49 protein-coding genes and 2 tRNA genes (2 of these 51 cut by a window edge) are annotated in these 57,671 nt (G+C 45.5%); 30 read left to right on the top strand and 21 right to left on the bottom strand.

Annotated elements, in window-relative coordinates:
* Positions 1-467: the final stretch of a class I SAM-dependent methyltransferase gene (locus FN082_RS30520; RefSeq protein WP_142982650.1), read on the top strand. Its footprint begins 1,162 nt before the window's first position; only the last 467 of its 1,629 coding nucleotides appear in the window; its start codon lies beyond the left edge, outside the window; the stop codon is at positions 465-467.
* A gap of 291 nt (positions 468-758) precedes the next feature.
* Here the strand turns inward: FN082_RS30520 and FN082_RS26260 are convergent, their stop codons facing one another.
* Complete coding sequence (locus FN082_RS26260; RefSeq protein ID WP_139541196.1) at positions 759-1,436, bottom strand: helix-turn-helix transcriptional regulator; 678 nt, start codon at positions 1,434-1,436, stop codon at positions 759-761.
* 627 nt (positions 1,437-2,063) lie between these two features.
* On the bottom strand, positions 2,064-2,831 hold the full coding sequence (locus FN082_RS26250; RefSeq protein ID WP_139541198.1) for a winged helix-turn-helix domain-containing protein: 768 nt from the start codon (positions 2,829-2,831) through the stop codon (positions 2,064-2,066).
* Positions 2,832-3,202: 371 nt separating this feature from the next.
* Here FN082_RS26250 and fimA point away from each other — a divergent pair, with 371 nt between their 5' ends.
* The 8 genes from fimA (at position 3,203) to FN082_RS26210 (ending at position 11,329) form a co-directional block, all read left to right on the top strand.
* Complete coding sequence (gene fimA / locus FN082_RS26245; RefSeq protein WP_004099233.1) at positions 3,203-3,751, top strand: type 1 fimbrial major subunit FimA; 549 nt, start codon at positions 3,203-3,205, stop codon at positions 3,749-3,751.
* 79 nt (positions 3,752-3,830) lie between these two features.
* Positions 3,831-4,367 carry a fimbrial protein gene (locus tag FN082_RS26240; protein WP_139541199.1) on the top strand — a complete coding sequence of 179 codons (537 nt, stop codon included), beginning with the start codon at positions 3,831-3,833 and terminating at the stop codon, positions 4,365-4,367.
* Positions 4,368-4,467: 100 nt separating this feature from the next.
* Positions 4,468-5,124, top strand: coding sequence for a fimbria/pilus periplasmic chaperone (locus FN082_RS26235; protein ID WP_235891804.1), 657 nt, complete (start codon positions 4,468-4,470; stop codon positions 5,122-5,124).
* An 89-nt stretch (positions 5,125-5,213) separates the two neighbouring features.
* Positions 5,214-7,841, top strand: coding sequence for a fimbrial biogenesis usher protein (locus tag FN082_RS26230; RefSeq protein ID WP_142982649.1), 2,628 nt, complete (start codon positions 5,214-5,216; stop codon positions 7,839-7,841).
* Between the two features lie 9 nt (positions 7,842-7,850).
* Positions 7,851-8,393 carry a type 1 fimbrial adaptor subunit FimF gene (fimF, locus tag FN082_RS26225; protein ID WP_371336521.1) on the top strand — a complete coding sequence of 181 codons (543 nt, stop codon included), beginning with the start codon at positions 7,851-7,853 and terminating at the stop codon, positions 8,391-8,393.
* A gap of 12 nt (positions 8,394-8,405) precedes the next feature.
* Positions 8,406-8,912 carry a type 1 fimbrial minor subunit FimG gene (gene fimG / locus FN082_RS26220; protein ID WP_139541202.1) on the top strand — a complete coding sequence of 169 codons (507 nt, stop codon included), beginning with the start codon at positions 8,406-8,408 and terminating at the stop codon, positions 8,910-8,912.
* Between the two features lie 25 nt (positions 8,913-8,937).
* Positions 8,938-9,873 (top strand): fimbrial protein, encoded by a 936-nt coding sequence (locus tag FN082_RS26215; RefSeq protein WP_228727523.1) that lies wholly within the window; start codon positions 8,938-8,940, stop codon positions 9,871-9,873.
* On the top strand, positions 9,866-11,329 hold the full coding sequence (locus FN082_RS26210) for an EAL domain-containing protein (RefSeq protein ID WP_142982648.1): 1,464 nt from the start codon (positions 9,866-9,868) through the stop codon (positions 11,327-11,329). Before FN082_RS26215 ends, FN082_RS26210 begins: the two co-directional genes overlap by 8 nt.
* Before the next feature lie 320 nt (positions 11,330-11,649).
* Here the strand turns inward: FN082_RS26210 and FN082_RS26205 are convergent, their stop codons facing one another.
* The 6 genes from FN082_RS26205 to FN082_RS26175 form a co-directional block, all read right to left on the bottom strand.
* Positions 11,650-12,042 (bottom strand): DUF1090 domain-containing protein, encoded by a 393-nt coding sequence (locus FN082_RS26205; RefSeq protein ID WP_142982647.1) that lies wholly within the window; start codon positions 12,040-12,042, stop codon positions 11,650-11,652.
* Positions 12,043-12,682: 640 nt separating this feature from the next.
* Positions 12,683-13,414 carry a fimbrial biogenesis chaperone gene (locus FN082_RS26195; protein WP_180349659.1) on the bottom strand — a complete coding sequence of 244 codons (732 nt, stop codon included), beginning with the start codon at positions 13,412-13,414 and terminating at the stop codon, positions 12,683-12,685.
* Complete coding sequence (locus FN082_RS26190; protein ID WP_139541208.1) at positions 13,414-14,760, bottom strand: fimbrial protein; 1,347 nt, start codon at positions 14,758-14,760, stop codon at positions 13,414-13,416. The genes FN082_RS26195 and FN082_RS26190 overlap by 1 nt, the downstream gene beginning before the upstream one ends.
* Entirely contained in the window at positions 14,760-17,300 is a 2,541-nt protein-coding gene (locus FN082_RS26185) for a fimbria/pilus outer membrane usher protein (protein WP_185932167.1), read from the bottom strand. Before FN082_RS26185 ends, FN082_RS26190 begins: the two co-directional genes overlap by 1 nt.
* A gap of 10 nt (positions 17,301-17,310) precedes the next feature.
* Complete coding sequence (locus FN082_RS26180; protein WP_185932165.1) at positions 17,311-17,955, bottom strand: fimbrial biogenesis chaperone; 645 nt, start codon at positions 17,953-17,955, stop codon at positions 17,311-17,313.
* Between the two features lie 109 nt (positions 17,956-18,064).
* Positions 18,065-18,601, bottom strand: coding sequence for a fimbrial protein (locus FN082_RS26175; protein ID WP_139541211.1), 537 nt, complete (start codon positions 18,599-18,601; stop codon positions 18,065-18,067).
* Positions 18,602-19,691: 1,090 nt separating this feature from the next.
* Between FN082_RS26175 and FN082_RS26170 the strand changes: the two genes are divergently transcribed.
* Positions 19,692-21,083, top strand: a complete 1,392-nt coding sequence (locus tag FN082_RS26170) for an EAL domain-containing protein (protein WP_185932164.1) — start codon at positions 19,692-19,694, stop codon at positions 21,081-21,083.
* A gap of 333 nt (positions 21,084-21,416) precedes the next feature.
* Here FN082_RS26170 and FN082_RS26165 read toward each other — a convergent pair.
* Positions 21,417-21,491, bottom strand: a tRNA-Thr gene (locus tag FN082_RS26165).
* Between the two features lie 239 nt (positions 21,492-21,730).
* On the opposite strand from FN082_RS26165, the gene FN082_RS26160 reads away from it, so the two are divergent.
* Entirely contained in the window at positions 21,731-22,645 is a 915-nt protein-coding gene (locus FN082_RS26160; protein ID WP_142982643.1) for a hypothetical protein, read from the top strand.
* Positions 22,646-23,151: 506 nt separating this feature from the next.
* On the opposite strand, the gene FN082_RS26155 is transcribed toward FN082_RS26160, so the two are convergent.
* The gene (locus tag FN082_RS26155; RefSeq protein WP_001580470.1) at positions 23,152-23,616 is read right to left on the bottom strand and encodes a helix-turn-helix domain-containing protein; all 465 of its coding nucleotides are present in this window, start codon (positions 23,614-23,616) and stop codon (positions 23,152-23,154) included.
* Positions 23,617-23,854: 238 nt separating this feature from the next.
* Between FN082_RS26155 and FN082_RS26150 the strand changes: the two genes are divergently transcribed.
* The gene (locus FN082_RS26150) at positions 23,855-24,352 is read left to right on the top strand and encodes a hypothetical protein (RefSeq protein ID WP_000919053.1); all 498 of its coding nucleotides are present in this window, start codon (positions 23,855-23,857) and stop codon (positions 24,350-24,352) included.
* Positions 24,353-24,509: 157 nt separating this feature from the next.
* Here the strand turns inward: FN082_RS26150 and FN082_RS26145 are convergent, their stop codons facing one another.
* Entirely contained in the window at positions 24,510-25,067 is a 558-nt protein-coding gene (locus FN082_RS26145) for a recombinase family protein (protein WP_000190113.1), read from the bottom strand.
* A gap of 236 nt (positions 25,068-25,303) precedes the next feature.
* Here FN082_RS26145 and FN082_RS26140 point away from each other — a divergent pair, with 236 nt between their 5' ends.
* The 3 genes from FN082_RS26140 (at position 25,304) to FN082_RS26130 (ending at position 29,898) form a co-directional block, all read left to right on the top strand.
* Complete coding sequence (locus tag FN082_RS26140) at positions 25,304-27,568, top strand: AAA family ATPase (RefSeq protein WP_001222145.1); 2,265 nt, start codon at positions 25,304-25,306, stop codon at positions 27,566-27,568.
* Positions 27,565-29,403 (top strand): UvrD-helicase domain-containing protein, encoded by a 1,839-nt coding sequence (locus FN082_RS26135; protein ID WP_142982642.1) that lies wholly within the window; start codon positions 27,565-27,567, stop codon positions 29,401-29,403. The genes FN082_RS26140 and FN082_RS26135 overlap by 4 nt, the downstream gene beginning before the upstream one ends.
* A 162-nt stretch (positions 29,404-29,565) precedes the next feature.
* On the top strand, positions 29,566-29,898 hold the full coding sequence (locus FN082_RS26130) for an NIPSNAP family protein (protein WP_001261101.1): 333 nt from the start codon (positions 29,566-29,568) through the stop codon (positions 29,896-29,898).
* 123 nt (positions 29,899-30,021) lie between these two features.
* On the opposite strand, the gene FN082_RS26125 is transcribed toward FN082_RS26130, so the two are convergent.
* From FN082_RS26125 to proB, 4 genes are all read right to left on the bottom strand, one after another.
* Entirely contained in the window at positions 30,022-31,962 is a 1,941-nt protein-coding gene (locus FN082_RS26125) for a site-specific integrase (protein WP_001580468.1), read from the bottom strand.
* Positions 31,963-32,049: 87 nt separating this feature from the next.
* Positions 32,050-32,125 (bottom strand) — tRNA-Thr (locus tag FN082_RS26120).
* A gap of 112 nt (positions 32,126-32,237) precedes the next feature.
* A complete protein-coding gene (gene proA, locus FN082_RS26115) occupies positions 32,238-33,491 on the bottom strand; it encodes a glutamate-5-semialdehyde dehydrogenase (RefSeq protein ID WP_142982641.1) in 1,254 nt (417 codons plus the stop codon).
* Between the two features lie 10 nt (positions 33,492-33,501).
* Positions 33,502-34,605, bottom strand: a complete 1,104-nt coding sequence (gene proB, locus FN082_RS26110; protein ID WP_142982640.1) for a glutamate 5-kinase — start codon at positions 34,603-34,605, stop codon at positions 33,502-33,504.
* A 290-nt stretch (positions 34,606-34,895) separates the two neighbouring features.
* On the opposite strand from proB, the gene phoE reads away from it, so the two are divergent.
* Positions 34,896-35,951 (top strand): phosphoporin PhoE, encoded by a 1,056-nt coding sequence (phoE, locus tag FN082_RS26105; protein WP_139541215.1) that lies wholly within the window; start codon positions 34,896-34,898, stop codon positions 35,949-35,951.
* A 62-nt stretch (positions 35,952-36,013) separates the two neighbouring features.
* Here the strand turns inward: phoE and FN082_RS26100 are convergent, their stop codons facing one another.
* Positions 36,014-36,574, bottom strand: coding sequence for a C40 family peptidase (locus FN082_RS26100; RefSeq protein ID WP_139541216.1), 561 nt, complete (start codon positions 36,572-36,574; stop codon positions 36,014-36,016).
* A 347-nt stretch (positions 36,575-36,921) separates the two neighbouring features.
* On the opposite strand from FN082_RS26100, the gene FN082_RS26095 reads away from it, so the two are divergent.
* Positions 36,922-37,584: an HAD family hydrolase gene (locus FN082_RS26095; protein ID WP_142982639.1), complete on the top strand. Its 663-nt coding sequence runs from the start codon at positions 36,922-36,924 to the stop codon at positions 37,582-37,584.
* 94 nt (positions 37,585-37,678) lie between these two features.
* Here the strand turns inward: FN082_RS26095 and phnE (FN082_RS26090) are convergent, their stop codons facing one another.
* The 4 genes from phnE (FN082_RS26090) to phnC all read right to left on the bottom strand — a co-directional run bounded on the left by phnE (FN082_RS26090) (position 37,679) and on the right by phnC (position 41,304).
* Positions 37,679-38,560 carry a phosphonate ABC transporter, permease protein PhnE gene (gene phnE / locus FN082_RS26090; RefSeq protein ID WP_139541218.1) on the bottom strand — a complete coding sequence of 294 codons (882 nt, stop codon included), beginning with the start codon at positions 38,558-38,560 and terminating at the stop codon, positions 37,679-37,681.
* On the bottom strand, positions 38,557-39,429 hold the full coding sequence (gene phnE / locus FN082_RS26085) for a phosphonate ABC transporter, permease protein PhnE (protein WP_139541219.1): 873 nt from the start codon (positions 39,427-39,429) through the stop codon (positions 38,557-38,559). Before phnE (FN082_RS26085) ends, phnE (FN082_RS26090) begins: the two co-directional genes overlap by 4 nt.
* 67 nt (positions 39,430-39,496) lie before the next feature.
* Complete coding sequence (gene phnD / locus FN082_RS26080; RefSeq protein WP_139541220.1) at positions 39,497-40,438, bottom strand: phosphonate ABC transporter substrate-binding protein; 942 nt, start codon at positions 40,436-40,438, stop codon at positions 39,497-39,499.
* Positions 40,439-40,461: 23 nt separating this feature from the next.
* Positions 40,462-41,304, bottom strand: coding sequence for a phosphonate ABC transporter ATP-binding protein (phnC, locus tag FN082_RS26075; RefSeq protein WP_139541221.1), 843 nt, complete (start codon positions 41,302-41,304; stop codon positions 40,462-40,464).
* A gap of 929 nt (positions 41,305-42,233) precedes the next feature.
* Between phnC and ecpR (FN082_RS26070) the strand changes: the two genes are divergently transcribed.
* From ecpR (FN082_RS26070) to ecpA (FN082_RS26010), 13 genes are all read left to right on the top strand, one after another.
* The gene (ecpR, locus tag FN082_RS26070) at positions 42,234-42,776 is read left to right on the top strand and encodes an ECP biosynthesis operon DNA-binding transcriptional regulator EcpR (RefSeq protein WP_139541222.1); all 543 of its coding nucleotides are present in this window, start codon (positions 42,234-42,236) and stop codon (positions 42,774-42,776) included.
* 152 nt (positions 42,777-42,928) lie between these two features.
* Positions 42,929-43,516, top strand: coding sequence for a common pilus major fimbrillin subunit EcpA (gene ecpA, locus FN082_RS26065; RefSeq protein ID WP_142982638.1), 588 nt, complete (start codon positions 42,929-42,931; stop codon positions 43,514-43,516).
* A 59-nt stretch (positions 43,517-43,575) separates the two neighbouring features.
* Positions 43,576-44,244 carry an EcpB family pilus assembly chaperone gene (locus FN082_RS26060; protein ID WP_142982637.1) on the top strand — a complete coding sequence of 223 codons (669 nt, stop codon included), beginning with the start codon at positions 43,576-43,578 and terminating at the stop codon, positions 44,242-44,244.
* Between the two features lie 25 nt (positions 44,245-44,269).
* Positions 44,270-46,795 carry a fimbrial biogenesis outer membrane usher protein gene (locus FN082_RS26055; RefSeq protein WP_139541225.1) on the top strand — a complete coding sequence of 842 codons (2,526 nt, stop codon included), beginning with the start codon at positions 44,270-44,272 and terminating at the stop codon, positions 46,793-46,795.
* 19 nt (positions 46,796-46,814) lie between these two features.
* The gene (gene ecpD, locus FN082_RS26050; RefSeq protein ID WP_235892156.1) at positions 46,815-48,428 is read left to right on the top strand and encodes a fimbrial adhesin EcpD; all 1,614 of its coding nucleotides are present in this window, start codon (positions 46,815-46,817) and stop codon (positions 48,426-48,428) included.
* Positions 48,397-49,101, top strand: coding sequence for a fimbria/pilus periplasmic chaperone (locus FN082_RS26045; RefSeq protein ID WP_139541227.1), 705 nt, complete (start codon positions 48,397-48,399; stop codon positions 49,099-49,101). Before ecpD ends, FN082_RS26045 begins: the two co-directional genes overlap by 32 nt.
* A 653-nt stretch (positions 49,102-49,754) precedes the next feature.
* Positions 49,755-50,297, top strand: a complete 543-nt coding sequence (ecpR, locus tag FN082_RS26040) for an ECP biosynthesis operon DNA-binding transcriptional regulator EcpR (protein WP_139541228.1) — start codon at positions 49,755-49,757, stop codon at positions 50,295-50,297.
* A 105-nt stretch (positions 50,298-50,402) separates the two neighbouring features.
* Positions 50,403-51,008 carry a common pilus major fimbrillin subunit EcpA gene (gene ecpA, locus FN082_RS26035; RefSeq protein WP_139541229.1) on the top strand — a complete coding sequence of 202 codons (606 nt, stop codon included), beginning with the start codon at positions 50,403-50,405 and terminating at the stop codon, positions 51,006-51,008.
* A gap of 66 nt (positions 51,009-51,074) precedes the next feature.
* Positions 51,075-51,743 carry an EcpB family pilus assembly chaperone gene (locus tag FN082_RS26030; protein ID WP_139541230.1) on the top strand — a complete coding sequence of 223 codons (669 nt, stop codon included), beginning with the start codon at positions 51,075-51,077 and terminating at the stop codon, positions 51,741-51,743.
* Between the two features lie 25 nt (positions 51,744-51,768).
* Entirely contained in the window at positions 51,769-54,294 is a 2,526-nt protein-coding gene (locus FN082_RS26025; RefSeq protein WP_139541231.1) for a fimbrial biogenesis outer membrane usher protein, read from the top strand.
* The gene (locus FN082_RS26020; RefSeq protein ID WP_142982635.1) at positions 54,284-55,939 is read left to right on the top strand and encodes a hypothetical protein; all 1,656 of its coding nucleotides are present in this window, start codon (positions 54,284-54,286) and stop codon (positions 55,937-55,939) included. The genes FN082_RS26025 and FN082_RS26020 overlap by 11 nt, the downstream gene beginning before the upstream one ends.
* A complete protein-coding gene (locus FN082_RS26015; protein WP_139541233.1) occupies positions 55,908-56,609 on the top strand; it encodes a fimbrial biogenesis chaperone in 702 nt (233 codons plus the stop codon). The genes FN082_RS26020 and FN082_RS26015 overlap by 32 nt, the downstream gene beginning before the upstream one ends.
* 119 nt (positions 56,610-56,728) lie before the next feature.
* Complete coding sequence (gene ecpA / locus FN082_RS26010) at positions 56,729-57,343, top strand: common pilus major fimbrillin subunit EcpA (RefSeq protein ID WP_139541234.1); 615 nt, start codon at positions 56,729-56,731, stop codon at positions 57,341-57,343.
* 158 nt (positions 57,344-57,501) lie between these two features.
* Here ecpA (FN082_RS26010) and FN082_RS26005 read toward each other — a convergent pair whose 3' ends face one another.
* On the bottom strand, positions 57,502-57,671 hold the 3' portion of the coding sequence (locus tag FN082_RS26005; protein ID WP_142982634.1) for an amino acid ABC transporter permease. 514 nt of this gene lie beyond the right edge of the window; only the last 170 of its 684 coding nucleotides appear in the window; its start codon lies off the right edge, out of view — the gene reads right to left on this strand; the stop codon is at positions 57,502-57,504.

Genomic DNA, 57,671 nt, shown 5'->3' with positions numbered 1-57,671 from the left:
ATGCTGCCGGTTATGTCGCCGATGAAAAATGCGATATCGCAGCCTGCGTGGGCGCGACCTGGATTGGCGGCGGCGTGGCCGGGACTGTTGAGCTGCTGAGTAAAAGCCTCAACCCTGGCGGCATGCTGCTGATCGGCGAGCCGTACTGGCGTCAGGTTCCGGCAACAGAAGAGATAGCGCAAGCCTGTGGAGCCTCTTCGCTCGCGGATTTTCTCACGCTTCCCGAACTGGTTTCCTCTTTCGATAAGCTTGGCTACGACCTTGTGGAGATGGTGCTGGCGGATCAGGAGGGCTGGGACCGTTACGAAGCGGCTAAATGGCTCACCATGCGCCGTTGGTTAGAGGAAAATCCTGGCGACGACTTTGCGCCAGAAGTCCGGGCGGAGCTGACGATTGCGCCAAAACGCCATACCACGTATACGCGTGAATATTTTGGCTGGGGCGTGTTTGCGTTGATCAAGAGGTAGTATGAAATACCCGGCATAGCGGAAAGGCTATGCCGGGTTCAGAATATCTCAAATCCGTAGAAGGCGAGTAAAAGTTAATCGTCTTCTGATTCTGGTAGGTTAACCTATTCAGTTTTATGGGGCCATGTAGAACCCGGAATATGAGCCGTTTAAAAATATTCCAATGGAATTTTATTCAAGTAAATACAATGTGGTTATGATTTTCATCATATGGAATACAATGAGGCGCTTGATATATGGGCGATAAAGTACAGGCTTAAGCTTACATCCTCTATATAAATTTACTTGATATTAATTGATATTATTATATTTAGATCTATTTTCTAATATACACGATGGTATATATGAGTCCCAACCATTGCATTGTATAAATTTTTTAAGTTGTCTGGTGTTTAGACAATCGGTTTTTTCCAGACATCGTGATATTCTTTTTTCAATTGCCTTTAGTGACACATTTTCTATGCTGGCGATTTCTTTTTGCGTCTTATTACAACTGAGTAAAAATATAGTTCTCCATTCAACATCGCTAAATAATGATGTAGGTGAGGATGATGTAACCATCAACTCGTTGAGTGAAAATTCGTTGTTGCTAAACACATGTGAATGAACATCATTTATAAATGCCGGTGTTATTTGTAGTAAAACCAGATTTACTTTGTCTGTTTCCACTGATAATGGGTGGAAATGAAAAAGAGATATATTCCAGTTCCCCTCCACGACATAAGCTTCTGCTTTGACAATTCTTTTCTTTAGTTCAATAGCCTGAGATACCGAACTTAATAAATTGATGCCATTTGATTCATTAAGATATGAAAACATATCATGTTTGGTAATGTTTATATTCTCAATGTTAAAGAGTCCTTTAAAAGCTTCATTATAAGAACTTAATGTAGTCTTTCCACTTACATCAACAACTGCCCACGGATCGCTACTATTATTCAGCAAGTCAGATAATTTGAAACGATGCATAGTATAGCCTCATCAATCTGGATTTTGGTGAAGCAAACCTACAACGTTCAAATCATAAAATTAACACTTAACGCTAAATATATAAATTATACAGAATTAATGACTGATTATTATAAATAAAATAGATTTAAATGTCGATAAAACACTATGTGTTACAGCCTGGTACGTCATGATTTTAACCTACTACAAATAAACAGAGGCGAGAAGTTATTGATGAATAGCATCTGTTGTTTGTCGATTTGCTCAATTTTTATAAGAAAAACATTTCCGGGTGAAGATAAAAAAAGTGGTTGAAAGTCTCCAGGGATGGCGTCCCTCGAGTTCATTGTTTTGATTAAGTTAAATCTAAATATAGAAGTGGCTTTATTATATCTGAATAAATAAATTTGAGATATGTCAAGAATTTTTGCTTTCGAGTGTATCTTTCCATTTATTGCAAAGGAGACTTCATCAGATGATACTGGAGAAACATGTATAAATAATTTGCCGATATAATCGTCATTGTATACGTTTAAAATACCACTACACTCAGGGATCTCTCTTTTGTGAAAATAAAGATAGGCCGATAAGATAAAAAATAAAGTTGCTAGTGATGTAAGTGCTACACTAATTTTATGATATTTAAGTCTAATTTTTTTGAACATAGAAATTATTGCAATTTGTTGTTGGTTGTTTAGTGTGGTTATTATTACAAATATAATAAAAAGATGTTCTGGTGCCCCATTGTACAACGGGGCTTAAAGCATAATTATCATAATAATAAATAATGTGTGGAGTAGTGCAAATTTTATGAAGGTTAATTTTGCTAATGCTTAAGAGGTATGATACATCGATATCATCCTCATCGACTTCATAGTATGAGCTAATAAATTCAATTTTGCAACTTCCAACTAATCCAATAGTGGTTGTATTGGTATTGTTAAGATAATAATTGTTCTTATAAAAATATACGGAAGATATGATTGAACATAGCAAAAGAAAACCAGAGGAAAACAAAAAAATTAATGATGTAGACGGTTTTTTTTCTAATTTTATATCTGATGTAGCGCTGTTGCTTAATGAATTTGCTTTATTTATTTCCGTTACATCAGCATTGAAGATAATGCCTTCTCTGACTTTAGTTTCAATGATGCTCTCAATGCCATAGTTAAAGAAAGATTTCCTCAAAAATGAAATGACATTGTTTAAGTTATGCATCGACGGTGTCAACCCGTGTTTGCCCCAGACTTCATCCAGAATCAACTCCTTGGGTACTAGAATATTTTTGTTTTTCACTAAAAAAAACAAAGTGCGATTTTGTACTGGTGAAAGAGACATTTTTTCAATTAAATCGTAAGCATGTTCCAATGAAGCATCTTCTGGATTGTAAATTAATGACGAGTTAATTATAAACACTTCGCTTCCTTATGACGACTATAAAGAAAGATGGCATGCTGTGAAAAATAAAATCAGATACCGATTTAACAATGCTGATTATCACATGTCCATACAGCACTTTCAATGTCTCAAAAATAATAAATTGTAAATTAACTCTATAAAGGCAGGTGTGGAAAAAGTAGGGTTTTACCCCATTTTAATAAAGGGATTTTATGAACATAATTCTTAACGCTGGCCGTATGACTGGTGAGTATAGGGAGGAGTAGAATATCTATCAAGGTTATCACTCAAATTAATCTCGTTAATACCTTAGTTAGAAATAACGATCTACCGCTTTTTCAATCAATATCGAATTAACTATTCGTAAACAGAAAAACCAAGGAAATTTTATGAAATTCAAATCACTGGCATTAGTTATGACTTCTGCACTGGCTCTGACTTCTGCTGCAGCATTCGCGGCGACCACCACCGTGAACGGCGGCACAGTACACTTCAAAGGTGAACTGGTCAACGCCGCCTGCGCGGTTGATGCGGGTTCTGTGGATCAGACTGTTCAACTGGGTCAGTACCGTACTGCCAAACTTGCTGCTGCCGGTGACGTTAGCCAGAACGTCGGCTTCAACATCCAGCTGAATGACTGTGACACTACCGTAGCGACAACTGCAAAAGTGGCATTTGCTGGTGTAGCGGCTAACGCAGCTAACCCAACCGTGCTTTCTGTTGCTTCTTCTGCAGCAGGCGGCGCCACTAACGTGGGTATCCAGATCCTGGACTCCAAAAGCGTACCGCTGGGTCTTGATGGCGCAACCTTCAGCACCGCTGTGACTCTGAAAGACGGTGTGAATATTCTGCCGTTCCAGGCGCGTTACTACGCTCTGGGTGCAACCACTGCGGGTGTCGCTAACGCCGATGCCACTTTTGCTGTTCAGTACGAATAATTACCACACCACGGTAATGACAGGATGTCATACAGGGCCACGGAAGGCCTGTCCTTAAACGGAATGACAGGGTGAGATAATGCGTTCGCTGATAGTGAGTCTGCTGTTTCTTCTGCCTCCGGCGCTGGAAGCCGGCGAACACTGGGAGACCATGCTACCCGGAGGAGCCATGAGATTTCAAGGGGAGCTGCTCGCGGAAGCCTGCAGCGTGGAAATTTCTGACCGTTCCCTCACCGTGAATATGGGGCAAATCCGGACAAATATGCTGCATGCTCCGGGTGAAGATACCGACCCGGTTGAGTTTGATATTCATCTTCGGGACTGTAACCGGAACGTCAGCCAGTATGTCGGGGTGGCTTTCAACGGTGTTGCTGACGGTAAAAATCCTGATGTTATTTCGGTCGGTGAAGGTCCTGGCATTGCACAGGATATTGGTGTGGCTATTTTTGATGCCTCCAATACGCTTATTCCGCTCAACAGCCCGCCAAGGCGTGTTGCGTCTGTTGTGAACGGAGAAACCATATTGCATTTTGTCGCGAAGTATCGGGCAACAGGACATCATGTTATGGGAGGAAAAGCGGATGCACAGGCGTGGTTTTCTCTGACATACGAATAACAAAAATAGCATGTACTGCAAGTTTATATATTTTTAGCCATAAAGAGGGTCTGAGGTGAAGAAGAAAACTGGAATATCCCGCAGGTTGCTGGCTGGAGTGATGCTGCTGACTTGTGCAGGCCTCTCATTGCAAGCAGAAGCGGCTGTGGCACTTGGCGCCACCAGAGTCATATATCCTGCAGGTCAGAAACAGGTTCAGCTCGCAGTAACAAATAACGATGAAAAGAGCACATTCCTGATTCAGTCCTGGGTGGAAAATTCAGCGGGGCAGAAAGATGGCCGTTTTGTTATTACGCCACCTCTGTTTTCAATGCAGGGGAAAAAAGAAAATACTCTTCGGATTATCGATGCGACAAGTAATCAGCTTCCACGCGACAGGGAAAGTTTATTCTGGCTGAGTGTGAAAGCTATCCCGGCAATGGATAAATCAAAGACGAATGATAATGTCCTGCAGTTGGCTATTATCAGTCGGATCAAACTTTATTACCGCCCCTCCGGTCTTTCAGTCGCGCCAGAAAAAGTGGCGGAGTCCCTGCGCTTCAGACGCCAGGCAGGAAAGTTGACCATCAGTAACCCCACGCCTTATTACGCCACAGTGACGGAATTGAATGCCGGTACGCGCAAACTGAATAATGCACTGGTTCCACCTCTGAGCGAGGCTTCAGTGGATCTGCCTGCGGATGCCGGCAGTCAGATTACCTACAGGACGATTAATGACTACGGTGCGCTTACGCCCAAAATGACTGCCCAGAACTAGTAAGGGCCACAAGTCTGTTCTGCATCACGGATTAACTACGGATCCTCTGTCAGCTGATTACCGGCGAATATATTCGAGCCGGAGGGAATATGTCACATCTGATATCTGAAAAAGGGTTAAAAACCCCGGGAAAAAGGACGCTCTCCGGATATAAATCTGGCTGCTGTTTTACCTTTATTCCACTTGCCTTACTGATTGCGGCAAATATTCCGTCAGCCCGGGGCGAGCTTTATTTTAATCCCCGGTTTCTGGCTGATGACCCGGCCGCAGTGGCGGATCTTTCAGCTTTTGAAAAAGGCCAGGAGGCTCCAGCAGGAACCTACCGGGTAGATATCTATCTCAATGATGGTTATATGACTACGCGTGATATCCGGTTTATGGCCAGTGAGAAGGACCACAGTTTGTCTCCCTGCCTGACCCGGGGGCAACTTAGTGGAATGGGGGTCAACACCCTGTCCATTCCCGGCATGTCTGTGCTGGCAGTAGATGCCTGTACTCCGCTTTCCACTTTGATACCAGATGCAACCGTTCGCTTTGATGTTGGACTGCAGCGCCTGTATATGACCATTCCGCAGGTATACATGGATAGCCGGGCTCGCGGCTATATATCACCTGAATTATGGGATCCGGGCATTAATGCCGGGATACTGAATTATAGCCTGACGGGAAATAATGCTCGCAGCAAAAACGGCGTCACCAGTAATTATACTTATCTGAATCTGCAGAGCGGTCTGAATTTTGGAGCCTGGCGCCTGCGAGATAACACCACATGGAGCTATAGTTCTGGCACGGTTCATGAGAATCGTTGGGAGCATGTTAATACTTATGCTGAGCGTGACATCGTGGCGTTACGTTCGCGCCTTACGCTCGGCGACCGGTATACTGACGGTGATATCTTTGACAGCATAAACTTCCGCGGCGCACGGGTTGCCTCGGACGATAATATGTTGCCGGACAGCCAGAAAGGTTTTGCCCCTGTTATCCGGGGTATCGCCCGCGGCACGGCGTCAGTGTCAATTAAACAGAACGGGTATGAAATTTACCGGAGTACCGTTCCACCCGGTCCCTTTGTGATTAATGACCTGTATGCGAATGGCAGCAGCGGTGACCTGCAGGTCACCGTGAAAGAAGCGGACGGCACCACACAAGTTTTCAGTGTGCCTTACTCTTCAGTGCCATTGCTCCAGCGTGAAGGCCATACCCGCTATGCGCTGACCGCAGGGGATTATCGCTCCGGTAACCGACTGCAGGAGCATCCGGGTTTTTTCCAGGGAACCGCGATGCGGGGTCTGGCAGGCGGATGGACCGTATATGGCGGAACGCAACTGGCTGCCCGCTACCGGGCATTTAACGTCGGTGTCGGGAAAAATATGGGGGTGCTGGGGGCGGTGTCGCTTGACATCACTCAGGCAAATTCGCAGCTTCCTGATGATACTGACCACCAGGGACAATCTCTGCGTTTTTTGTATAACAAGTCGCTGAATGAACTGGGCACAAATATTCAACTGGTGGGGTACCGGTATTCCACGGAAGGATTTTTTACCCTTGCAGACACGGCATACAAACGGATGTCCGGCTATAACGTTGTCACGCAGGATGGGATTATTCAGGTCAAACCCAAATTTACTGACTACTACAACCTGTCCTATAACAAGCGAGGGAAAGTCCAGCTCAGCGTGACCCAGCAGTTGGGAAGACAGTCCACTCTTTATATTAACGGTAGTCATCAGACGTACTGGGATACGAATAAATCAGACCAGCAATTACAGATTGGCCTGAATACTGTGGTGCAGGATATCACCTGGGGGCTCAGCTACAGCCTGAATAAAAATGCCTGGCAGGATAACAATGACCAGATGCTGGCGCTGAATGTCAATATTCCTTTCAGTCATTGGATGCGTTCTGATAGTCAGTCAGTCTGGCGACACGCCAGCGCCAGTTATAACGCGTCGCATGACCTGCGCGGGCGGGCAACCAATACTGCCGGTCTCTACGGTACGTTACTGGAAGATAATAATCTGAGCTACAGCGTTCAGACTGGCTACGCCGGGGGCGGGCAGGGGGCATCTTCCGGCACGGGTTATGCCGCGCTGAACTATCGCGGTGCCTATGGCAATACAAATGTGGGCTATAGCCATACCGATGGTTATCGCCAGCTTTATTACGGCCTCAGCGGCGGTGTGCTGGCTCATGCTAACGGACTCACGCTGAGCCAGCCAATGAACGATACCGTTGTTCTGGTCAAAGCACCGGGTGCCGGTAATGTGAACATTCAGAACCAGACCGGGGTAAAAACGGACTGGCGTGGTTATGCCGTACTACCCTATGCCTCAGATTACCGCGAAAACCGTGTTGCACTGGATACCAACACGCTCGCCGATAATGTTGATTTAGATGAAGCCGTGGTGAGCGTTGTTCCGACGCACGGGGCGGTTGTACGCGCCAGTTTTGAGCCCAGAGTGGGGCTGAAGGTACTGATGACTCTGTTGTTTAAAGGTAAACCGGTCCCCTTTGGTGCGGTTGTGACATCCGAAAAAAATAACAGCGGAAGTATCGTTGCTGATGGTGGTCAGGTTTATCTCACCGGTTTACCGCTTACCGGCCGACTCCTGGCAAGCTGGGGGGATACACCGGATGCACAGTGTCGCGTGGACTATACATTGCCTGAGGAAAGCCGGAACAAGGCGCTCAGTGAATATCGTGCGGAATGCCGCTGAGGAGATAATATGGCTGGTAAATTTAACCGGTTGTCTGCCGTTGTGCTGATATTAATGACGATGATCCCGGGCACTCTTCTGGCGGCAGACAGCACTATAACTATCAAGGGTAATATAAAAGATAATACCTGTGCTGTTGCTCCTTCATCCCAGTATATAACTGTTGACTTAATGAATAATGCGGTAAAGCAACTTTATGCTGTTGGAAAAGTTACTACACCGGAAATTCCTTTCAGTATTGAACTGGCTCCATGTGGCGCATCCGTTATTGCCGTTAAGGTCGGTTTTGTTGGAATAGCTAATGCATATAATTCCAGCTTGCTGGCGATAGATGCCGGAGGCACGGCGGCTTCAGGTGTTGGAATTCAAATCCTGGACAGTGATAAAAATCAGATTGCAATAAATGCGGAGAGCAGCGCCCTAAGCTGGACCCCGCTAACGGCAAGTACATCGAATACGCTTAATTTTTATGCGCGATTAAAGGCGTCAAATATGCCTGTCGTTGCAGGATTAACGAACAGTACAGCAACATTTACTCTGGAGTACCAGTAAACTGAGGTAATTATGCAGAGTGTGAAAATATACAATAATCTTTTAGTTGCATTTCTTTTTACATTCGTTAGCCCTGTATTTTCTGCTGATGTAACTATTACGGTCAACGGTAGCGTCGTGGCTAAACCCTGCACGGTGTCAACATCGGATGTCACTGTCTATTTAGGGGACTTGTATACGTTTAATTTATTATCAGCAGGTTCGTCTTCAGCGTGGCATGAAGTTTCACTTAACCTGACAAATTGCCCTGTTGGAACATCCGCAGTAACCGCAACTTTTTCAGGTAATGCTGATGCTACGGGATATTATAAAAATTTGGGGACCGCGACCAATATCCAGCTACAGCTGCAAGATTCTTCAGGTAATGATTTGAATAATGGTACGAAAACACAAGTGTCAGTTGATGATTCAACTTTATCTGCCAGCTTTCCTCTGCAGGTGAGGGCTCTATCCGTGAATGGTGGAGCTACGCAGGGAAGTATTGAATCTGTAATCAGTGTGACTTATACATATCAGTGAGGGGAAAATGCATTTAATATATTTCATGAGAGTCTTTATTATTGCATCAGTAGCCCAGCTGACATGGATTAATTGTGCCAGTGCATTTACCTGTTATGATGCTACAGGAAATACACTTAACAGTGGTGCAGTGACGGCTACAGCGAATGTGTATGTAAACCTTCAGCCGAGTGTAGCGGTAGGGCAAAACTTGGTTGTCGACCTTTCGTCTTCTATTTTTTGTCGTAATGATAATCCGAATACACGAAATGATAATGTCAGCATGCTGAAGGGATCGGCATATGGTGGAGTATTAACAAACTTTACCGGTACCATGAGATATTATGGTTCGAGCTATCCTTTTCCTCTAAATTCAGCTACCGGTACACATAATTTTACATCGGGAAGTTATACTCCGTGGAACACTCAGCTTTACTTGACACCTCTGACCTCAGCCGCCTCGGCTGCTGGAGGGATAGCGATCGAAAGCGGGACGATGTTTGCCTCTCTTGTCATGTATCAAGTAGGCTCTGATAAAACCAATGGTGGCAATGTCAGAACAGCAACTTTTACCTGGAATCTGTACGCCAATAACAGCGTTGTAGTTCCAACGGGCGGCTGCGATGTATCAGCACGCAACGTTGCAGTGACTCTCCCTGAGTATCCTGGAAGTGCGGTTGCTGTACCTCTGACAGTTCACTGTGGTTCTAACCAGAGTCTTTCTTTTTATCTATCTGGCAATACCGCAACCAGCAACGATATATTTCTCAATACCTATTCTGGAACCAGTACTGCTTCTGGGGTTGGTATACAATTGCTCCGCAATGGAAGCGCCATACCAGCAAACCAGAACGTCTCTTTGGGGACTGTTGGCACCTCATCGGTAAGTTTGGGACTGACGGCAAATTATGCTCGTACATCTGGTCAGGTTACAGCCGGTGGTGTTCAGTCAATTATTGGCGTAAATTTTGTTTATGATTAAGCAAACAAAAGTAGAATATTCGGTTGCTTATATTGTTTCCCCTTGCGCTATGGCGGCGGCTGGCCTGAAGGAATTGATAAATAATCAAGGGGTTGCGACTAAAATTATACTACTTAACGATGCGAGTATTGATACTACCCATTCTGAGGATGATGATGTAATTGATACTTCTGGTTTGTATGTATTTTATATACCTAAGGAATCTTTTTATTTCCTTTTGATGTTGATCTACATAGCTGAGAGAATAAAAAAAGTTCATCCAGATACTGATTTCGTTTTCATTAGTGGTGTGTCATGTTCCTGGCTTCATCAAAATATACTGCAAATGGCTGGTGGGGAAAAATTTGTTTTTAGTGCAAAGATTATCTCCTCAAAATTGAGTGTAAAACGTCTGGAACAATATTTTACTCGAGTGAGAGAGAACCTACCTTTCACCTCAAGAGATCGTTTCACTGTTAACAAAAGAGGAATGAGTAATGAAGGACTAACCCCACGCGAAACTGAAGTCCTTCTTGACCTGTTCAGCGGTACTGATACCGCGCTTTTTGAAAGAAACAGAAATGTAGCATCTAAAACTTTATACAATCAGAGAAAATCAGGGCTTAGGAAAATGGTTGAGAATTCTGCTGAACTTGCCGGGAAACTTCCGGGGGCATCAAAAAGATGGAAGGCAAGATTGGCTCAAACGGAAATGTCTTCTTATGAAAAAGACTTCGTAACCGGTATTGAGATGCAGGAGGTTTATCAGGTTTATCAACCAATTATAAATACCTTACGGGAAATTTGTGGCTTCGAAATACTCACTCGCTGGCGTCAAAAAGGATATGTAATCCCCCCGAATGAATTTATTCCAGATCTTAAGTCTGAAAGCGTCCTGTTGCTACTTACTGCTATGAGCCTCAAAAATGCCATCGATGGAATAAACAGGTATGAGGGAAAGTATTTTTTCTCTATTAATATACATCCAGATTTGATTGATTGCCCAGGTCTGGTTAAAATGTGTATAGAAGCTTGTCGTCAGCTAAAAGATACTCGATGGAAAAGTCAGCTTGTACTTGAGTTTTCTGAAAAATCAGATTTTTATATATCACGTGATGTAGTGAATAATCTTAATATACTAAGTGGAATGGGCATGATTCTTTTTTTAGATGACTGTTTTTCCGAAGGGAGTGTTTTTTTTCCTGTCAGAAAATTCTCTTTTAAAGGGTATAAACTGGATAAAAGTATCATTGATGATGTTTTAACGAGTAAAGATGATATAGCATTAATTACATCTCTATCAGGATATTGCTCGATGACAGGAAGGCAATGCATTGCTGAAGGTGTGGAAGATATTTTTACTTTCGAAAAGTTGAAGCGGCTTGGTGTCGAACTTTTTCAGGGGTATTTCTTTCATCAGCCAGCGAGCGAAGAGGAATTGGCTGCTCTTGTATTGAAATCTAACCAATTTAAATAATATTATAATGAACAGAATTCATTTATAATAAATGTTGACATAATTTAAAATGATAAAATTAACGGACTACTCCGGTAAAGTTGTGATAGTCAGAATAACTGAAATAAGAATGGTTCACAGCCATGGCGACAAATCACTTGTTTTTATAAAAGATATTCATGAACCTATAAAAGTTAATCATAGACTTGAAGAGATTGAAGGATTGATTCAGACGCAGAATGCAATAATGAATCTGGATGATAAATTCTGAAAATTAGTGCCAGATAACTGGCACTAATTTTTTATATAGCGAATGGAGGCGTTATTTCTAGAATCTATACTTATTTATTCAGTTCGCTTTGTGCTTCAAGAAGCTCACTTTTAGCCTCTTGAAGTTTTTTCTCTTTTTTATTTATCTTATCAGCGTTACCAGTTTCTTTAGCTTGATTAAGTTCAGTTATTCTTTCGGTAACTTTTTGTTCTTTTTCAGAAATTTTGTTTTTTCTTTCTTGGGTTAGTTTTTCATCAGTGCAGTTTTGACGTAATTCGCTCAATGCTTTTTCCAGACCTGATATCCGGTGATTATTGCCATGTTTAGTTGCATAGTCAATTTGCTGCTGAATTTGTTGTTCTTTAGCTGCACAACCTTTTAACTCATTGGCCGCGTATGCGCCGAAAGATGAAAAGGCGCTGATGATTGTTAAGTAGGTTAGTGCTGTTTTTATCTTTTTCATGATATGTCCTTAATTTAATTGATGAACACTGAAGTCTTTTTCAGAGATTATATTTAAATATAAATCCCCACATATTTCAATGCGTTGATTAGTCGTTTTGTTAAAATAGGATGAATCTGATGGGGCTGTTTTATGACGTTTAAAAATTGAATGCTGCTGATAATCAATACCACTTAAGTAGTGCATGGGGGATTTTATATGTACAGACACTCAACAACCATCATGTTATAATTGTGACTCTTCGTAAAGGATTACAATATGCAAGCTTTGCTTTCATCATGTGCACTAGTCGCGATATCTTTTTCGGTGCTTCTGTTTTTTTATGCATTCTGGATTTTTCTTACAGAAGAGGATGTTCCTTTTGTAAATATCCTCGTTGCTCTCGCCCTAATCATTATCGCTTTTTATTGTCTTGTCTGGTATACGCTTATCACACTTAAAAGTGATGGTATTGATTTTTCGATTTTTTAGAATTCTTCTTAGTTCGTAATTACTCAATGTAAAAATATTAATCACATTGTAATATAACCTTGAATAAACACTCATAAACAAGAGCTTTAATTACAATGAGATTTATGTTGAAGCTATAGGGGAGTCTTTAAGAATTATCAGCAACGCTAAATAGATGTAAATAGACTCATCATGTAGTTGGTAGTGTTTTTTTTATTTCTTCAATTTCGCCCTTATCATTAATAAGTTTAAATATTATAGAACCAGAGGTTTTGATCGGCTCAACTGAAATAGGTATAAGTGAAAAGAAACTCTCTGAAAACGGTTTTATCATCAGGTCCAGATCGGCCGATGCTTTATAATATTTTCCTTGGATGTTGACTATAATATCATTATAGGATAAGACGTAACCGCTGTTATTACGGCAAGTCAGGGATAAATGATTATCCTGCTTAAGTGAGCATGATACTGAATTTCCTGCATCATTAACGTTACCAGTAAGATTTTTGGGGCGATAAATAAGCTTTAGTTGAGTTTTCATTGACATTAGTAAGTATTTATCTATCCCTGGTGCCTCTTTGATGGCTGGAACTTCATAAATATTTATCCAATAGAGGCTTTCTCTATCTGTTGGTAATTTTTGGCCATTAAAAATAACTCTAACTGATTTTATTTCATTAGGGCGTAAATTAAATATTGGAGGGATCAGAACAAATGGTGATGAAGCGCTCTGCTTGAAATTGTTAACCTCGCCTAAATCCACCCATGTTTGGACAAATGTGGGATACGGATTAACATTCATGATATTAACGCTTTGTGTGACTTCACCTTCATGATAAATCACTCTGGTTTTTTCAATCAGCATTCCAGCATAGCTAATTGGCGTAAGCAGCATAAGTATTATTAATATTGTTTTACCCATCACTGAACCCTCACCCATACGTAAGCTTTAGCGCTTACTTTTCCCGCGGTTACCGTTTGGCCGGGTATTTTCTTTAATGTAGCAGTGAATACAGAATTATAACTGGTGTACCCTGACGCCGCACTACCAATAGATGATGCACCGTTTAAAACAGAATACCAACCCACATCATTACCGCTTGGACAACCGAGTGAAGTACACACTCCCCATCCTAAGAAATTCATCGCTGTGCCGGTTGAAGTATTGCTTAAAGCAATACCCACGCCGGTTGCAATTGTGGAGTTGGTACCATAGCCGTCTGAAAGCAGATAACTGACACCGCCTGATGCATTTACCAGTCCAAGTTCCTTTGCCGTTAAATAACTTTCATAGGGCACTTGCAATCCTAATGCAGTGCTACCGGAGGAAATTCCGGAGACCGCGGCATTATCACACTCAATAGACACAGTGAAATTTGACTGTGATGTTCCGCCGTTATTAAGTGATTGGATGCTAATTGTAGGCAGCAGTACTAAAGGAGTTACGTTGCGGGCCACACAGGTAGATGTATGGGTCAGCGTTGATATAGGTGACGTTCCCATTCCCATTGCGATCCAACGTCCTGTCCCCCATGTGGCGTAGTTATCTGCAGAATCGGAACCGATAGGATCGGTAGTAATACCCGGGCCTTTGAAAGTGACATAGCCATTTGGTTGTATGCAGGTGTAGCTGGAGGTGCCCGTTGGCGACGCCATTCCTGAATAAGGGGAGCTGGCAACATAACCACCGCAGTAGTTGCTTTTTCCTTGTCCTGGCAGTGTGCTTATTCTGATAAGGTCTGCTCGAATAGCGCTAAAATCTTTAACACGAATTTGTATTTTGTTACCCACTGTAGCGTAGCTGGTAATAGGATATTGTTGCCAGTAGCGAGTAAATGGAAGCCCGGAATTAATATGTGTTAACTTTATACCTACGTAGGGGAAATAGGTGGCAAAATAGTTCTGATGGGAATCATCTTTACCCAGGTCGAAGTATCCTCCGACACGATCGTCACCGTTTGTTGCAAAAACTTCATAGATATTTCCCACGTCAGTTGCGTCGCATTCATATAAAACAAGATCTCCGGCTCCACTGCTGCTATACCTGACAGCCGTATTAATACTGAATACTGTACTTGCTAATGGTGTGCCAACCGGTTGAAGGTAACTGCTGGTAATGTTGACATTGCCCAGCCCAATCCCTACACCACAACTATCGCAACCAGCATCAATAGACGACTTTCGCGTGCAGGTTGCATGAGCCTGATTGAATGAAACTAACCCGAGCAGCACCAATAAGGTCAATATAAATGATTTTGAACTAATCATTATTTACATTCTCCCTGTGTTTTTATTATTGGATCATCTTTTTGTGTATCTGAAATACGGTAATGTAAATTGCAGGATGAGTTATTTCCCCATTTCACGCTTAAATTATCTTCTAGTTTATCATTACGTACCCATGCTTGATTATTTTGTCCGACTGTCCCGACAGGATTGTCTTTGTTATTATAAACAGTGGCGCCTAACGGCAGTGGTTTATTGTAGTTGATATTTATTAACATCGGATAACCATGCAAGACACTGAACTTGACTCTAACCATGGCACCGACCATTGGTGCGATACGTTGGCTTCCTGAAACGATCTCTGCATTTTTATTGATTTCAGATGAATCAAGAGCAACGTTATTATACTGATAAGGGGCAACAGAGGGACTCAGTGCAAAGCCAAATCTGTCGACGGTCGTATTCTGGCTACCAACAACCTTCGCACCCTGAGCACCTTTTGCTTCAATTAAAGCAAATGTCTCTCCCAGGTAGGGGCCAAGAGTTGCTCCATCTTTGTGAAGAACGATTGCACCTTGCAGTCCTGCTGAGCCTTGAGAATAACTTTTCGCGTGAGAAAGCGTTCCCTGAACCGAACCGAAGGAGGTTGAGGTTTGCAATGTTCCGCCCAAGGATTGATTATTAGCATAATCATGCGCGTAGGTCAGACCATAATTAATCGGTTGGCTAGTGTCCATTAAACCTGATAATGTGGATTGCAATGTGGATCCTACTCCGTTTTGTTGGGTGTAAGTGCTACTAAGAGTATTTTGTTGATTACGTCCAAGAGGGATAGAAACAGAAACTGAACTCAACGTTTGCTGAGTGGATGAATAATAGTTATTGATATAGTTATCGTAGCCAATGCCACCATCAATGTAATTATTTCGAGCTTCGCTGTAGCGGGTTCGTGCAATAGAAGCATTGAAAGAAATACCATTGGCGAATTGTTTGTTGTATCCAAACTGGTATTGTCTGTCATTGCTTCGGCCATCCCGATACGCTTGTGTCGATCCTGATACCCATAGACTTCCCAATATATCCATATCCTGAGTTACGGAGATTTCAAATCGGGAGGATTGGTTTAAAGTTGTTGATGTCCAGTTGAGATTATTCTCGGTCCAGGCTTTACGCAGGCCTAAAACATCGGACAGATCTCGATAGCCTGCTGTTGAGTAGCGGTAACCGGCAATAGCAATTGTTGTATTGGTTGGCACAATCCGTTTGCTGTAACTTGCATGGAACATCCAGCCTGTTTGATCGCCATCTGGCAAGTTTGCTTGCGAAAAGGTGGTATCAAGCCCGAATGCACCTAATTCAGAGGAGTACACGCCTCCCATCACCCCGGAGAGATAACCTTCAGCGATACGACTACCAAAATTCGTCGTAATATTGTTGCTAAGACCGTACTGTACGGTTAATTCAGCAAATGGATCACTATCGCCAACGTAGCGAGAATGACCGGCGATGGCGGAATATTTATACATTCCTTCTCGCACAGATTCTGGTCCTGCTGCATAGGGGACCGTAAATACATTCACTGAACCATCAGCTTCTTTTATCGTGACGGATAGATCGCCTGAGTATGACACGGGATAAAGATCGTTAATCTCGAAGTTACCAGGTGGTACGGTGCTTTCATAGATTATAGCCTTCCCCTGACTAATAGTGACTTTGGCATTACTTTTGGCAACTCCCCTGATAATCGGTGCATAGCCTTGTTGTGACTGTGGCAGCATGCGGTCATCGGAGGATAGAGATATTCCCCTAAAGGCAAAGCCTGAGAAAAAACTACCGCTGGTGTAGTTATCACCGACAATCAAATTACTTTTTATTGGTAAAATTGCGCGCTGCAGGTATGCGCGGTTTGTTGACCACTGCGTTGTACCGGGATCGCTGTGTGACCATGTTCCTTGTTGATGTAGCTGCCATCTACCAAAGTTTATAGCGTTATTTAAGCCTACCCAAGTAGATTTGTAACTACCGGAACCCGCTCCAGTGAAACGAGAATAATATTGATTGATGCTGTAGTTAGATAGCAGCATAGTTTCACCGTCATCTAAATCATCAGGTGAAACGTAGCCCTTGGGCTCTTTTGCCAGATCAATTTCTGGCAGACCGATCTCGACCAACATTTTTCGCATATCAGTGTTGATAGATACGTTGGGAACAATGTCAGGTAAAAAGTTACATTCACCGAGTTCTTGTTTTATCTTGTTTTTCAATGGAATGAGCTGTATCTGTTTTCTTGAAAAACAGGGTTGCGTTGAACCATTGTGTATCTTAAAAACAATATTATCATGAAATAAAAAAAGACCATTTAGCTGCACATCTACCGAATAATTACCGGGTTTGATTTTATCAGTAGATACGTAGTTGATAACGTCATCAACAGGCAGGCCACTTCCTTTCAGAAGGGTTGTATCGAATACATAGCCACTGCTATTATCATTAGAATTTGCCATACTTGAATCAGCATAGGCAAAGATTGGCAATGTTAAAAATACCAATATTGATGCTTTTTTACCCGGCATGTATTTCATAAATAAATTATTATTCTTTAAGTTTATGTTTTTGAACAACGCCGTAGTCATTGATATAACTAACGCTGATGCTTTTCTGTACCTGGGTGTTATTACAGTTAGTCGGCAACGAAAATGTTGAGTTTGGTGCAATCATTTGCATCGGTATCTCTTTATTTGCCGAGCCAAAGGTTGTAGTTAGCGAGATACTATTTAAATAATATGGAGACTGGTTGCTAATAATCAAACTACATCCGCGAGAGTCGTTCGTGATTTTATAATTAACAAAATCGAACATCTGCTCATAGGAGATTGGCAAGTTGTCGGGACGCAAGAAAATCTTGACAACACTGTTAACAATAAGTACCAGTTTATTCTTGTTACGTTCATCTTCAAGTATAGAAGGTACTTGGGTAAAATGCAGGTAGAAAATTTGTTCTTTCGACAGTTTCTTCTGTGCGTTTGTGTAGATAAGACTAATAATTTGATCTTGATGAGAGTTTATTTTGAATACTGCCGGAGAAATAGCAAAAGGACTCTCTCCAGCTTCTGATGCCGTAGTATTTTCGGCCGCGGATACCCACGTCTGAACAATATATGGAAAGCTATCGTTGTTGGTAAAGGTTACCGTTTTTTGAGATTTTGATGCATCATAGATGACACGGTTTCCTTGCATGACAACACTTGCTTCAACTGAGAAGCAAAAGGTACATATGAATGGAAGCAGGTATTTTATCATCATAGTCCTCTTTAAAGGCACACGTTATGTGTGCCTTTTTTATTTATTATTGGTATGAAATGGAGTACTGCGCAGATGCAACAACTTTACCAGCAGTAACACCCGTTGATTCGGCGTAGTATCTGGCCGTCAGTTCCTGAGAACCCGTCGTACTACTTTCCGCTTTGGTAAACTCACTTGTCGTTACCGTAGAACCGTTGACAAATGAAAGCGGGGTGGAACCATCACTATCGACAATTTGGATGGATACATTGTTTGCGGCAGGTGAAGTTGCTGTGTTACCTAAATTTCCAGCTGCTGTCACGTTATTGCCAGCAAAGACGGTTTTGATGGTGGCCGCACTTGAGGCACAACCCGTCACGTTCACCGTAAATTTTGTATCACCAGCTGTTTTTGCCGCAGTGTCAAGATCTGCGGTTGATACCGTTGGTAACAACACGATAGGTGCCGTTGAGTTGCCATTTATATTAACCGTACAGGTCTGCGCATTAACTTCGCCCTGAAACTGAACGGTGTTATTGGATGCAGCTAAAGCTGATGTGGTTAATATCGCTAGTGGGATAGCTAACAGTTTGACTTTCATAGAATTTCCTTTTGTTTTCCTGACAGGTGTACTTCGCAGTTATTTACAGTGCGAGCATTATTAAAAAGTGAGTGAAATAATATTGAGTGAGTGCGGTTAGTCTATGGAAAACCTGAATAACATATGATATTTGGTCCTTCTATAGCCTGCGGTACTGATATTTAAATTATTAAAATCATCATGGTGATTAAAGTCTTTTAAATCAATTGCTTACAATGATGTTTATGACTGTGAATCTACATGAAAAATTGGCTTTTTCCCTTATGAATTGAAAGGCTAAAATTAATCTCTATAAATACTGCGGTCCATTATATGTTGCAAAATTGGTTACTTTAATTTTTTTGATGTTTTTTTTATAAAATCAGATTCTTCCCAAAAGAATCAACAAAACGCTCTTCTTTGGGAAGAATCCTAAAAAACGTGAATGTCACTATAAAGTTTGTTATTTTTATTTTGTTGCACATAATGGTCAGAGGTTGTGCGATTGAGTGCAAATAACTAACAATGTTGTGATTCTTGTATTCTCCTTGTTTTCCTCTTGTTTTGTCGGTCAGGAATGTAATGAAAATTACACTCATTCGTGACGCGATGAATATCCTTGTATTCCAGAGAGGTAATCCCCACCTAGACAGGGATGGATCTTTTTTGCATTTTGATGGCTGGCCTGGATTTCTATAATTAATGTAAAGGAGGGTTTATTATCTTTTTCGTAAGTAAATAAAATGAAATAAAATGTTAATTTTTTTTATTTTGAGTGACATCGAAATCATCATTAATTTAGAATTTTTGATGAATCTAATCCCGATGGGAATATTATCTGTAAATTAATTTTTCGTAATGTCTCACTTGTGTTTTCCTTGGGGGAAGCCAATGGAATATTATGTTTTTATTTTTGTCATGATATTTTCATTTAAATGTACCGATTCAGTTACGAAATATTTATTTTGATATGACTAATTTTTATAGGAATGTTTTTTATAAAGCAAATTATGAGGCAAGGATGTGTGCTAAAGATATAAAATATGTCCGGAATAGACATTTTGATTATATTTTATCCCCTTGTGTAATGACTACCTGCGGGTTGCTTGGTATGCTTGATAATCCGAGGGATGTTACTATATTAGATGTAGAAAACCAGAGTGATGCACAATTATTAGAAATTGGTAAGCATGAGCGCATAGTCGTATTTATTCCTGATGAACCCTATTTGATGCTATCAACTTTAAAGTATTTAGTGTCTCTAATGAATAACTCCAGGTATATGTTTTGGGTTCTGATTCTTAGCCGGATTCCATCATTCTGGATTTGGAATGTGATCAAATCGCAAGTGGTGAAAAGTAAAATATCACATTCTTCTATCCATATTGCACCATCGGATCTCTCATGTGAAAACCTCTCTGAGCTTTTACTGCCAGAAAGGACTCTGTGTCCACTCATACAAGATGTGGCCGTTTTCGAAGACATTTTTCTTGGAAAAGAGGAGGGGATATTAAATCAAAGTAAGAAAGATGGATTATCTAAAAAAGAGTTACAAGTTATGTCTAGTGCTTTTAATGGTGATAGCATTACCTCACAGGCTGATTTTCTTGGAGTAAGTAAAAAAACAGTCTATAACCAGAGATTATCTGGGATAAAGAAAATGGTGGGGATAGTCCCCTTTCTGTTTTGGAGTTTTCGTGAAAAAGCTGAGATGCAGATTGAGAGGATAAATATGTTGAACGCACTGACGCCATTTGAGCGAGAGTTTGCGCATGCATTATATTGTAATGAGTTATTTGTTGTTTTACAGCCTGTAACTAAGGGGACTGATGAATTAGAGGGGTTTGAGCTCCTGATAAGATGGTATAGTAACGGTCAGGTTCTGATGCCAGCCAATTTTCTCCCAAAATTGCACTCTACTTATGTCTGGATAATACTTACAGCTTTTTTAATACAAAAAACGGTGAGCTACATTAACTTTTATGAAGGAAAATATTTTTTCTCCATTAATGTTGCATCCAGTACCATTGATAATGAGGGGCTCGTGCGCATGCTGGAAAAGGCAAAAAAGAAGTTGCTCTCTCCGGACTGGGCAGCAAAGTTCGTATTGGAAATTAACGAGAAGAACGATTTATACCAAAATGAACAAGCTATTAAAAACCTGTCTTATTTACAACAACTAGGATTTTGCATTGTCCTTGATGATTGTTTTTCAAGTAATAGCGTTATTTTTCCGATACGGAAATTTCAATTTAATGGCTACAAACTGGATATGAGTGTTGTTGATGCTTTAAATCAGGATGTGGAAGCTCTTGCCTTAGTGAAAAGTCTTTCATACTACTGCAAATTGACTAACCGGTATTGCGTTGCAGAAGGAGTTGACGAGACGGAGAAGATTACAATTCTGAGTGATGCCGGGATATTCTACTATCAGGGTAATCTGATATCTGAACCTATTACTGAAAACTACTTATCGGAATTCATTAGCAAATTTAATATATAAACATCATTTTTTTTATTACCGCACAAAGGGTCCATGCAACTGCAAGGATCCTTTGTCTTCTGAATTATGTCGCCCGCATGCAAGTTGTTTGAGCGACAATATCGATGTTATTAGTATTAAGTTTTCTCAAGCCCGTTTGCTATATGTACGGGTAACCGAATCTGTGTGGTTAAGAGCAAGTTCTGCGACATACCATGATGAATAAATATCAGAAGTAACTAACGGAGATTTTATAAAAAAATGTACTAATGAGAAATGATTTAACCAATTCTTATAGATAAGCGGAAAGCAGGGTTTTAGTCTAACTTATTGATTTTTAATTATTTAAATGTGTGGTGCGATAATAGGAGTCGAACCTACGACCTTCGCATTACGAATGCGCTGCTCTACCAACTGAGCTATATCGGCTTTCAGGACGCGTAACCATAAAGCATTAATCAATGATGAAATCGCATTGTAGGACAGTTTTGTAGGAGAGCCAATGTCCTCTACAGAGCACTAAAAAGCACATGACGTAAAATAGCCTAAAATGGAAATCATTATAAAACAATATGTTATATTACCGTTTAAAAATAGCCAACCAGAAGCATTGAAAAGCCTAAGTTCACAAAATAATGTCCCGCTTATTCAACTAAGGAGTGGGAATTATGTCATCAGAAACTAGTTTACGTAGCCAGCTTGAGCTTCCAAATGATCAGCAAATTGATGTCCTTGCTGCGATTCTCGACAATGAGAACGAACAGGCGACATCAGCCCGTAGTATGTCTACCGAACCTCATGAAGTTCTTGAGAAACACCCCGGTATTACTCCTTTTAGAGATCTCGTTTCAAAAGCATCAGAGATCGTTTTGACAAGAAATGGTAATGAGATAGCGCAATGTCTACGCTCTATCCTTGAAAACAAAAATGATTACCTAAACCATCGAGATGAAGCAGTGTCATTGTCAATTGCGTTGAATATTTCACAATACATAGCTCCGAGATTTCGTGCGCTTCCTCCATCACCTAAAAGAACGTCTGATGATGAACCAAACCAATTAAGCATTGACCGCCAAGTCATTGATATGCACTGGACATGGATACAAGGACAGAAAAAAGCGGTAGGTGCAGAAGAGTTTGAGCACCTATTTCAGCGTGAAGAATTTGACTGGATCTTGGCAGAAAAATTTGCGCGTCTAAATTGGACAACTGACGTAAAAATCAGGGCATTACAGATCAACGTAAACCTTCAATGGGAGTTAGCACAGTATCAATCTAAAAAACACCGTGATTCATGGCGGAAACTTCAACAAGGAGATGTCCGAGGTGGCAAGTTGCATTCATTGGGGATTGCACAAGTTACGGAGAGACTTGAGGTTTCAGTAACAAAACGGAGAAATCTAGCAAAACATATTCCTCATTGGGTTAATGTTTGGCTTGCTTCACGCATATACGATAAATCATGCATGAGTTTAGCGCAGATAATGAGATTTATGACAGGGGAAAGCCACGATGAGAAGAGGCTTAAATCATCATTAAAAGCTGTTTTACAACGTTTAGATTCATATGAGAAAAAGATGTGAACTCAAAATTTGAATGAAACGATAGCCATGAAAAACAATTTACCGGGTTTATGCGCGATTAGTTTACCCAGTATGGGAGCTATCTCTTTTGCCATAAAACCCGCGTAAATCATAGTTCTTTGTATGACTAGGGTATTGCTTAGCTTTCTAACTTTTGTAACTAATTACCCAATAACAGGGTCGCGACTTTGTCGCGACGGGCTGCTTACGCAGCCTGAGTTATCATAGAAGAACAACTCTCGGGAAGGGTGAAGATTCGGAGCAAAATAAAACTTACAAAAACTCACGGAGTGAGTTTATTTTTTGAATCCATCACCAAAATCATAACGACTTGAATTTAATAATAAAAAACATTAAAAGCGATACGTAACGCCTCTGTAACGCACCCGTATTTCATGATTATCTATATACAGCCGAAAGAATCAAAAGTCTTAGGGTGGACAGCATCCATTATGGGGATGCAATGTATAAATCCTGTTTGCCAAATTTATATCCTTATACTGGCACTACTTCCTAAGCTTATCCCATTTAACAGCAGACACAATTCCCCAATTGCCCGCAGAATTCGGCCTACGCCACTTTGCCGTCTCCATGCTACGGAGATACTCAAGAGCTTCGATAAACGAGCCAAAACGCTTCTGAGCGGCTTTATCTCCCACTGCAAATGAACCATCGCGACTACTCGCTAGTTCGGGATTAAAGCACGTCCCATCCGCCGCATAGGGAACCAGTAGTTCTGGGTCGTTTTCTTCGGATGAGTCGAATACTAACAACTGCCACGGTTCAACACTGAGAGCGCTAGCCAGCACCTCAATGGCATCGAGAGATGCATTAGAACCGCCACGTTCAATGCGGCTCATATAGCTACGTGCAAACCCACACCGATCCGCAAACGCTTCCTGGCTCATTCCGGTGGCAACGCGCAACTCTTTTACCCGCTCGCCAAACTGTATTCTCAGGGATTTTTTCATGCACTGAATGTGCAATTTTGACCACTGTAAGGCCACGCTCCATATGAGACATTTCGAATCTAACGTTCCCTATTGTGAGCACAATCACCCTCACGAGAAGTCTGTATCGCTACAATCAAAGATTCAAAATGAATACCATTAGTGACAAATCAAGCCAATATCGTATGATGGCTGTCACAGGTTGGGTGTCTTCGGCGCTCACTATGAGATGTGATGTTGTTTGGCAAATGAGGAAATCATGGCGGGATCAGATTTTATATTACCTATGATAGTGGGAGCCGTGCTCAGTTGGGCCAGTTACAGCATGGTCGCGCACGTTACATCAAAACGGCAGATCAGCACTCTACGAGCAATCTCATGGGGTGTTCTGGGAACGCTCTCACTAGTGCTGGGAGTAAGTGCATTCGCAGCTGTTGGCGCTGAACTCCCGGGAGAAAAACAAAATGCCTTGTGCTTGATTAATGAGCCAGAATGCTATGCAAAAGCACATCATAACCCCGTCAAAAAGTGCAAACAGGTAATGGATGAGAAAGCGACGTTTCGCCATGTGTGGCTAGATAGCGAAGAGCAACCAGTTTTCAGCACCTACCTCTGGCACGACAAGAACAAACAAACCATTCAAATATTCGGGCAACAAGCTAAGGCGATTAATAGCCTTGGGATGCAAACACCACTCCAATATTTTTGTGTATTCAACGCCAACACAGGGGAAGTCATCGCGGCTTCATTTGAGTAACCACTATAAGCCCCCCGAACTTATAAGTGGGGGCATTCAACCTTGTCGATCTTCTTTGCTGCTCTAACCGGAAACGGTGTCACAATCTTTCTTTCGTTTTGAATCTCTCACGCTAACTAACCCAAAACTCGGGGTTGCAATGAAAGTTTAGAAGCATTTAAAGCAGCGCGGCTATAGTCGCTCTGGAAACACCGTATTCACGCGCTAACGCACTGATACTGGTCCCGCTATTCTTTTTCTCTATAATCGCCCTACGGGCTTCTGGTGCGATTTTCGACGGTCTGCCCAGCTTCTTTCCTTCAGCTTTTGCTCGTGACAACCCCGCCTGGGTGCGTTCAATAAGTAGGTCACGCTCCATTTCCGCAACGGCTGCCAGCATAGACAACAGAAGCTTACCGGCAGCAGAAGTGAGGTCAGTAGTTCCAAGCTGGTGGACGATCACCTTGATATTACGCTCTGCCAGTGCCCTGACCGTCTGGAGAACATCAATCGCATCACGTCCCAGACGGTCTAGTTTTGCAACTACCAACGTTTCACCATCGCGAATTTTGCTAAGCATTTCAGAAAACGCTTTACGTTGCATAGCCGGAACCTTCCCACTGACAATATCGGCAAACCAATAGTCAATTTGCCACCCAGCTTGCTCAAGCTCTAGTCGCTGGTTCTCAGTATCCTGCTGCGTTGTTGAAACACGTCCGTAGCCAAAAGTAGCCATTGTTATCTCCCCATCTGACCCCTGCCAGAAAACGAGGCCAACATTAGGATAGCCTGTCAGAAAAGCCAAGGCTATTTTTCCAACAGTGTGAAAGTGTGCGATTGGGAGGTGCCAGAAAACGGTCGATTTCTTACATCATGGTTTCTATTGACTACACAATCAAAGTGGCTATGTTCTAATCGAAACGCAAAAATTTCTTTAGCACAGCAAAATAATTTCACAAGGATATTATTAATATGAGAATAAATTTCATTGAAATTAAGAATTTCAGAAAGTTGAAGTCTGTCCGCATAGATATTGCAGAAAAAACCACTCTCTTTGTTGGTGCTAACAATAGCGGTAAAACGGCTGCAATGGAGGCCTTAGGACATTTCCTCGTTGATGCCTCGCGGTTTAGCGTAAATGATTTGACACTTTGCAATTGGGCAAAAATAAAAGATATTACTGAACAATGGTTAACTGAGGAAAATATAGATCTTGATAAATCACAGGAAGCTTTATCAGATCTCTTTCCTTTCATGGATATTTGGATCGAAGCGAAAGAAAATGAGCTCCAATATGTTAACCATATACTACCAACGTTAGAGTGGAATGGAGGTTTAATTGGAGTAAGACTGAGATATGAACCCAAGAAATTTGATGTTTTCTTTGAGGATTTCATATCTTCCCGCCAAAATTCATTAGATATACACGACCGAATTTCTGAGCGGATTGATAAAGAAAATTACACAATAGCATTGTGGCCTAAAGATATTTATGAATATCTTTCAAGAAAGTTGAATTCACTATTTACAATCAAGTGTTATAGCTTAGATCCTTCAAAACTAGAATTATCTGATAATGGAATAGCCAAACCCCAAAGAATAGACAGTAAGCAAACATTACTTGATGGCATACCTCTCAAAGATCTAATAAGAATTGATGAGATCAATGCACAACGTGGCTTTGGAAGCCCCTCAGCTGCCGACAAAGAGAATAGCAAATTAAACACACAGTTAAGAGATTATTATTCTAAACATCTCAACCCAATAGAAAGCCCTGAATTATCAGATATTGAAGCTCTACAAGCCATTCGTGATGCTCAGGATACATTTGATGAAAGATTAAAAAACTGTTTCTCCCAAGCCATAAAAGAAGTTGAAGGCCTCAACTATCCAGGAGTAACTGATCCTAAATTAAAAATCTCCACAAAAATAGAACCAATTGATGGCTTAAATCACGATTCAGCAGTTCAATATGAGTTAACTAATGCTTTAAGCAATGTATCTTTAGACTATCTAAGATTGCCAGAGAGTTATAATGGGCTAGGTTATCAAAACTTAATCTCAATTGCATTTAGACTAATGGGGTTCAGAGATAGTTGGATGAAAGTTGGCAAAGCTACAAATAAAAAATTAGCAGACGACAATCAAGAGGATTTTCCAGCTCCCCTGCATTTGGTTTTGATTGAGGAACCTGAAGCTCACTTGCATGCACAAGTGCAACAAATCTTCATTAGGAAAGCATATGATATATTGAGGAATCATAACAATTTAGGCGATAAAGAAGAGCTTCATACACAACTCATTATAAGCACACATTCGAGCCATATTGCCCACGAGTGTAAATTTTCTTCTTTACGATACTTTAGAAGAATTCCTGCTTGTAAAGAACATGAGATCCCTGTATCAACAGTAATCAATCTTTCCAATGTTTTTGGTGTAAATGATGATACAGAAAAATTTGTAATAAGATACCTAAAGGCAACACATTGTGATTTATTCTTTGCAGATGCAGTAATTCTTGTTGAAGGTCCTGCCGAGAGGATTTTAGTTCCTCACTTAATTAGAAGACACTACCCTTTCTTAAATCAAAGCTACATTACCTTATTAGAGATTGGTGGTAGCCATGCACATCGGCTAAAGAATCTGATTGTTAGTTTGAATCTTTTAACTCTAATTATTACGGATTTAGACCCTAAGGATTCACAAGATGGCAAGGTTAAACCCTCTAAGAAAGGCAGCGGTTTCGTTACAAGTAATACAACACTTGCAAGTTGGGTTCCAGAAGTTACCGGTGTCGATGAATTGTATAAACTCACGGAAGATAAGAAAGAAAAGAAATATAATGAATTCTTTTATGTTTACTCAGCTTTTCAGATTCCTGTTTTGGCTGAATTCAAAGGTGTTAACCAAGAGTTTTTACCAAACACTTTCGAAGACTCTTTAGTCTACAATAATCTAGATTTTTTCAGTAATCTTACTGGTAATGGTTTAGTGAAGAAATTTAAAGCATCAATTACTAATTGCAAAAATGCAGAGGAATTTGGAGAGGAATCATTTTCACATTTATCTAAAGGTAATAAAGCTGAATTTGCATTAGATATACTTTACCATGACGAAAGCGATAAATTAAACACACCTAATTATATAAGTAATGGTCTAAAGTGGCTCGAAGAAAAGATAAAAATAAAACAATTAGAGCTTGTTTCTGATTTAGCCAGTGATGGAGAAACCAAATGACTATCAAGCAAACTGAGGAAATATTAGATTCTAATATATATAATTATTTAACGGGCACTCAAAAGCATAGTTTCCTTCTTTATGCTGGAGCTGGCTCTGGTAAAACCAGAACTTTAGTTAATGTTCTGGAAATGATTTTGAAGAGTCACTCAGAAGAGTTCAGGCTAAGAGGAAAAAGAATAGCCGTGATAACATACACCAATGCGGCTTGTGATGAAATAAAAAGAAGAGTTAAATTCAACAAATTAATAGATGTGTCTACAATTCATAGTTTCCTATGGGAGCTAATTAGATATCACTCCAGTGATATAAAATCTTGGTTAATGGAAAACATTTCTGCGGAGATAGCTGATTTAAGGGACAAACAAAGCAGAACAACTAGAGTTTCTCAAGCTTCTTTAGAAAGAGAAAGAAAAATAGTTTCCAAAGAAAAACGTCTGCAAAACTTATCAGACGTATATAAATTCACATATAACCCTACCGGAGATAATAGAACTAAAGACTCTCTAAATCATTCAGAAGTCATTAAACTCGGATCTTATTTTCTAGATAGAAAATATACTATGCAGAAAATATTGGTTAATCGCCATCCAATTCTTTTAATTGATGAAAGCCAAGATACTAACAAACTGCTAATGAATGCATTACTCGAAGTTGAAAAAAATAACAGAGATACATTCTCGGTGGGTCTGTTAGGGGACATGATGCAAAGGATATACTCTGATGGTAAAAGTGATTTAGAGGCATGCCTTGACGAACACTGGAAAAAACCTGAAAAAAGCATTAACTATCGTTCTCCAAAAAGAGTGGTCGCTTTAATTAATTTAATTAGAAGCCAAGTGGATAATCATAAGCAAAAGGCCAAAGAAGATGCCGAGGAAGGATATGTAAGAATTTTTATAAAAGAATGTCATTCTGATAATAAAGATAGAGATGAATCTTTTGTAAAGCGAAGAATGAGAGAAATTACTTTAGATGATGATTGGGAAAACCATGATTCATTAGTAAACACCCTAATATTAGAACATCATATGGCCGCAACACGTATGGGCTTTATAGACATGTTCACTCCTCTCTATCAAATTGAGCGATTAAAAACTGGGCTTTTAGAGGGCTCTCTGGGTAATATAAGTTTCATTTGTGGAATTGTTTCCCCCTTAATATCCGCCTGCATTAAAAATGATACTTTTACTATCACTAACATTTTACGAACAAATGCCCCCTTATTAAAAAGAGAACATCTTTTAAAAAATACAAATAATACCTCACCACTTACACAGATCAGAAGCTCTCTTGATATGTTAAAGAGTTTTATTTCTAAAAACCCCGAGCTCATCACAATTAATTTACTGCATAAGATAAATGAAATAAAATTACTTGACGTCCCAGATTCTATACAAGAAATACTAGAAAGTAATGATAACTCACAAGATGATATCATTGAAGCTTGGCAGAAATCTTTTAGCTCTCCTTTATGTCAATTTGATAAATATTATAATTATGTCAAAGGGAAGACAAACATCGATACTCATCAAGGAGTTAAAGGTCTAGAATTCCCTCGTGTTCTAGTTTTAATTGATGATTCTGAGGCTAAAGGTTTTATGTTTAGTTATGACAAACTTTTCGGTATTAAAGAAAAAACCAAAACTGATTTAGATAATGAGAAAGAAGGTAAAGATACTAGTGAAGACAGAACTAGAAGACTATTTTACGTCACATGTAGCCGAGCACAAAAAAGCCTCGCCATTCTTGCTTATACAGATAATACAGAAATGCTAAGAAAAAACCTATTACATAAAGGATGGTTTGATTCGAGTGAAATAGAAATAATTTAATTAAAAGCAGTAATAGGATATTTTAAAGTGAACTGACATCATAAAAATGTTGGTTCACTTAATACGAACCATCGGTAAGAAAAAAAGTTGGTGTTGAATAATATGTCCACTTATACATCTTGTTATTTTATGCACATAGCCGAGCATTAATGGAGAATAAAATTGAGAACCGTCGAGATACTGCAATACACCTTACGCAAAGGCAGCGGCGCCACTTTTCATGCCATCATGCAGGAAATCAGCGTTCCCCTACACCAGCGCCACGGGATCGATGTCGTGTCGTTTGGTAACTCGCTTCATGCCCCAGATTGCTACTATCTGATTCGCGCCTTTGACAGTGCTGAAAGCATGGCTACGATTCTTGAAACTTTTTACGCAAGCGATGACTGGCGTAGCGGCCCACGTGAAGACATCATTGGCAGCATAGAAACCAGCATTAAAACAGTGATGAATCTACCGCCGGAAAGCGTGGAAGGTCTGCGGGTGCAATCATAGGTCATCAAGTCTCACCAAACGCGTTTTGAGCGTCTCCAAATTCAGCACTATGAAATCCACCACCCTTAATAAAAAACGCGCCAGAAACATTCTGAGCGCGTTAGAGTAAGAGAAAAAGTCAGGCTATTGCGGTTCTTTCCGCGATTTATTGCTCTGCTTAATCCGTAGCGCATCAGCTACCGCATCGACACCATCTTCACAAACGAATGGTGCAACTTCTGGTAGCCCTAACGTAACGCTCTCAAGCACAGCATAGAGGGCCGCTGGTGGATGATCTTTGCTATATCGGTTCTCCGTCTCGCCAGAACCGCGGATATGTCCAACAAACTGCGCACGCGTCTCGCTGTCGATTCCTGCTTGTTTGAGCCTGGTAGAAAACGTGTGACGGAATGAATGGAAAGATTTTTTGCTGTCTTTTTCAAAGCCTAACCGTTTTTTGAGCAACGAGCGATTAAACCAGTCCGAAGCTTTATCGCCATATCCTTTTACAGGGTGGTAAGGAAGCTCTGGAAATAAACGCTCGTGACCAGCTTTCTTCAATGCTTCGCAATAGCGGATTAATCCAAGTTTTATCAATGTCGGATGCAACGGTATTTTTCTTCGTGAATTAATCGTTTTCAGTGACTGATCGGCCCGATCGTTGCTGATTTCAAAGAAATAAAACCCGGTCGCATCCTGCTTAATATCATCTAGATAAAGTTGGCATAACTCATTAATCCTTGCTCCGGTAAAGAATCCGATGAGTGGCAACCAGTAATGAAATGCACGATAATGATGGAAGCGTCCCTCGCTATTTCTATCCACAGTCCCACGTTTAAACCAAGGGCAGTTAAAAATAGCGCGCAAATCCTCATCAGTGAAATCAGCTTTGAAGTCCTGATCCATCTTTTCATTTTCTACAGGTGCGAAGAATTGATTCGCTGGGGACTTAATAAAAATACCTTCTCCATCAGCCCACCTGAAAGCTTCGAAGATAATCCGCATATATTTACGAACGGTGTTATCGCTCATTAGAGAGTCGCCATTCTCTTTTGCTTTAACCACCAGCTCATGAATGTCATTGATTTTATATCGGATTTTAGCCAAATCACGCCGTGCAGGTATCGACCTTAGTAAGCTCTCATACTCACGGAGATAGTCACGATCTACTTTTATAAGCTTTGGATCACCCATGACTTCAACCAATAGGCTAAAACCTTCCCGAACTCGATTCTCTGCCTTTTCCGTGAATTTCCCCCCGCGCTTGTAGCGAATATATTTTTCACATAGCTCGCTCATTTTCACTGAGTAGTATTTACGATTTACATATTCATTATCCGGTATTAATGAAGGCGATAATACAGGGGTAATTGCTTTTGGTCTCTCAGGCATGATTGGAGAAACTGCGGTGCTATGTGACAGCCAAAATAATCGTAAGCGCTCTGCTTGCACGCGATGGATCATTAATGAAGTAGGCGAGATTTCGACACCGGGAAAGTCAACGAACCAAGCGGCTTTGGATGAAGCCTCTGAGGATTTAAATGCGGTTTCTGCATCCAGCGTCTCGCCAGCGATCATCTGACGTAATATACGTGAGGCAACCAAGGGCTGGATATAACCGCTCAGAGAACCTCTGATCCCAATGTTAATAGCACTATCGATAATATACCCAGAAGTCTCTGGATCATCCTTATCAACGAGTGAAAGATCTTCTACATAGTAAGCAGGACGCCCATCAGCAAGCCAAAAAAGCGGGATATTCGTATCAAGTAGTCGCTGCGCCACTTGTTGCAGGGAAGCGCTCGTTAAACCGCAAAATTCAGCGAGGCTGATCATTCCTTCGCCCGCCAAAGCAGGTGCACCGCTTACCAACTTTTCTCTATCCAATTTTTGATACTCACCCAAACATCGCTGCCAGACAACCAATAGGCCTGCGGCAATCGCTCGCGCTTTTCTGATGTCGTTTGTTTCTGTTGAAGCGTGAATCTCACGCTGTCCCGTGTAGAGACGGTATCGGGTGGGAACTGCAATACGGACAACATAAATACCGCTGCTACGGCGATACAGATTATCACGTTGAGCCATCGGCTGTATGACCTCTATGTAGGAGAGGCTACGCGATTTCACTCTGAATGAATTTAAAGTTAATTAAATTAATAAGATAGAAGTAACTGGTGCCGATAATAGGAGTCGAACCTACGACCTTCGCATTACGAATGCGCTGCTCTACCAACTGAGCTATATCGGCCCTGCAAGACGTGCTTACGAGCGTAAACACGGGTTAGAAGGTTAAAACTAACTGGGTGATGCGTCAATGCCCTTGCGAATCAAACGGCTACTTTTGCATCACCCTTTCAGCATTAAGCACGAATGGTATCGTCGCCGAAACCAATCCACTTATAGGTCGTCAGCGCTTCCAGACCCATCGGGCCGCGCGCGTGCAGCTTCTGGGTGCTGACCGCCACTTCAGCGCCGAGGCCGAACTGGCCGCCGTCGGTAAAGCGGGTAGAGGCGTTGACGTACACCGCGGAGGAATCCACTTCGTTAATAAAGCGGTTCGCATTGCCCAGCGTGCGCGTCAGGATAGCATCTGAATGCTGAGTACCGTGCTCGCGAATGTGGGCCACGGCCTCGTCCTGGTCGGCAACCACCTTCACGTTCAGGTCCAGGGACAGATATTCATTGTCATACTGCTCCGCTTTCACTGGCTCCACGCTCGCCGGGCCATTTTGCAGTGCGGGCAGGGAGGTCGCATCGGCGTGCAGGCTGACGCCGCTTTCCGCCATTTGCTTGCTCAGCGCGGGCAGAAAGCGCTGAGCGATATCGTGATGCACCAGCAGCGTTTCGACCGAGTTACAGGCGCTGGGGCGCTGAACCTTAGCGTTGACAATAACTTTCAGCGCTTCGGCAACGTCGGCGGAGTGGTCGATATAGATATGACACACGCCGATCCCACCGGTGATCACCGGGATCGTCGACTGCTCGCGGCACAGCTTGTGCAGACCTGCGCCGCCGCGCGGGATCAGCATATCGATATACTTATCCATCTTCAGCATCTCGCCGACCAGCGCGCGATCCGGGCTTTCAATCGCCTGGACGGTAGCCGCCGGCAAACCGCACTCTTGCAGCGCCTGCTGAATCACTCTCACCGTGGCGGCGTTAGTGCGCCAGGTCTCTTTGCCGCCGCGCAGGATCGCCGCGTTGCCGGTCTTCAGGCACAGAGAGGCAACGTCGACGGTGACGTTCGGACGTGCTTCGTAAATCACGCCGACCACGCCCAGCGGCACCCGGCGTCGTTCAATGCGCAGTCCGCTGTCGAGCAGACCGCCGTCGATCACCTGACCGACCGGGTCAGCCAGGTTGCAGACCTGACGAACATCGTTAGCGATTCCGCCGAGGCGCACTGGGTTAAGCGCCAGGCGGTCGAGCAGCGCTTCGCTTAAACCGTTGGCACGTGCTTCCGCCAGGTCTTCAGCGTTAGCGCGCAGAATCTCTTCGGTCTGCGCTTCAAGATAATCGGCGATCTTTTCCAGCACCTGGTTCTTTTCGCGGCTGGAAAGCTGCGCGAGTTTGTATGAGGCCGCTTTGGCAGCAATGCCCATTTGTTCCAGCATTTTCAGCTCCTTAACGGATAATCATGTCGTCACGGTGGACGGCGACCGGGCCATATTCATAGCCCAGAATGGCATCAATCTGTTGCGAGTGGTGCCCGGCGATACGGCGCAGAGCATCGCTGTTATAGCGGCTGACGCCGTGGGCGATATCGCGGCCTTCAAGGCTACGAATGCGGATCACTTCGCCGCGCGAGAAGTTGCCGGTGATGGTTTTAATCCCTTTCGGCAGCAGAGAACTGCCGCGCTCGAGAATTGCCTGAGTCGCTCCGGCGTCAACGGTAATTTCACCCGCTGGCGGCGCGCCGAAAATCCAGCGTTTACGGTTTTCCAGCGGCGATTCCTGCGCGTGGAAGCGGGTTCCGACGGAAATGCCTTCCATCACATCGGCAATGACGCCCGGACGGCTACCGGCGGCAATGATGGTATCGATGCCCGCGCGGCAAGCGACGTCGGCGGCTTGCAATTTGGTGCCCATCCCGCCGGTACCTAAGCCAGAAACGCTATCACCTGCGACGGCGCGCAGGGCGTCATCAATACCGTAAACGTCTTTAATCAGCTCGGCCTGCGGGTTGTTACGCGGGTCGGCGGTAAACAGGCCCTGCTGATCGGTCAGCAGCAGCAGTTTGTCGGCGCCTGCGAGAATAGCCGCCAGCGCCGAAAGATTATCGTTATCGCCGACTTTAATTTCGGCGGTTGCCACGGCGTCATTTTCATTAATGACCGGCACGATGTTGTTATCCAGCAGCGCGCGCAGGGTGTCGCGGGCATTGAGGAAACGCTCGCGGTCTTCCATATCGGCGCGGGTCAACAGCATCTGACCAATGTGAATGCCGTAAATAGAAAACAGCTGTTCCCATAGTTGGATAAGACGGCTCTGGCCTACCGCCGCCAGCAGCTGTTTAGAGGCGATGGTCGCGGGCAGTTCCGGGTAGCCGAGGTGCTCACGTCCGGCGGCGATTGCCCCGGAGGTCACTATCACAATTCGATGGCCCATCGCGTGTAGCTGTGCGCACTGGCGCACTAATTCAACGATATGGGCGCGGTTCAGGCGGCGGGATCCGCCCGTTAAAACACTGGTGCCCAGTTTTACCACCAGCGTCTGGCTATCACTCATGATTCTCTGCCGTTCAAAAAGGAGTTTCGATATCGAATTGATGTTGTAACAGGAGTCAGCCCGCTTGCCAACACCTGGCGTCATGGACAAGCCACTTCATTGCGCGGATCGGGCATTCTGGCGGGGAAGTGTGACACATTCATGACGGAAATAATTAAATACCCTTTTTTATAAAAAGTTCCATGTTGTCATAAATTTTTAATATTAGAGCGTTAAAAAACCTGCAGTTTTTGACAGGGCTTCCGCCCGGAATTGATTAGCGCGTATAAATAAATCACCAGGACTGAATAATGAAAAAGAGCTCACTGGCATTAATGATGATGGGTCTTATCGCTTCTTCGGCTACACAGGCAGCAGAAGTTTATAATAAAAACGGTAATAAACTGGACGTCTACGGCAAAGTCAGAGCGATGCACTATCTGAGCGACTATGACAGCAAAGATGGCGACCAGACTTACGTTCGTTTCGGTATCAAAGGTGAAACGCAGATTAACGATGAACTGACCGGCTACGGTCGTTGGGAATCTGAGTTCTCCGGTAACAAAACCGAAAGCGACTCTTCGCAGAAAACGCGTCTGGCATTCGCTGGCGTAAAATTAAAGAACTACGGTTCATTCGACTATGGTCGTAACCTCGGCGCGCTGTACGACGTTGAAGCCTGGACCGATATGTTCCCGGAATTCGGCGGCGACTCTTCCGCGCAGACCGATAACTTTATGACCAAGCGCTCCAGCGGTCTGGCAACTTATCGCAATACTGACTTCTTTGGCGTGGTAGATGGCCTGGACCTGACCCTGCAATATCAGGGTAAAAACGAAGGCGATCGCGATGCCAAAAAACAGAACGGCGACGGTTTCGGTACCGCGTTAAGCTATGACTTCGGCGGCAGCGATTTCGCCATCAGCGCAGCGTACACTAGCTCTGACCGTACCGATGACCAGAACCTGCTGGCTCGCGGCGTCGGTAAAAAAGCGGAAGCCTGGGCAACCGGCCTGAAATATGATGCCAACAATATCTACCTGGCGACCATGTATTCAGAAACCCGCAAAATGACGCCAATCAGCGGTGGCTTTGCGACCAAAGCACAGAACTTTGAAGCCGTGGCTCAGTACCAGTTCGATTTCGGTCTGCGTCCGTCTCTGGGCTACGTGCTGTCAAAAGGCAAGGATATCGAGGGCGTGGGTAGCGAAGATCTGGTCAACTACATTGATGTTGGCGTGACTTATTACTTCAACAAAAACATGAACGCCTTTGTTGACTACAAAATCAACCAGCTGAAGAGTGATAACAAACTCGGCATCAACGATGACGATATCGTCGCTGTCGGTATGACCTACCAGTTCTAATAAATTCACTGGTAAGAGACAACAAAGCCGCCATGGTGACAGGGCGGCTTTGTTATTTATGATTAACGATTTTTGGCCAGATGCAGATTATCGTTGTTCATTGTTATCTGGGCGTTATATTCCTTCGGCAGGCGGCGCGCCTGGTAGAATACCGATTGCCAGTACGGATTATCCAGCGAGGATCGCATGACGCCCTGGCTGGTAGAGGCATGAAGGAAATTACGATCGGTATCGTAGAAGCCGACGTGCATCCCGCCTTTAATACGGAAGAAAACTAAATCTCCCGGACGCAGCTGCCGCGGACTCACGCGTTCTCCCATATGCAGCAATTCACGAGTGGTGATGCGCTCCATCGGCAGATTGAAGCGATCTTTCAGCGTGCGCCAGACGAACCCGGAGCAGTCGACGCCGCTTTGCTCCGTCCCGCCCCACTCGTAGGGCGTTCCTTCCCAGGTATGCATCTGATCGTGCAGAGCAGCGATCACTGGGATCAGATCGTCAGAACCACCGTCGATTGTCGAATGGTTAGTCTGGGCAGCTTTATGCGGTTTCGATGAGGACGAACATCCTGCCAAAATCAAAAAAGGAACAAATAATAGCGCGTGAGAAAGTTTAGGCTTCATATCATTGTTTTTCGTCACTGGAGAACGGGCCGTGGTCTTTTATAGCCGATTCGCTACAGCGTCAGAATGACCAAAAGCAAAATTTACGAAACCTTACGTAGATAATATAGGTCGGATCGCGAAGTTAAATTTAGCGGGAGCTATTGGTGTTAAAAAAGAGTTATCACGCATACATAAATAAATTCATTTTGAAATAATATTTCACAGTTAACCGTTGTGATGTGCTTAGGTGGGTCAGCGCCGCGTAGCCAACAAAATGATCCGGGCGCTTTGTCCGGGTCATTCTCCTGTCATTTTATTTACGCATGCTCTCGCGAGACTCTGTTGCTGATTAGGGAAAACAAACCATGGGCAAAACGCTGACGATTTTCGATCTGGATAATACGTTAATTAAGGGCGATAGCAGCACGGTGTGGAGCCGCTTTATGGTGCGCGAAGGCTGGGTGAACGATCCGGGCTATCTGGTGCGTGAGGCGATGCTGATGGACGATTACGATCGTGGCGAAATGAATATCGCTGATTATGTGGCTCTGATCCAGGCGCCGTTGATTGGCGTATCAAAGCAGGAAGTGGACGCACTGCTGGCTCGCTGTGTACGCGAAGAGATAGTGCCGCGGGTTTATCCACAGGCATGGGATCTGATTCGCACTCTACAGGCTAGGGGCGAGCAGATGCTGGTTATCTCGGCGTCGGTTAGCCTGCTGGTGCAGGCCGTCGCGGCGGAGTTGGGTATCGAACAGGCGTTAGGAATTGATGTGGAGATGGCTGACGGCGGCTATAGCGGGGTGATTGCCGGTACGCCGAGCTATCAGCAGGGGAAGGTGGTGCGTCTGGCGCAGTGGCGACAGGCGCACCCTGAATATTCGGGCCAGGTAACGTTCTACACCGATTCGATTAACGATCTGCCGCTGTGCCTGCATGCCGACCACGTACGGCTGGTTAATCCTTGCCCGCAGCTGACAGCAGCAAATGCACAGCACCAGTGGCCGGTGCTCGAGTGGCGACTTTGAGTTTTCCCCGGGTCACGGCGTAAACGCCTTACCCGGGCTACTTTTTCGTGCTGTTTGGTAGCCCGGGTAAGCGTCAGCGCGACCCGGGGAAAAGCTAATCAGCTTTAAACAGCGGCACCACGCTGCCGCCGATATAGCGGCGGCGTAGCCAGGCGGAAAGCGTATCCATCGCCATCACCACTGCTACCAGCAGAAGCGTAATAAACATCACCACGTCCCAGTTCCACAGACGCATATTTTCCGCATAAATCAGACCAATCCCTCCCGCGCCGACAAAACCCAGTACTGCCGCTGAGCGGGTATTAGACTCAATCTGATACAGGCTCAGCGCCAGAAACGTCGGGAAAGACTGGGTAAAAATGCTAAAACGGTGCTTCTGTAAACCGTTAGCGCCCACTGCCGTTAATCCACGTCCCGGTGCGCGATCGACCGCTTCATGCCCTTCGGCATAGAGACGGCCCAGCAGCCCGGTATCCTGCATGATAATCGCCAGTACCCCGGCCAGCGGACCAAGCCCAACGGCGCGCACAAAAATCAGGCCCCAGATAGCCATATCGATTCCGCGCAGCACGTCAAATAACCGACGCATCAGCAGGGCAATCATCCCCGGAACTAAGCCGCGCATAATATTGCGCGCCGCCAGAAACGAGAGTAGCAGGGCGATAACCGTCGCCGTAATAGTCCCGGCGAAAACGATCGCCAGGGTAATACCGATTTGGGTGAAGTAATAGCCGAACGGCCAGTTGAAGAAGTCGTGCCAGACGAACATCCGCAGCAAATAGCGACTGATTTGCTGAAGCCCGGTGGTGAGCTGCTCTCCGCTGATGCCGAACTGCATAAAGAACCAAACATAATAAAGCACGCTGACCAGCGCCAGCAGGCCGACATAGCGCAGATAGCGTCCCTGGGCCTTGTACAAATTTTGATGTTGGCGACGGCTGGCGGCGATATCCGGTTGGTTTTGCCACTGACTCATTTTTTCCCCTCCAGAACCCACTGTCGCAGGCGGCCGGACAGCATATCCAGCAGCGATACCACGATAATAATCAGCAGCAGCGTGATGCTAACCTGATCGTAACGGTCCAGTTTGATATTGGTCATCAGCTCCTGGCCGATGCCGCCCGCGCCCACCAGCCCAAGGATGGTTGAGGAGCGGAAGTTAATCTCCAGGCGCATAAAGCCGTAGGAGAGAAAAATCGGTTTTACCTGCGGCCACAGGGCAAAGCGAATGCGTTGCAGCCGCGAAGCGCCACAGGCGGCCAGCCCGCGCACCGGTTTATCCTGCGCGCTCTCTACCGCTTCATAAAACAGTTTGGTCAGGCTGCCGATGGTGTGCAGCATTAATGCCAGAAAGCCGGGGATCGCGCCGATACCGAAGGCCATAACGAAAATCACCGCCCACGCCAGCTCCGGCATGGTGCGCAGAAAAGCCACCAGCACGCGAACGGCAAAGCGCAGCGGGGCAGGGGACCAGGCGTTATTGGCGGCAATAAACGCCAGCAAGGTGGCGATAACTACCGCAACCAGCGTGGACGCCAGAGCCAGCTGCAGCGTTTCCCAGATAAGCGGCAGCTGTATCGGCAGACGGTAACCCCAGTAGGCCAGCGAGCCTTTGGTATGCGAATCGGCAAACAGATCGGCGACATGCAGAGTCGGCAAGGTCTCAAACATGTAATCAAGAAAATTGGGCAGCGAGTGCCAGATAGTAAAGAGATTAAACTCGGCCATGCTGCCTGCGGCGAAATAGAGAACCAGCAGCAAAAGAGACCAGCTAAAGGTATCGCGCTTTTGCCGCGCACGAACCTGCTGATAATAGCGCTCAAATTCGGTATGGGTGTTATTCATGCGTCGCTGTGTCTTCAACGAGTCGCCGCCGCCCGCGATATTGCCAGGCGGCGGCGTCAGGGCGGGATTAACGCGCGCTAACCAGTTCGCGTTTCATATCGATGATCTGCTGGAAATCAGCCACGCTGCCCGGGCCGATATGCTGAGTACCGCCCATTGCTTTGATAAAGCAGGCGTGATCCTCGGTATCCAGCTTTTTAATCGCGCTGACGACTTTGGCCTTAAAGTCCGCAGGCAGAGCGTTGCTGACCAGGATCGGGCCGTTCGGGATCAGCGGCGATTGCCAGATAATACGGATTTGTTTCATCAGGTCCGGGTGATCCATACGAATCAGGCGATTGAAAGCACCGACGCTGTAGCCGGTATTATAATCGCCGACCATTGAGGTCCAGGTTACCGCGCCGGCAAACTGACCATTCAGCACGCCCAGAATGTCCTGTTCGTGGCCGCCGGAGAAGGTCACGCTGGAAAAGAAGTTATTATATTTATTATCCGAGGTACCGCCGAACTGCTGTTTAAAGGCGTGGTTCGGAATTAAAAATCCGGAAGTGGAATCCGGGTCGGCGAAGCCAAATGCTTTGCCCTTCAGGTCTTCTAACTTTTTATACGGACTATCTGCTTTGACAATAACCACCGAGTGGTAGCCGCGGGACTGATCTTTATCGTCAACAGCAATACCGACAATATCAACGGCCTTAGGGTTGTTAATATAAACCGAGGCGTAAGATGACGGTGACATACTTAATACCACGTCAACTTTACCGCCCAGCAGGCCCTGAATAACGCCAGAATAGTCTGAAGAGTTACGTAATTTAGTATCAACGTTCAGCTCTTTATCAAGGAACTGTTTAACGCACTGGTTATCACCAATTTGCTGCGTTGCGTTCTGACCGCCAAGGATACCCAGATTTAATTCCTTCGGTTGTTCAGCAGCGCTTGCCTGCCACGCCATCATAATGCCTGCAACCGCTGCGGATAAACGAACTGCGCCAGTGATGTACTTTTTCATTATTTTGCCCGTGTGAGTGAAATTTAATGCAATTGGCTAATTTCATCGCCATACAGCCGATGCAGAATATCCTGATTTAGCTGCGTGGGATGGTCGTCAAAAATAATCTTGCCTTTGGCTACGCCGATAACCCGGGTGCAGTATTCACGCACCAGTTCCACCGAATGCAGGTTTACCATCACGCTGATGCCCTGTTCGCTAATTTCACGAAGGACATTCATGATTCGCTGCGTATTTTTCGGATCCAGAGAAGCGACCGGTTCATCGGCCAGCAGAATGCCGGGGTTTTGCATTAGCGCCCGGCAAATAGCGACTCGCTGCATCTGACCGCCGGAGAGGTTTTCCGCCCGCTGAAGCGCGTGTGGCAGCATATTCATCCACTCCAGCAGGGAGATAGCGCGGGCCCGATCGGCATCGGGGAAAACTTTGAATAATGATTTCAGCGTTGAGGTTTGGCTCAGGCGTCCCAACAGCACGTTGGTCAAAACGTCAAGACGCGGAACCAGGCAGAAGTCCTGAAAGATCATTCCGCACTGGCTACGCCAGGCGTTTAGCGCGCGGCCTGAAAGTTTTGATACATCCTGCGGCGTACCCACTTCCGGATAACTCAGGAGCTCGCCACCGCTGGCGCTATGGGTCCCGTTAATAACGTGCAGGAGCGTCGATTTTCCGGCACCGGAACGGCCAATCACGCCAACCAGCTCGCCCGCATGAAGATCGAAACTGATGCTATCCAGTACGGTTTGCTGTGCGCTATAGGATTTGCTCAGGTTGCGTACGCTCAGGACCTTCCGCTGCCGGTCGGTAGACGGTGGCGTAAACTGTTGATAATCGGTTTCCGCAACCGCAGCCAGAGAACTGTTCATAAATGCGTCCAGGTTCGTCAGTAAACTGGGCACTATTAATGGTGTTTTATATGACTGCCAGATGACAGTAAGGCGAACAAATAGTGAACGGATATGAGAATTTACGTACTTAGTAGCGAAAAAGCATGTAGAAGATCACACTTTTTCCTCAAAAATCGGGAGACTGAGAATGCTCTGCTACCTTTAATACGCGATTGCGTACGAGATGTATAATGATACGTATTTCCTCTGATGAAGATACCTCGTTTTATGCGACATTTATTGGATGATGTTATCGCTTTTAGCGCAAAGATATGGTTTCGGATGTTTGTGCCAGGCTTCTTTCTGAGTCGGTTTAACCGAATAGTTAATAGATTCTGGATTGATTACGATTTTGGACGACAAATTTTAGTTGGCAAGCATACCTTTTGTGCGGAATGTAACTCTATTGTTAAGCTTAATTAATGGTGTTAAATTCCGTTTAATTTTGTTTTAATGGATTTATGTTCTGTTTTTTACATTTTTAATGGTTTTTTTGCTTTTTTGAATGAAGGCATCATTAAGAATAGTCTTAACATCTAATAGCTAAGATCCTGGTTGATATAATAATCACTTAAGAATTTACGTATGCGTGCCAAATAACCATATGAAAATAAATGGTTTTTGTGTTTAACTCAAAATGCTTATTTTTATTCTTTCTGCTTAAATTGACCTGGTCGGTAATTAGCCCTTAGCGCACTTATTGACACTCATCGAGAAAAATCCTAAATTTGGAAACACAAGAAACAAGCAAATCATTTAGTGTTCTTTGTCTCAAGCCATACTACTTTGGGATTTTATATTGGATATATGTAAAAGAGGGAATTTGCTGACTTAGACTTTGCAGGCCTGGGCTATCAGCAGTGTTGTGATACGTTCGAGATTTCCAGGACTATGGGGTTTAACTTTATATGGAATATAAATATTCTTTAGATCAGTGTATCTGGCCCGCACGTGACAGCTATTTTATGAAAGGGCTATCTGAACTTATTTTGGATATTGATAGTTTAATCTATTTGCCTCTTGAAAAAGTACGTCGGGAATTTGTTTTTATTAATCTTAGTGCTAGCTCTCTAAATTATTTTATTCGATGCGATAGTGAATGGTTAGCGGAAATGAAAGGGAAGCAGATAGTGCTTATCGCCGCAAGGCGTTCTGAAGCCCTGGCTAACTATTGGTATTACAATGGTTCAATTCGTGGCGTGGTCTACGCTGATTTGACCAAAGACATTCGTCAAGAACTGGCTTATGTGATTAATGGTCGTTTTTTGCGTAAAGATATAAAGAAAGAGAAAATCACCAACAGGGAAATGCAAATAATTCGCATGACGGCGCAGGGAATGCATCCGAAATCCATTGCCAAAATTGAAAATTGTAGTGTCAAAACGGTTTATACCCATCGGAGAAATGCCGAAGCGAAACTGTATTCAAAGATATATAAGTTAGCGCTCTAACTAATCGTAAGGGTTATTTAGGAAATCGCGCACCAGGCTGTTTTACCCAAAAGAGTTTATGCCACAGCATATCTATGTGGCCTGAATTATGGCGGGAAATGCGCACAGAAGTGGGACATCAGGTCTCTAATTAAACTCAGGAAGAAAATGCTATGAAAAAAAAGGTTCTTGCAATTGCTCTGGTAACCGCGTTTGCCGGTATGGGTGTCGCTCAGGCAACTGACGTTACTGCTCAGGCAGTCGCGACCTGGTCCGCAACCGCCAAAAAGGATACTACCAGCAAGCTGGTCGTCACTCCGCTGGGCAGCCTGGCTTTCCAGTATGCTGAAGGGATTAAAGGTTTTAACTCTCAGAAAGGTCTGTTTGATGTAGCAATCGAAGGTGATACCACCGCGACTGGCTTCAAACTGACTTCTCGTCTGATCACTAACACCCTGACTCAGTTGGATACCTCAGGTTCCACCCTGAACGTAGGCGTTGACTACAACGGTGTAGCTGTCGAAAAAGGTGCCGACACTCCTATGATCGACACCGCTGCTGGCACACTGGGTGGTAACCTCAGCGCGCTGTCTACCGGCTATAACGTTGCTGGTCGCACCACTGCGCAGGACGGTTTCACGTTCTCCATCATCAGCGGTACCACCAATGGTACTACGAACGTGACTGATTACAGCTCACTGCCGGAAGGTATCTGGAGCGGTGACGTCAGCGTTCAGTTTGACGCAACCTGGACCAGCTGATCCTCGCGTAGCATCAGGCAGGGGGGCCTCCCCTGCCTGCTTTCAAGGACTGAATTCATATGAAAAAACACATTCTGGCCATCGGCCTGTTGCTTAGCGGTATGACGCCAGCCCTGGCGCTGGATGTGGGCGATATCTCTTCATTTATGAACAGCGACAGCAGCACGCTGAGTAAAGAGATCAAGAATACGACCGACAGCGGTCGCTTAATTAACATACATCTGGAACGCCTCACCTCTCCCCTGGATGGCGGCAAAGTGATCCCGATGGATAAGCAAGACGAGGTTTTACTGACCCCGGCCAGCCTGCTGCTGCCCGCGAAGGCCAGCGACGTGATCCGCTTTTTCTATAAAGGTCCGGCGGATGACAAAGAGCGCTATTACCGCATCGTCTGGTTTGATCAGGCGTTAAGCGATGCCCAGCGCAACGGAGCGACTCGTAGTGCGGTGGCGACGGCTTCAGCGCGCATTGGCACCATCCTGGTTGTGGCCCCGAGAAAGGCGAACTTCCGCTACCAGTATGCGGACGGGAAGCTGGTGAATACCGGCAACGCCACGCTGCGTATTCTTGCCTACGGCCCGTGCCTGAAAGCGGCGGATGGCAAGGAATGCAAAGAAAACTACTTTCTGATGCCGGGGAAAGAACGCCGTTTTACGCGCGTCAATGTGGCTGACAAAAAAGGACGGGTCGCGCTCTGGCAGGGCGAGCAGTTTGTTCCCGTGAAATAGACATTTGTGCTGACGGATCAAGACTATGCCTCTACCAGGGATCTCCCCAGGATTAAAAAAACTCCTTGCCTCCGGCATGGTCATTTTGCTGGTTCCGCTCAGCGCTACCGCCGCGGCCGATAAAGTACAACAAATCGGCGGCGTGATTATTCCCCAGGCCTTCAGTCAGGCTCTACAGGACGGGATGAGCATCCCGCTGTTTATCCACCTTGAAAGTAGCACCGGTACTCAGGACGATCAGCGGATCGGCAACGCCTTTATCTGGCTTGATGACGGTACGTTGCGCGTGCGGCAGATTCAGCTGGAGGAAAATGATAATAACGCCACGGTGAGCGAGCAGACTCGCAAACAGCTGACCGCGCTGGCCAATGAAGCCTTCAGCAAAGACCTCAAAATCAACCTGACCGAAGATGCCCTGCTGCAGCTTAGTCTGCGTCAGCTGCTGCTGCAGCTGGTGGTGAAAAAAGCGGCGCTGGGTACCGTGCTGCGCTCGCGCAGCGAAGATATCGGCCAGTCCAGCGTCGACAAAATAAGCAGTACCCTGAACTATAACCTCGGTGTCTATAACAATCAGATGCGCAACGGCGGCAATAACACCTCCAGTTATCTGTCGCTGAACAATGTCACCGCACTGCGCGAACATCACGTTGTGCTGGACGGCTCGCTGTACGGCATTGGCTCCAGCAACCAGGACAGCGAAGTTTACAAGGCGATGTACGAGCGGGATTTCGCCGGTCACCGTTTTGCCGGCGGGATGCTGGATACCTGGAATTTACAGTCTCTTGGCCCGATGACCGCCATTTCTGCGGGGAAAATCTACGGCGCCTCCTGGGGGAACCAGGCCAGCTCAACGGTCTTCGATAACACTCAATCGGCCACGCCAGTAGTGGCTTTTTTACCGGCAGCCGGGGAGGTTCATTTGACCCGTGACGGGAGGCTGATGAGCGTACAGAACTTCGCCATGGGTAACCACGAAGTGGATACCCGCGGCCTGCCGTACGGGATTTACGATGTTGAAGTTGAAGTGATTGTGAACGGCCGGGTGGTCAGTAAACGTACCCAGCGCGTGAACAAATTATTTAGCCGTGGGCGCGGGGCCGGGGCACCGCTGGCATGGCAGTTGTGGGGCGGCAGCTTTCATATGGATCGCTGGTCTGCGGACGGGAAGAAGACGCAGCCGGCGAAAGACAGCTGGCTGGCTGGCGCGTCGGCCTCCGGTTCACTCAGTACCTTCAGCTGGGCCGCGACCGGTTACGGCTACGACAATAACGCCGTGGGTGAGACGCGCCTGACGCTGCCGCTGACGGAATCCATCAACGTTAACCTGCAAAATATGCTGGCCAGCGACAGCTCCTGGAGCAGCGTCGGCAACATCAGCGCCATGCTGCCCGGCGGCTTTAGTTCCATCTGGGTCAACCAGGAAAAAACGCAGATTGGTGACAAAATCCGCCGTAGCAACGCCGATAACCGGGCGATTGGCGGCACCCTGAATATGAATGCGCTGTGGTCGAAGCTGGGTACCCTTAGCATCAGCTATAACGACGATCGTCGTAATAACAGCCACTACTACACGGCCGACTACTACCAGACGCTCTATACCGGAGCGTGGGGATCAATGGGGCTGCGCGCGGGGATCCAGCGTTTTAATAACGGCAACAGTAGCGCGAACACGGGAAAATATATCGCTCTCGACTTCTCGCTGCCGCTCGGAAACTGGTTCAGCGCCGGGATGACCCACCAGAACGGCTATACCATGGCCAACCTGTCGGCGCGTAAGCAGTTTAATGAAGGCAGCATTCGCACTATTGGGGCGAATATTTCGCGGGCGATTTCTGGCGATACCGGCGATGACAAAACCCTCAGCGGCGGGGCGTATGCGCAGTTTGATACCCGTTACTCGACCGGCACTTTAAACGTGAACAGCGGCGCGGACGGTTATGTGAACACTAACCTGACCGCCAACGGCAGCGTGGGCTGGCAGGGGAAAAACATTGCCGCCAGCGGGCGCACCGATGGCAACGCGGGGGTGATTTTCAATACCGGTCTTGAGGATGACGGCAAGCTGAGTGCCAAAGTGAACGGTCGCATCGTGCAGCTCTCCGGTAAACGTAATTACCTTCCGCTGTCGCCGTACAGCCGTTATGAGATTGAATTACAGAACAGCAAAAACTCGCTCGACAGCTACGACATCGTGACCGGGCGCAAGAGCCGGATGACCCTGTATCCGGGCAACGTGGCGGTCATTGAACCGGAAGTGAAGCAAATGGTGACGGTGTCCGGGCGTATCCGCGCCGAAGACGGCACGCTGCTGGCCAATGCGCGCATTAATAACCATATCGGTCGAACCCGTACCGATGAGAAGGGTGAATTTGTGATGGATGTGGATAAAAAATACCCGACCATCGATTTCAGTTACGGCAAAAACCAGAGCTGTGAAGTGGCGCTGGAGCTGAGCCAGGCGCGCGGCGCGGTGTGGGTGGGCGATGTGGTCTGCAGCGGCCTTGCGACCTATGCCAGCGTGCAGCCGACAGGAGAAGGTAATGAGAGCTAAGTGGTTAGCATGTTTAGTGATGTTGACGGCGGCGCTGTGCGTGTCGCGGGTTCATGCAGCGGTGACGAAAACCGTCTGGAGCGATGCACCTGCCATGCAGTTCGTGTTCGTTGAAAACAACTCGGATGATAACTTTTTTGTGACCCCCGGCGGTGCGAGGGATCCGCGAATGACCGGGGCGAACCGCTGGACCGGGCTAAAATATACTGGTTCAGGGACCATTTACCAGCAGAGCCTGGGCTATATTGATAACGGATATAACACACCGCTCTATGCTAACTGGAAGTTTGATATGTGGCTGGAAAACTCCCCTGCATCCGGCCCGCTGAGCGGTCTGCGCTGTATTAACTGGTATTCGGGTTGCGATATGGTGACCAGCCTGATCTTGCCGCAAACCACCGATGCCAGCGGTTTTTATGGTGTAACGGTGCCAACCGGTGCACAAAAGTGGATGCACGGCATGATGACCGATGCCTTCTATCAGTATCTTCAGCAGATGTCGGTGGGCAGCAGCTTCTCGATGACCATCAACGCTTGCCAGACCTCGGTGAACTATGACGCCAGCAGCGGTGCTCGCTGCAAAGATCAGGCATCAGGAAGCTGGTACGTGCGTAAGGTGACCCATACCAAAGCGGCAAATCTGAAATTGATTAACACGAATGCTCTGGCGGAGGTCTTTATTAACAGTGATGGAGTACCTACGTTAGGTGAGGGCAATGCTGATTGCCGGACGCAGACTATCGGAACCCGTTCCGGGCTGGCTTGTAAAATGGTGAACTATAATCTGCAGCATAATGGCCTGAGCAACATATACATTCATATTTTCCCGGCGATCAGCAATTCAGCGCTGGCCTCTGCGGTAGGGATTTATGATATGCAGTTCAGCCTGGATGGTAGTTCATGGAAACCCGTTAACGGCATAGCCCAGTACTATACATTCAATGAGATGAAGTCCTCTGACTCAATCTACGTTTTCTTCTCAAGTAACTTTTTTAAGCAGATGGTGGCGCTGGGGATTAGCGATGTTAACACCAAAGATCTGTTTAATTTCCGTTTCTATAATACCGATGTGCCAGAATCGGGGTGGTATGAGTTTTCTACCTCTAACACGCTGATTATCAAACCGCGTGATTTCAGTATCAGCATTATTTCTGATGAATACACAACCACACCAACGCGTGAAGGGTATGTGGGCAGCGGTGAGCCATCACTGGACTTCGGCTATATTGTTACCACCAGCGGTAAAACCGCCGCTGATGAAGTGCTGATTAAGGTGACGGGGCCGACGCAGGCTATTGGCGGACGTTCATACTGTATTTTCAGCTCACCGGACGGGGTCACAAAGGTACCTTTCCCGGCGATGCTGGCGTTTACCACCCAGTCCGGGACAACCAAAACTTATGATGCCGGCTGCGATGATACCTGGCGCGATATGACCGACGCATTGTGGCTGAGTACGCCGTGGACCGATATTTCCGGGGAGACCGGGGTGATGGACAAAACGACGGTGAAGTTTTCCATTCCGATGGATGATGCGATATCACTGCGTACGGTGGATGATAACGGCTGGTTTGGTGAGGTGAGCGCTTCAGGAGAAATTCATGTTCAGGCGACATGGCGTAACATTAATTAATTTACTGCGGATGCTCGTCTGCCTACTGTCGCTGGGGGCCGCGTCTGTGGCCCAGGCGATTTCCGTCGGCAATTTAACCTTTTCGCTGGCGGCGGAAGATAATTTCGCATCTAAACGGGTCATTAATAACAATAAGAGCGCACGCCTGTATCGGGTCTCTATTGTCGGTATCGACCGACCGGGCGGCAAAGAGGTGCGTTCGCGTCCGGCGGACGGTGAGCTGCTGTTTGCCCCGCGCCAGCTAACTTTACAGGCCGGCGAGAGCGAATATTTTAAGTTTTATTATCACGGCCCGAAGGATAATCGCGAGCGCTACTACCGGGTTTCATTTCGTGAAATCCCGACCCGAAATTACGTGATGCGCAATAACAGTGGGACCGAGGTGAGTATGGACCCGGTGGTGGTGATGGACACCATTCTGGTCGTTCGTCCGCGCCAGGTTAATTTCAAATGGGCCTACGATCGCGCCGCCGGTACCGTCAGCAATACCGGGAATACCTGGTTTAAGCTGTTGATCAAGCCTGGGTGCGATACGACGGAAGAGGAAGGAGATGCATGGTATTTACGGCCCGGCGACGTTGTCCGCCAGGCTACGCTGCGCCAGCCAGGGAACCACTACATTATCTATAACGATAAATTTATCAAAATGACCAAAGATTGCCCGGTAAAGTAGCCGGGCAATCTTCGGTGAAAGTTATTTTTTTCCTCAATAATCATTATCTCCTCGCCGTTTTAGAGTGATGTTGGCTCTTTATTTCTCTATTTGTGATATAAACACTGTTGTCCGTTTGTTAATGGAATGAAATTGTGTTTTCATATTCGTGATTTATATTCTATATCATGCCCGAATAATTCATGGTAATTGTGTTTTTGTTTTGTTTTATTTGTTTGGATTATTTGTTTGGGTTATTTGTTTGTTTTTACAGGAAAAATCTTAATATGTTAGGGTAATAATCCTGGGTTATATAGGATATAAGATGATTTCATTTTTTATAATACATTTAACGTTTTGATTTTTATGGTTTTATTTGCCTTTTTCCATTTGCGTTCTTTTAGTTTTTCTAAATGATACTGTTATTTTAATTTAGCTGTCCTAAGTTAAAGTATGTGAATTCACATTTAGCTCTTTATCATATTGACTCATGTTAATTAAGAACATACCTTCTTAAAGGTCGAGTTTATATTGTATTAAGCTATTTTTACTTTTGGTGGATATTATACGTTACATCTATATTTTATTTCTCTTTTAAGTCGTTGAGATTTCCCAGTATACGTCATATTTCCATTGGCAAAATGGAAGTGTCATGGACGAGGGGTGCTTGATTTATGGACTATCAAATTGATTTGCGGCCATGCATTTGGCCAAAGGATGACTGCTATTTTGTTGATGGATTGTCTGAAATTATTTTTGAGATCAAAGATCTGATTTATCCTTCTCTTGAGAAAGTACGAGAGGATTTTGTTTTTATTAATGTTAGCCATAAGTTTATGAACCACTTTATCAGCGAGGAATGTCATTGGTTGAGGCGAGTAGAAAAAAAACAGGTTGTATTAGTCGCCGCTACCAGACTGGAAGCTCTGGCTAATTATTGGTATTTCAATAGCCAGGCCTTGGGTGTGGTCTACACCGGTTCATCGCAGAGTATCCGCTATGAATTAGCACGGGTAATAAATGGTCGGTTTTTACGTGCTGATATAAAAAAAGGCTGGATAACAAAAAAAGAGATGCAGGTTGTTGGCCTGTTAGCAAAAGGGATGCAGCCAAAATTAATTGCCAAGATACAGAACTGTAGTGTTAAAACTGTTTATACCCATCAGCATAATGCTGAGATGAAACTGTATTCCAAGATAAATCGAATGGCCATTTAACATTTTCACTATTGATTTGACCGTTGTTATTGAATTTGCGCATTAATGAATAATGCGCATGGACGTGGGGCATTGTGCCCTTAATTTTACTCAGGATGAAATATTATGAATAAAAAGATTATTGCCGTTGCTCTGGTAGCAGCATTCTCTGGTATGGGCGCAGCACACGCGGTTGATACGACTGCGCAGGCAGTTGCAACCTGGTCCGCCACGGCGAAAAAAGACACAACCAGCAAGCTGGTTGTCACTCCGCTGGGCAGCCTGGCATTCAACTACTCAGAGGGCGTCAAGGGCTTTAACACTCAAAAAGGCCTGTTTGATGTCACCATCGCTGGCGATACCGCTGCAACGGGTGGCTTTAAGCTGACTTCCCGTCTGGTCAGTAACACTCTGACCCAATTGGATACTTCAGGTTCAACTCTGGACGTTGGCGTGGCTTATAACGGCGTTGCCGTTGAGAAAAATGCCGATACCAAAATGATCGATACTGCGGCTGGCATTCTGGGCGGTAACCTCAGCGCACTCTCGACTGGCTATAACCAAACTACCCGCACCAGCGCGCAGGATCTCTTCACTTTCTCCATCATCAAAGGTACCACTGACGGTTCAACAGCTGTGTCTGACTACAGCACGCTGCCGGAAGGGATCTGGAGTGGTGACGTCAGCGTTCAGTTTGATGCGACCTGGACGACTGCCGCAGTTACTCCGTAAGTTAAATTTACCTATTACACCAGGCCGGGGGATATTTCCCCCGCCTTTTTCACGGATGGAATTCTTATGAAACATCGCATTCTGGCCCTCGGCCTGTTTCTCTGCGTAATTCCGCCGACCCAGGCGCTTGATGTTGGTGATATCTCCTCGTTTATCAACAGCGAAGCCAGCGTGCTGAGCAAAGAAATTAAAAATACCACCGACAGCGGACGGCTGATCAATATTCACGTTGAACGCCTGACCTCGCCGCTGGAAGGAGGAAAAGTTATCCCAATGGAGAGCAAAGAAGAGCTTTTGCTGACGCCTGCCAGCCTGCTGCTGCCGGCACAATCCAGCGAATCGATTCGCTTTTTCTATAAAGGTCCGATGGATGAAAAAGAGCGCTATTACCGCATCGTCTGGTTCGATCAGGCCTTAAGCGATGCCCAGCGCAATGGCGGTACTCGCACCGCAGTGGCCACGGCATCTGCCCGTATCGGCACCATTCTGGTTGTTGCGCCTCGCAAGGTGAATTTCCGCTACGAGTACAGCGACGGAAAGCTGGTGAATAACGGTAACGCCACGCTACGCATTCTTGCCTACGGCCCGTGCCTGAAGGCAACTGACGGCAAAGAGTGTAAAGAGAGCTACTTCCTGATGCCTGGAGATAATCGTCGTTTTACCCGCGTCAATGTCGCGGATAAAAAAGGGCGGGTTGCGCTCTGGCAGGGCGAGCAGTTCGTGCCCGTAAAGTAACTGTCTAATATAAGCGGATAAGGATATGCCCTCATTTTGGAACGCCTCTACCCAGCGAACGATCCTTGCCTCCGGTTTGGTTATTTTTTTCGTTCCTTTTAGCGTTAAAGCAGATCACGAACCGGTACGACAGATTGGCGGCGTGATTATTCCCCAGGCCTTTGGTCTGGCGCTGCGTGACGGAATGAGTATCCCGCTGTTTACCCACCTCGAAGGTAGCTCTGGCACCCAGGATGATCAGCGTCTCGGTAGCGCTTTTATCTGGCTGGATAATGGCTCATTGCGGATCCGTCAGATCCAACTGGAAGAAAAAGAAGAGAATGCGGCGCTCAATGCGGCGACCCGTCAGCTGCTGACGGAGGTGGCGAATGCTCCCTTTAGCAACGAGTTGCGTATTCCCCTGACGCCGGATGCCCGGCTACAGTTCGACCTACGACGCCTGTTGTTGCAGCTGGTAGTGAAAAAAGAAGCGTTGGGCACCGTACTGCGTTCGCGCAGTGAAGATATCGGTCAGTCCAGCGTCAACAAAATCAGCAGCACCCTGAACTATAACCTCGGGGTGTATAACAATCAGATGCGTGGCGGCGGCAACAATACGTCCAGCTATTTGTCCTTGAATAGCGTTAGCGCCCTGTGCGAACACCATATTGCGCTTGATGGATCGGTTTACGGTGTCGGTACCAGCAACCAAAACAATCAGCTGTATAAAGCAATGTATGAACGAGATTTTTCTGGCCACCGCTTCGCCGCCGGAATGCTGGATACCTGGAATCTACAATCGCTGGGGCCGATGACCGCTGTTTCGGCAGGGAAAATTTACGGTGCCTCGTGGGGTAATCAGGCCAGTTCGACGGTGTTTGATAACACCCAGTCGGCGACGCCGGTAGTGGCTTTTTTATCTGCTGCGGGGGAAGTGCACCTATCGCGTGATGGGCGGCTGTTGAGCGTACAGAACTTCGCCATGGGTAACCATGAAGTGGATACCCGCGGGCTACCGTACGGGATTTACGATATTGAAGTGGAAGTGATAGTCAACGGCCGTTCGGTCAGTAAACGCACTCAGCGAGTCAACAAATTGTTCAGCCGGGGACGCGGAGCCGGTGCGCCGCTGGCCTGGCAGTTCTGGGGCGGCAGCTTCCATATGGACCGCTGGTCGCAGAGCGGCAGAAAAACGCAGCCCGCGAAAGATAGCTGGCTGGCGGGCGTTTCGGCATCGGGATCGTTGAATACCCTCACCTGGGCGGGGTCGTTCTACGGTTATGATACCAGCGCCGTGGGGGAAACGCGTTTTAGTCTGCCGCTTGCGAGCGCGGTTAGCATCAATATACAGAACATGTTTGCCAACGATGGTTCCTGGAGCAGCATCGGTAGCGTCAGCGCCACGCTCCCCGGCGGTTTTAGTTCCATTTGGGTTAACCAGGAAAAAACGTCGATCGGCGATACGTTGCGGCGCAGCGATGCCGATAACCGGGCGATTGGTGGATCGCTAAACCTGGGTTCTCTGTGGTCAAAGCTGGGCACTTTCAGCCTCAGCTACAACGACGACCGTCAGAACAACAGCCACTATTACACTGCCGATTATTACCAGACGATTTACAGCGGCGCTTTCGGCTCGCTGGGGCTGCGTGCGGGGATCCAGCGCTTTAATAATTCAGGTAATAACAACAATACTGGCAAATATATCGCGCTTGACCTCTCTCTGCCGCTCGGCAACTGGCTCAGTGGCGGGATGTCGCATCAAAACGGTTACACAACGGCCAACCTGTCAGCGCGTAAACGCTTTAATGAAGGAACGATCCGCACCATCGGCGCCAACGTGTCACGGGCGGTCTCTGGTAATACCGGGGATGATAAAACCCTGAGTGGTGGGGCGTATGCGCAGTTTGAGACGAGTTATGCCAACGGCACGCTGAACGTGAACAGTGGGGCGGACGGCTATGTGAACACCAACCTGAATGCCAGCGGCAGCGTAGGCTGGCAGGGGAAAAACATTGCCGCCAGCGGCATGAGCGAAGGCAATGCGGGGCTGATTCTGAACACCGGTCTGGAGGATGACGGCAAGCTAAGCGCAAAGGTCAACGGGCGGATTTTCCCGCTCTCCGGCAAGCGCAACTATCTGCCGTTGTCGCCGTATAGCCGGTATGAAGTGGAACTCCAAAACAGTAAAAACTCGCTGGATAGCTACGACATCGTGAGCGGGCGTAAAAGCCGCCTGACGCTCTATCCGGGCAATGTGGCGGTGATTGAGCCGGAAGTGAAGCAGATGGTGACGGTGTCCGGGCGTATCCGCGCCGAAGACGGCACGCTGCTGGCCAACGCCAGCATCAGTAACCACATTGGCCGTACCCGCACGGATGAAAAAGGCGAATTCATTATGGATATAGATAAGAAATTCCCGACAATCGACTTCAGCTACGGCTCAGACCAGCGCTGTGAAGTGGAGCTGGAGCTGAGTATGGCGCGTGGCGCTGTTTGGGTCGGTGACGTGGTGTGTAACGGGTTAAAAACGTATGTAGGCGTATCGTCAACTGGAGAACGAAATGAAAGCTAACTGGTTGATGCTGTTATTGGTGGTGAATGTTATACAGGGAATATCCAGAGGAGAAGCTGCAGTCAAATTAGTTCAATCTGACAGAACAGGGGAATTTATCTTTATTGAAAATAATATCGATAATAGCTTCTTTGTGACCACCCGAAGTGAAACCTATCCTGTCATGGGGGGCGCTAATCGCTGGAGTAGTAACTTACTAGCAGCAGATCAAAAGATTTTAGGTTATATAGCCTCTCGTGATTCTTGGGTGAGTTCGTCTTTAGCGATGACAGATATGTGGTTGGAAGAGTCTCCGGTTTTATCCCCGTTACTTGGTCTTCCCTGTAATATCGGATCATCAGGTTGTAATAGCTCGACCTCGACTATACCTGGAGCAGTCACTGATGCGAAAGGTTATTATGGGATTAAATATTCCAGGAATGATGGCCGAATGTTGCGCATAGGCGGAACCATGTCGGATCCTTTTTACCTGTATTTGCAACAAATGCCGGTAGGAAGCAATTTCTCGATGAAAATTAATGAATGCTCATCGACGAATTCTTATAATGTGACTGCGGGGGAACGCTGTTCGGGTAAAGGCTGGCGTTGGATTGAAACCAATTTTACTTATACTAAAGGCGCTCATTTAACGCTGATCAACACCGGTAACGTCGATGATGTACTTATTAATACCGACGGTGTTCCGGAACCTGGAGAGGGGAATTTTAACTGTCATACACAGACTATTGGCTCAAAGTCAGGTCTTGCCTGCAAGGTGGTTAGCTATAATCTACAGACTAATGGTTTGAGTAATTCATTAATCCGTTTTCATCCTGTATTTAAATCATCGATATATGGTGACGTTTATTGGAGTGACATGTATTTTAGCTTGGATAAGGTTACGTGGAAGCAAGCGAGCAGAGCTGAGTCGACAACTTATTATACCTTTGATGAGATGAAGGAATCTAATTCGATTTATGTTTTCTTTGCTGATGGCTTTTTCAAGAAAATGCTGAATTCAGGTATTAGAGATATTAATAGTCGCGAGCTTTTTTATTTTAAGATTATCAATAACCTCATTCAGGAAACTGCCACAAGCCCCGGCGGTGGCAAAATATATGATTTTTCCACCTCCAACACAATTATGATTAAACCTCGAGAGTTCAGCCTCAGTATTACTTCTGATGAGGGGAGTAGCGCCTTATCGAATGAAGGCCGCGTGGGTAGCGGGGAACCTTCGCTGGATTTTAATTATATTGTCACCACCACAGGGAAAACCGCCGCCGATATTGTATTGATTAAGGTAAAGGGGCCGACGATAGCCATCGATGGGCGTTCGTACTGTATTTTCAGTTCATCAGATAATTCGATAAAGGTACCTTTCCCGGCTACTCTGGAATTTACCACCAGAGACGGGATGCCCAAAATCTACGATGTCGGGTGTGATAATGACTGGCGGGTTATGAGTGATGCATTGTGGGTCAGTTCTGCCTGGAACGATCCTTTCGGGAGCACAGGGGTAATGAATAAGACCAGAGTAAAGTTTTCTATTCTAATGAATGAGGCTATTTCAAGGAAAAAGCTGACAAGTTTGGAAGACTGGTATGGCGATGTCAGTGCTTCAGGAGAGGTTTATGTTCAGGCGATATGGCGTGATGTTAATTAATCGACTTCTGGTTGTCTGTGCATTAGTACTGTGTCTGCCATCAGTGAGCCAGGCGATTTCGGTTGGTAATCTGACCTTTTCGCTGGCGGCGGAAGATGAGTTCGCCGCTAAGCGGGCAGTGAATAACAATAAAAGCGCGCGACTGTACCGGGTCTCTATTGTCGGTATCGATCGACCGGGCGGTAAAGAGGTGCGTTCACGTCCGGCGGACGGCGAGCTGCTGTTTGCGCCGCGCCAGTTAACCTTGCAGGCGGGAGAGAGCGAATATTTTAAGTTTTACTACCATGGCCCGAAGGATAATCGCGAGCGCTATTACCGGGTCTCTTTTCGTGAAATTCCTACTCGTAACCATATTATGCGGAATGCTTCCGGCGCGGCGATCAGTATGGACCCGGTGGTGGTGATGGACACTATTCTGGTCGTTCGTCCACGCCAGGTTAATTTCAAATGGGCTTACGATCGCGCGGAGGGCACCGTCAGCAATACCGGCAACACCTGGTTTAAGTTGCTAATAAAACCAGGCTGCGACACGACGGAAGAGGAGGGAGATGCATGGTATTTACGGCCCGGTGACGTTGTCCGTCAGGCTACTCTGCGCCAGACAGGGAACCACTACATCATCTATAACGAGAAATTTATTAAAATGACGAACGATTGCCCGTCGAAATAGCCGGGAGATATCAGGAAAGTGAGTCAACTTTAGCTAAAACGGTCTGTTTCTATCATTAATAATTAATACGCATGGAAGTAGGGTGATGCGCCCTTAATATTTACTCAGGACGAAATATTATGAATAAAAAAATGATGGCAGTTGCTCTGGTCGCTGCGTTGTCTGGTATGGAGGCTACCCAGGCTGCTGACGTTAGCGATCAGGCTATTGCCACCTGGTCAGCCACGGCGAAAAAAAATACTACCAGTAAGCTTGTTGTTACCCCGTTGGGCAGTCTGTCGTTTAAGTACGCAGAAGGTACCAAAGGTTTTAACACTCAAAATGGGCTTTTTGATGTCAGTATCAAGGGCGACATGCTTGCCACAAGCTTTAAGCTGACTTCCCGTCTGGTCTCCAATACTCTGACTCAGTTGGACTCCTCGGGCTCAACTCTAAGCGTGGGGGTCGCTTATAACGGTGTTGGCGTTGAGAAAACAACGGATACTCTGATGATCGACACTGAGTCTGGCATGATGGGCGGTAACCTTAGCGCGCTGTCTGCCACATACGATCGACCCGGTCGCACGAGTGCGCAGGATTCCTTTACCTTCTCCATCATCGCGGGTACGACTGACGGCTCCACGCCGGTGAATGACTACAGCGAACTGCCGGAAGGAGTCTGGAGCGGTGATGTCAGCGTACAGTTCAACGCGACCTGGACTCTCTACACTCTACCTGCGGGAAACATATTTTAATCCGTTAATTTTTTCGGTCACGCCTGGTCGGGGGGAGTTTCCCCCGACTTTTGTCCCGGTGGGATTTTTATAAAAATACATTTCCGATCATCGACCAATTCCTCTGCGTAATCCAGTATATCGATACAGGTTTGGCGGTTGTAAAAGAGCGTAGCGATTTACCCGCCAGCTTTCGCATACCGACGATTGGCCAGCAGACTCAGGCTGCAGCACAGCAAATAATAAACCGCGCCGGTAAAAACAAAAATCGCCAGCGGGTAGATCTGCACCCGGTTATTGACCTGCCCGGCGACGGTGGTCAGCTCCGGCACGTTGACGATAAAGGCCA

It is taken from the genome of Klebsiella spallanzanii (assembly GCF_902158555.1).
GTDB lineage: Bacteria > Pseudomonadota > Gammaproteobacteria > Enterobacterales > Enterobacteriaceae > Klebsiella > Klebsiella spallanzanii.
This window is presented reverse-complemented; position numbering and strand designations above follow the sequence as displayed.

Bases quoted from the DNA above. Each gene is read 5' to 3' on its own strand.
- FN082_RS26260 (WP_139541196.1), bottom strand. From the start codon at position 1,436: ATGCATCGTTTCAAATTATCTGACTTGCTGAATAATAGTAGCGATCCG.
- fimA (WP_004099233.1), top strand. From the start codon at position 3,203: ATGAAATTCAAATCACTGGCATTAGTTATGACTTCTGCACTGGCTCTG.
- FN082_RS26240 (WP_139541199.1), top strand. From the start codon at position 3,831: ATGCGTTCGCTGATAGTGAGTCTGCTGTTTCTTCTGCCTCCGGCGCTG.
- FN082_RS26235 (WP_235891804.1), top strand. From the start codon at position 4,468: ATGCTGCTGACTTGTGCAGGCCTCTCATTGCAAGCAGAAGCGGCTGTG.
- FN082_RS26230 (WP_142982649.1), top strand. From the start codon at position 5,214: ATGTCACATCTGATATCTGAAAAAGGGTTAAAAACCCCGGGAAAAAGG.
- fimF (WP_371336521.1), top strand. From the start codon at position 7,851: ATGGCTGGTAAATTTAACCGGTTGTCTGCCGTTGTGCTGATATTAATG.
- fimG (WP_139541202.1), top strand. From the start codon at position 8,406: ATGCAGAGTGTGAAAATATACAATAATCTTTTAGTTGCATTTCTTTTT.
- FN082_RS26215 (WP_228727523.1), top strand. From the start codon at position 8,938: ATGAGAGTCTTTATTATTGCATCAGTAGCCCAGCTGACATGGATTAAT.
- FN082_RS26210 (WP_142982648.1), top strand. From the start codon at position 9,866: ATGATTAAGCAAACAAAAGTAGAATATTCGGTTGCTTATATTGTTTCC.
- FN082_RS26205 (WP_142982647.1), bottom strand. From the start codon at position 12,042: ATGAAAAAGATAAAAACAGCACTAACCTACTTAACAATCATCAGCGCC.
- FN082_RS26195 (WP_180349659.1), bottom strand. From the start codon at position 13,414: ATGGGTAAAACAATATTAATAATACTTATGCTGCTTACGCCAATTAGC.
- FN082_RS26190 (WP_139541208.1), bottom strand. From the start codon at position 14,760: ATGATTAGTTCAAAATCATTTATATTGACCTTATTGGTGCTGCTCGGG.
- FN082_RS26185 (WP_185932167.1), bottom strand. From the start codon at position 17,300: ATGAAATACATGCCGGGTAAAAAAGCATCAATATTGGTATTTTTAACA.
- FN082_RS26180 (WP_185932165.1), bottom strand. From the start codon at position 17,955: ATGCAAGGAAACCGTGTCATCTATGATGCATCAAAATCTCAAAAAACG.
- FN082_RS26175 (WP_139541211.1), bottom strand. From the start codon at position 18,601: ATGAAAGTCAAACTGTTAGCTATCCCACTAGCGATATTAACCACATCA.
- FN082_RS26170 (WP_185932164.1), top strand. From the start codon at position 19,692: ATGCTTGATAATCCGAGGGATGTTACTATATTAGATGTAGAAAACCAG.
- FN082_RS26160 (WP_142982643.1), top strand. From the start codon at position 21,731: ATGTCATCAGAAACTAGTTTACGTAGCCAGCTTGAGCTTCCAAATGAT.
- FN082_RS26155 (WP_001580470.1), bottom strand. From the start codon at position 23,616: ATGAAAAAATCCCTGAGAATACAGTTTGGCGAGCGGGTAAAAGAGTTG.
- FN082_RS26150 (WP_000919053.1), top strand. From the start codon at position 23,855: ATGGCGGGATCAGATTTTATATTACCTATGATAGTGGGAGCCGTGCTC.
- FN082_RS26145 (WP_000190113.1), bottom strand. From the start codon at position 25,067: ATGGCTACTTTTGGCTACGGACGTGTTTCAACAACGCAGCAGGATACT.
- FN082_RS26140 (WP_001222145.1), top strand. From the start codon at position 25,304: ATGAGAATAAATTTCATTGAAATTAAGAATTTCAGAAAGTTGAAGTCT.
- FN082_RS26135 (WP_142982642.1), top strand. From the start codon at position 27,565: ATGACTATCAAGCAAACTGAGGAAATATTAGATTCTAATATATATAAT.
- FN082_RS26125 (WP_001580468.1), bottom strand. From the start codon at position 31,962: ATGGCTCAACGTGATAATCTGTATCGCCGTAGCAGCGGTATTTATGTT.
- proA (WP_142982641.1), bottom strand. From the start codon at position 33,491: ATGCTGGAACAAATGGGCATTGCTGCCAAAGCGGCCTCATACAAACTC.
- proB (WP_142982640.1), bottom strand. From the start codon at position 34,605: ATGAGTGATAGCCAGACGCTGGTGGTAAAACTGGGCACCAGTGTTTTA.
- phoE (WP_139541215.1), top strand. From the start codon at position 34,896: ATGAAAAAGAGCTCACTGGCATTAATGATGATGGGTCTTATCGCTTCT.
- FN082_RS26100 (WP_139541216.1), bottom strand. From the start codon at position 36,574: ATGAAGCCTAAACTTTCTCACGCGCTATTATTTGTTCCTTTTTTGATT.
- FN082_RS26095 (WP_142982639.1), top strand. From the start codon at position 36,922: ATGGGCAAAACGCTGACGATTTTCGATCTGGATAATACGTTAATTAAG.
- phnE (WP_139541218.1), bottom strand. From the start codon at position 38,560: ATGAGTCAGTGGCAAAACCAACCGGATATCGCCGCCAGCCGTCGCCAA.
- phnE (WP_139541219.1), bottom strand. From the start codon at position 39,429: ATGAATAACACCCATACCGAATTTGAGCGCTATTATCAGCAGGTTCGT.
- phnD (WP_139541220.1), bottom strand. From the start codon at position 40,438: ATGAAAAAGTACATCACTGGCGCAGTTCGTTTATCCGCAGCGGTTGCA.
- phnC (WP_139541221.1), bottom strand. From the start codon at position 41,304: ATGAACAGTTCTCTGGCTGCGGTTGCGGAAACCGATTATCAACAGTTT.
- ecpR (WP_139541222.1), top strand. From the start codon at position 42,234: ATGGAATATAAATATTCTTTAGATCAGTGTATCTGGCCCGCACGTGAC.
- ecpA (WP_142982638.1), top strand. From the start codon at position 42,929: ATGAAAAAAAAGGTTCTTGCAATTGCTCTGGTAACCGCGTTTGCCGGT.
- FN082_RS26060 (WP_142982637.1), top strand. From the start codon at position 43,576: ATGAAAAAACACATTCTGGCCATCGGCCTGTTGCTTAGCGGTATGACG.
- FN082_RS26055 (WP_139541225.1), top strand. From the start codon at position 44,270: ATGCCTCTACCAGGGATCTCCCCAGGATTAAAAAAACTCCTTGCCTCC.
- ecpD (WP_235892156.1), top strand. From the start codon at position 46,815: ATGTTGACGGCGGCGCTGTGCGTGTCGCGGGTTCATGCAGCGGTGACG.
- FN082_RS26045 (WP_139541227.1), top strand. From the start codon at position 48,397: ATGTTCAGGCGACATGGCGTAACATTAATTAATTTACTGCGGATGCTC.
- ecpR (WP_139541228.1), top strand. From the start codon at position 49,755: ATGGACTATCAAATTGATTTGCGGCCATGCATTTGGCCAAAGGATGAC.
- ecpA (WP_139541229.1), top strand. From the start codon at position 50,403: ATGAATAAAAAGATTATTGCCGTTGCTCTGGTAGCAGCATTCTCTGGT.
- FN082_RS26030 (WP_139541230.1), top strand. From the start codon at position 51,075: ATGAAACATCGCATTCTGGCCCTCGGCCTGTTTCTCTGCGTAATTCCG.
- FN082_RS26025 (WP_139541231.1), top strand. From the start codon at position 51,769: ATGCCCTCATTTTGGAACGCCTCTACCCAGCGAACGATCCTTGCCTCC.
- FN082_RS26020 (WP_142982635.1), top strand. From the start codon at position 54,284: ATGAAAGCTAACTGGTTGATGCTGTTATTGGTGGTGAATGTTATACAG.
- FN082_RS26015 (WP_139541233.1), top strand. From the start codon at position 55,908: ATGTTCAGGCGATATGGCGTGATGTTAATTAATCGACTTCTGGTTGTC.
- ecpA (WP_139541234.1), top strand. From the start codon at position 56,729: ATGAATAAAAAAATGATGGCAGTTGCTCTGGTCGCTGCGTTGTCTGGT.